Source organism: Bradyrhizobium sp. USDA 336 (assembly GCF_044908355.1).
GTDB classification, from domain to species: Bacteria; Pseudomonadota; Alphaproteobacteria; order Rhizobiales; family Xanthobacteraceae; genus Bradyrhizobium; species Bradyrhizobium yuanmingense.
The window spans coordinates 6,627,433-6,685,103 of sequence record NZ_JBIYDC010000002.1 but is presented as its reverse complement, the minus strand read 5'-3'; the positions used below and the strand labels follow the sequence as shown (position 1 = coordinate 6,685,103).

The following is a 57,671-nucleotide window of genomic DNA, read 5'->3' as shown; positions in this document are numbered from 1 at the left end:
GCAGAAGCTGCGGCTTGCGGTCCGTAATCTCTTCCAGCGCGCTGTTATTGTCCGAGAATACGACTCGCCGGCGGTCACCTGGCTTGCTCCAGTCACCGCTCAACAACTCGGTGCTCACTACGCCGGGCACATTGTCCGTTCCGGTAAGGAACGAGCCGAATGCGGCGGCGCCACGGTCAGCGAACCAGGTCGTTACGGCAGCCAAGGGTGCCTGGATCTCGGTTTCGACGCTGACCTTCTCGAAGTCCGCGCTGCGCTCCAATTCCGGCCGAGCGACATCATGTGCTTGGTCGAGGCTCGCTGCAGACGGCACCGGATCGGCGCCGACCAAGGACGCGCCGCACCCGCCCAGAGCCAATGAGACGATGGCGCAAATCGAGGCAGCGTTTCGTCTGATCATGATAGCCGAACAGCTCATGAAAAACGAACGCCTGTGAGCATTTCGGAAAGCTCCCAGAGCCGCGTGGACGCGGCCGCGTCTTTGGCTCGCCGAGGCACTCGTGCGGCTGCCGGCACGCCGCGCGTCTCGCCCAGTCTGTCCGGACCGTAATAGCCTCCAGGTTCGGCGAGCGGAGACGTCGCCGCGAACAGCGTCGGCAGCGCCCCTTGAGCTGGCGATTGAAATAGGAACCAGAGGAAGGATCGAGCGAGGCCCTGCAAACTGCGAGGTCCGGCGCCGTTTGGAATCAACTCGGTGCGGGCGATGCCGGGGTGCGCGGCGATGCTCCTGATTCCCCATCCAGAGACATCGCTTCTGGTCTGAAGCGCGAACGCGAACATGAGGCACGCGAGCTTTGATTGACTGTAAACCCGCATGGGTCTGTACTCGCGCTCCGCCTGAAGATCGTCGAAGTCGATGACGCCGCTCCGGGCGGCTAAGCTCGAAACGTTGACGACGCGCGGCTCCTTGCCGTTGCGCAACAACGGAAGGAGCTGCGCCGTCAGCGCAAAGTGGCCAAGATAGTTGGTCCCGAACTGTAGCTCGAAGCCGTCGCTCGTCGCCTTCCGCAGCGGTGGCGCCATGACGGCGGCGTTGTTGATGAGCATGTCGAGGCTCGACCGCTGGGCTCGCATCCGACAGCCAAAATCCTTCACCGACTTCATGCTCGCGAGGTCGAGCTCTTCAAAGCGGATCTTGGCGTCGGGAAAGGCGGCTCGGATTCGCGCAATGGCGCTCGAACCCTTCTCCAGGCTACGGCCTGCGATGATGATCTCACAGCGGGCACGCGCCAATGCCAACGCGTCTTCAAAGCCAATTCCTCCAGTTCCGGTGACGACGGCTGACCGCCCCAACTGAGAGGGAATATCTTTGATGGACCAATCCGGCATGGCTTCTCTGCACGTTACTAAGCTTGGCACGCGGCGCTTATTACACCAGGTGTATTTTTTATTGCACTACGTGCGATATTACAAGACCATTGCGGACGCGGGCTGCGCGACCTCTGGCCGCGGACGCGGCGACCAGTTGAGAGCCGCGATCGCATGGTAAAGGCAGCCTAAGTCACGGCAGGCACATCGATTTTTTCTTGCACATTGTTTGCGCAGCGTGTAATATATTGCACTGGGTGCGATTTTTTGGATGGGGCTATCCTTGCCGGCAAAAGTGACAGCGGACGACAAAGTTGCGGAGGAGGGTCTTCGCGAGCGCAAACGGCGTGAGACGCTGGCTCGGATCGCGGAAGCAGGCCTCAAGCTGTTCATGGCGAATGGCTATGAAGAGACGACGCTCGAGGCGATCGCGGAGGCGGCAGGCATTTCGCGGCGGACGTTCTTTTATTACTTCAAGTCGAAGGAAGAAATCTTGCTTGCGTGGCAAAGCCACTTCACGCAGCTCATTAGAGCTGCCGTGATAGCCGAGCCTTCGGATCAATCTCCCATCGACACCGTCAAGAACGCTTTGCTGAAATTGACCGGCAACTACAATTCGCAGCAGAGTCTCGCCCTCGATCGGGTCATCCGCTCGAGCCCGGCGCTGATTTCCGCGAGCCACGCGAAGTATATCGCTCAGGAACAGGCGATATTCGAAGCCCTTTGCGTGAAATGGCCCCAGGCCAAGCGACGGAAATCCCTTCGATACGTCGCCATGGTCTCCGTCGGAGCGCTTCGATTGGCGATCGAATCCTGGAGCAACGACAACGGCAGGCGACCGCCGGCAGCTTATCTCCGCGAGTCATTCGCGAATTTGCAGAGCGTTCTTTGAGCTGAAGGAATGGCCCGGGAGACGCCAGGGTCGCCGGCCTGCTTCTCCATCGAGCCATGGTGGAGCGTCTCCTCCTCGCAAAGAGGCGAGCCTCGTTCTGATCGGCTCGGGCCTTTTCGGCCCGGCACTCGGGCCACTGCTCGTCGGCTCGATCAGCGACGCCGCGACGAATGCGCAGATATCGAACGGGCTCGCAATTGGAATGCTGATTGTCCCGGTCGCCAGCGCCGCCACCGGCATCGTCCTGTTGTTTGCAAACCGGCGGATCGCTGCTTCGCTTCGGCGATCTTGAGCAGAAAATAAGCGCAGCAATCGACTTGTTGCCAGCGCCAATCGGCAGGCTGGCCGACGACGGGCCGGGCCACGAAATCGCCCAAATAATATTACACCAAGTGCAATATAAGTTTACGTTTGGTGCGAGATTTCTGAAATGACCGCTCTCGAGGCATCCCGACCGTCGTCCGTGGGGACGAGCAAGGAGTCATCGGATGACATGTGACACGCCGGATGGGACGGATATTGCAGCTCCGCAAGGGAAACGGGAGCGAGATGCCAAGCGGCCGTTTGCCGGCGGCAGGCGCGCGATCCATCACAGCGGCTCCGACCACCTTCGGCCACGTGCGCGGGTGTGGTCGGCCGAGGTGCCCGTAAGACTGGAAACGATTGTTCAGCACCGAACGCGCGAGCGGCTCGATCGATCCCGGGGCTCCTACCGGCCGGCCGAGGCGTTGAAGCCCATTCGACCGCCGGATCGCGCGAAACACGAAGAAACCCACGTTGCTCCAATTTCCTATCGTTTCGCCACACGCGTTGTGAAGGTCCTCCGATCTCCAATTCTCACGAATGTCGGGATCGCTGCTCTCCTGTACGTGATCTCATGCCACCCCTATATCGATCTGGCCGGCATCGTCTCAGGCAGCCTCGTTTGCCCCGGCGCGAAGCCAATATTGGTTGCGACGGTGGATTTCTTGCAAGAAGAGGTGACCCCCACGATACAAGCGTTCCTCTCGGGTCGACTGATGAGGTGGATCGGTCTTACTTTGCTGTTCGCCTTATTCCCCGCATTCAGCGTGCTTCGTACCGGGACGATGGCGAGAATTCGCACGCTGGCCACGTCTGCGGCATCCCGGGTTCGACGCCTCAGGCCATCGCGCTGGCAGATCCCATCACTGCAATATGCGGAGCCATCCGAGATACGTTCTCCCATAGCTTCGCACACCCGGCCAATCCGGAAGCGAACAACCAAAGAGGCCTAAATGACGCCCGAGGAATTCCGAAAACGAGGCCATGAGATCATCGACTGGCTGGCCGACTATCATGCCAAGATGTCCGACTATCCGGTCCAACCTGCGACACAGCCGGGTGACGTGAAAGCGATGCTTCCAGCCTCCCCGCCGGTAGAAGCTGAGGGGTTCGATGAGATCATCGCTGATCTTGATTCAGTGGTTCTCCCCAACATCTCGCATTGGCAACACCCGCGGTTCTTCGGCTACTTTCCCTCCAATTCACTTGGGTCCGGCATTCTCGGTGATCTGGTAAGCAGCGGACTTGGGGTGCTGGGCCTGTCCTGGCAGTCATCGCCCGCAGTGACGGAGATCGAGGAGGTCACGGTCGACTGGTTCAGGCAGATGGTTGGCTTGTCTTCCGCCTGGTTCGGCGTGATCAACGACACTGCGTCGACAAGCACCTTGGTTGCTCTGCTATGCGCCCGGGAGAAGACGACGGGCTTCTCGCTCGTCCGCCAGGGTCTGCAAGCAGAACTCAAGCCATTGACGATCTACACATCGGCAAGCGCTCATTCTTCCGTCGAAAAGGCGGCGCTGCTAGCGGGCTTCGGCCGTGAGAATGTCCGCATGGTCGATATCGACGCCAATTTCGCGATGCGTCCGGCGGCGCTCGAAGCTGCAATCCTTGCGGATATTCACGCCGGGTTCAAGCCATGCGCGATCGTCGCGGCAGTGGGCGGGACCGCGACCGTGTCCATCGATCCGCTCTCCGAGATCGCTGCCATAGCGCGGAGGCATGGTTTGTGGCTTCACATCGACGCTGCCATGGCCGGGAATGCGATGATCTTACCCGAGCTACGGTGGATGTGGGAAGGCATCGAGGACGCAGACAGTGTCGTTATCAATGCGCACAAATGGCTCGGCGTCCCGTTCGATTGTTCGCTCTATTTCGTTCGGGACGAGCCTCACCTTCTCAGGGTGATGTCTGCCGATCCGAGCTTCCTCCAATCTCAGGCCGACGAGAAGGTGCGCAATCTGCGTAACACCGGAATTGCGCTCGGACGGAGATTCAGGGCGTTGAAACTATGGTTCGCCATCCGGGAACAGGGCGTTTCCGGGTTGCAGGCGAGGTTGCGGCGAGACATTAGCTTGGCCCAAGATCTTCGGTCCAAAGTCGAAGCAACACGGGGTTGGGACGTCGTCGCACCCGTCGTGCTGCAGACCGTATGTATTGTGAACCGCCCGATGTCGGTGCCTTCCCAACGTCTCGATGACTTCACGCGCGCATGGGCGCATGCGGTGAACGCCTCGGGCCAAGCCTATGTCACGCCCGCTACCGCGGCCGGGCACTGGATGGTTCGTGTCTCGATCGGCACGATATCCACCGAGGCGAGCGACATCGAGGCGGTGTGGCGCACGATCCAGGAAGCGGCTGCCGCGGCCGTCCCAAAATTTTCGTGAATGGCTCGGATAGATAGGGGTGCATGGCCCGCGGGCATCGCAACATCGCGACGCTACGGTCAGGTTGCAACTGAGGTGCGGACTCAGGCGGCAACTGCTTGCGCCTGGATCGACCTTCATACCCGACGCTCGCCGGTGGCCCGGTATGCGCGTCAACATCGCGCATGTCGGCGATCCGCCGCTTCGTCGATCTCATGTCGCGGGTGAAGGCTCGCTGACTGGTGGCGCGGCCGCCGGAGGCGATGGAGGCGCCGCGCCCTTGTCGGTCCAACTTGGGGGAGCTCCAAGTCCTTGGCCGATGAACCCCGCAATTCCGGGAGCTCGTCCGAACGCTTCGCACGCGGATTGCTTCGGCGCACCACCCAGCAGAACGTGCAAGCTGTCCAGCGACGGCAGCGATGGAGCCGCCCCGAATGGGGTACTGCCCGTGACCAGCAACCTGCTGAAGTCGGCGGCAAAGGCGGTCGAGAGGTCGTATGCATCGCCGTCCGGCGATACGCGCGGCGAGCTCGTGAAAGAATTCGCCCCGCGGCCCCACACCATAGCCGCCTTCTGCTTCCCTCTTCTGTCCCTCGCCTCACCTTCGACCGAAAGGCTGCCAAGTCCCAACGGGATGCGCGGAACGGGTACCGGCACGCCAGGCAGGAGTACAGACTTTGCGACCCGCGCGACACCGGACGCGCCTGCCGCCGCAGGATCGGTCGCCGCCGCATGTGTGACGACGGCTTGAACGGTCAGGTCGGCTTGATCCGCTGGGCCGACAATGTCGAACCGCTCGCTCAGTCCGAAGCACAGAGCACGGTCGATGGCGTTGCCGATGATCTTGCGCTGCTCCGGCGAGAAGGAGACCTCCGCGGCCGCTTTGGTCGAAAATCGAGTTTCTACCAGCCGGACGGTCTTGGCGCCGAGAACGTCTTCCTTGTCGACACGAACGATCGACTTCGTCAAAATACCGTCTGACGGCGCCAGACCATCATAACTGGTCAACGATCCCGCCCTGTTCAGCGGCGCAGTCGCGCACCCGGCGGTCAGCAGACACAAGACCGCTATGAGCGGGAAACGCTGCATCGGACTTCAGCGACGCAATGCAGATGCCGGCCCGTCGATTTCTGCGGTCGCCTGACGTGCGCCGGCCGCAAGGAGAGGATAATTTTTCTGTTGCTCACTGGTTGTCGCACGGCCCTTTTCGGCCGAGGTCACACGGATATGGCCTTGTCGATCCGACTGTGCGGTCGCACCTGAGATCGGGATCGCGTTCGCCATTGTGGGCTGCGCGAGAATGTCCTGCCAGTCGAAGCTCCATTGCGCCAAAGCTTTGGAATCCCCGGCAAACGCATAGTCCAGGAATGCAAGCGTTAGATCTCCGGTGGCTTCCTTGACCTTCGGATTCAGTCCTGGTCCTCCGGTCAGAGCGCGGTCCGTGAATATGCTATGGGATCCCCCTTGGAACATGACCAGGAGCTTGCGCCGATTGGCGATCGCCTCGAATATTGCGACCCGATCGCGCGCAGCCGAGTAGAATCCGGGAATTTTGATGACGTCCTGCGTCGCCGTCACGTGAAGCGTCGGCACGGCGATGTTGGCGAGCACGCTCGGCAAGTCTTTCTCGCCGTAGAAAGGTGGGGCGGAAATCACGATCGCCGCCTTGAAGCGCCGGTCGCGGAAATCGAGCCAACGACCATCCCGAACGACCCGCGCACCCACCGTCAACAATGCGGTGTTCGCGCCATAGGAATGGCCGGCCACGGCGATGCGTCGCATATCGATGAATCGGGCGTACGGACCGGTTGCAAACAATAGCATTTGGTCGAGCGCAAAACGGATATCTCCGACACGTGCCGCGGCCTCATCATCCCGGGTCGCCGCTTGCAGCCGCCCCACGAGCTCGAAGGGATTTCCACGCCAGAGAGAGGAATCGCTCCCGATATGCTGGACATGCAAACTCGCGATGCCGTGGGCGGCCCACCGGGCGGCGAGGTAGGTGTAGCCGTTTCGCGAACCGCCCATGCCGTGCGAGAAGATGATCAGTGGCACCCGTCCCGGCGATGCCTCAGTGGGCCAATACAAGCGAGCAGGAACTTCGCGACCTCGAGACGTATCTATCCAATCGAAGTCGACAGCACGAAAGGCCGCATGCTCTTGTTGCACCTGAGCATTCTGTGCGTTCGCACCTTCAGGCAGCGCCATCCCGACGGCACATGCCAATGCCATAGCAGCGAGCCAGCTTCTCATGACCATTACTCCTGCTACGTCCCCGCACTCGGCATCTACAGCACTGTGCCGAAGCCAATTCGGTAACAGTCCGCGTTCTTTGTGTCAATAAAACTGCACTGGGTGCATTATTTTGACGCAGGCCACGCGGCAGTCAGTAACGCGCGCGTGATTATCCGACAGGTCACCTCCATCTCTCGTCTTGCTCAAGGCTGCTGTAAGGCACTACGTCGCGCACGTGGTGCCGGAGAGCTTCCGTCTGCGCCTCCAGCCTCCATTCGGACGGGTCTGCCTGGGGGACGCGCTAGCGCACCCGCTCCCAGATGATGACGACCTTGGTGCCCTCCGGCCGCTGAAAGTTCTCGATCATGCGGTCCCCGATTACATCGAAGTTCAGATCCTGTCGCGTGCGCTCGCTACCGACCCAGTTTGGGAAGGTCGAGCCTTCAACGCGATTGCCGCTGAAGACGCCATTCTCATCGACGATGTAAGTGCCGAAGAACGCGATGCTGCCCGCCATCGCAGCCCGGTTCTCTTCGTCGGTGCCGCCACCTCGCTCGTTGGAAGCGAATTTCGGAATGGAGGCGTCGGTCAGAACCTCGATAAAGTGCATGTCTTCGGTGAAGACCAAAAGGCTGTTTGGCTTCTGCCCGTAGGCCGGGACATTCCGGCCATCCGGATCGAGTTGAGCTGAAACCATGCGCCAAGTGCCGAGCACCTGATTGAGCGGCCGTGCTTCGGCAGTGCCGACAGCGAGGGCCAATGCAACCGCAAAGACCCGGCCTGCAAGTCCGAGGCTCTTCATGTAGGCTCCATCTTTTACAGGTTGTTAGTCGTTTGATCGTCGCTCTACGTAGTTGGTCTTGATGAAAGACCAAGTACTGCCTCTGCTGCGTTTGCCATGGCGTCACTCCGCAACCGACGAGATGACAAGGTCCGACAACGGGCATTTGTGGGACGACGGCTGGACGGCCGCGCCGAAAAAGCTCGCGCGACCCAATAGCTCAAATGGGACAGCAGCTCTCATCTCCACGCCTGTCCGCGGTCTACTTCGCCTTTCCTGCCAGCCACTCCCGGCCCTCGCCATAGAGCTTCTCGACCTCGGGCCCGATCAGGCCCGGCATGTCGCGCTTGACCTTGTAGCCGATCAGCTCCTGCATGTAGGCGAGGTGGCGGTAGCCCTCGGGGAGCGCAGCCAGCGCTTCCTGGTCGAGCCGAAGCGTCGCGGCGGGATCGACCGGATCGATCCGATCCTTCTCGTAGATCGGCTGGCGGCGGACGATGCCCCATTTGCCGATACCTGATGGGTCGTCCCGCTTCTCCAGGAAATCGTAGAAGCGTCCGGTGCAGACGACGTCGCAGAGCACGTCGTGCACGAGGCCGCGCTGCGAGATGGTCATCTTGGTCTGCGCGATCGCGCGCGCAGCCGCAAGGTCGATGCTGGTGCCGCCGAGGAAATGCAGGATGCGCACGCCCCTGGCAAAACCCTCCTGGCTGACGCGCATGAAATCCCGCGCCGACCCCTGAAACCAGGTCGCGGACATCCAGCCTTCTTCGTGCCAGACCGTGGCAAAGCGCTCCCAGTCGCCGGCATCGCGCCACACCGCCCAGTTCTCGATGAGGTCGCGGATGGCAAGACGATCGAGGAGTTGCTGGTCCATGGTCCGTATCCTCCCGGCGGCCTGTGGCTGCGATGGACGTCATCGGCCCGACGTATCAACGGGGCAATTTGGACGGCGTCAAGCGGCCGGGCGCGGTCGTTCACCACCCTAAACCCGGGTGAATGCGATGCGAGCAACGAGCCTTGCAATCAACCAGCCGGCGATTAGTATCCGGGATCATGCAGATGAAAATTCCCTTGCTGGCCGCATTTCTCGGATTCCTTGCGGCTTTCCCGGCGCACGCACAGACTGAAAAGCAGAGCGAAAGTGCCCAGGCCTGGAAGGCAAGGCTTTCGGCGCATATCGCCAAGAGCAGACTATTTCCAGCCCAGGCACTGGGGCAAACCGGTGAGGCCAAGGTGGGCTTCGTCGTCGACCGGTCCGGCAAATTGGTCTCGCGGGGACTGGCTGCGAGCAGCGGCTCGCGACTGCTCGACGATGCTGCGCTGGAGATCGTCGCCCGCGCCCAACCGTTTCCCGAACCACCTTCGGAGCTGAAGGAAGAGACTTTCCATTTCTTGATCCCGATTGTCTTCAAGGGCCGTCAGTTCCAGGTGCCGCCCAACGGTCTGGTGCTGAGCACACCGGCTTCCGGCCTCGCAGAGTCCGAGGCCATGGCCGCTTGGCGCAAGGCAATCACCGAGCATGTCTGGCGCAACAGGGTATTTCCTCCGCAGGCGATTGGGCGAAGGGCTGATGCCGGCGTTACATTCGTGGTCGATCGCTCGGGCAAATTAATCTCAAGCGCTTTAGTGGAAAGCACGGGCTTCGCGCCGCTGGATGCTGCGACGTTGGCAATGGTCGAGCGATCCGTGCCGTTCCCGAAGCCGCCCGCCGAGGCAAAGGACGACCTGCAGAGATTAACCGTCCTCATAGCTTACGATGGGACGGAGCCCAACCTGGCGCCGTCGCCGGAAGGCGAGAAATTGCTTCAATCCTGGATCGAGGGCCAGGCCAAGCTGAATGCGAAATCTCCTGGAACGGATGATACAAAGCTGAACGCGATGCTTCGCAGCATCTGCCGCGGTTGCTGAGGCAGAGCAGGACGACGCTCCGTCGGCACATATGAGGGCGGCGCGCCTTGCGACGCGCCGCCCTTGTGTTCGATAGGCCTTTTCTTACGCCGCCGGCGCCTTCGGCGTGCGATTGCGCGAGTTGCGCTGGAAGAACAGGGCCTGGCTCGCCACCGCCGATACCATCGCGGGCTGGAACGGCTTTGAGATCAGGAACGCCGGCTCGGGACGCTCGCCGGTGAGGAAGCGCTCCGGATAGGCCGTGATGAACACCACCGGCACCTCGAAGGTACGCAGGAGCTCGTTGACGGCGTCCAAGCCCGACGAGCCGTCGGCAAGCTGGATATCGGCAAGGATCAGGCCGGGCCGCTTGTTCTTGGCCAGCGCGACCGCATCGGCATGGGTGCGCGCGACGCCGACCACGTTGTGGCCGAGATTCTTCACCAGGCTCTCGAGGTCCATGGCGATGAAGGTCTCGTCCTCGATGATCAGCACGTCGGTGGCGATCTCGGCGGCCATCTCGCGTCCGGCTGCGTCCGCAAGACGGCGCGTCTCGGCGACGTCGGTGCCGAGAATGAAGGCGACTTCCTCTTCCGAAAAGCCCTCGAGCGAGAGCAGCAGGAAGGCCTGGCGCGGCAGCGGGGTGATGTTCGACAGCCGCCGTTCCGGCGGCATCGGCAGGGTCGTCACCTCGGCATCGTCGTTGATCGAGACTGAGTTCCAGATCTGGGTGAAGAGCCGGAACAGGCCGGCCCGGGGCCCATGGTTCTCGTCGAGCACCGACGGATCGCCCAGCATGGCTTCCAACATCGCGGCGACATAGGCGTCACCGGAGGCCTGGCTGCCTGTCAGAGCCCGCGCGTACCGGCGCAACAACGGCAAGTGTTCAGCAACTACCTGTGAACGGGACATCCCCACTCCATTCGTCTTCGGGCCAACCTTGAGGTCCAATCCTGAGGTCAGGCATCACGCGGGGGGCCCAGGTTCCCCTGCTGGGCTGTCTACGCCTCACAACAACAAAAGTTCCGCCGAGCTGGGAACTTTTTGGCGCAGCTGGAATTGTGCCTATCCAGGGAACGGCTCCCGGTTGAGAAAACTTCTCGATTTTACAGTCACTTAACTCGGGGAAACGTGGAACAGGTCATGAAAGATCTCAAGTCTCAAGCCAGCAGAAGCACGACCCCCGGCAAGGGAGGCCTGACTCCGGAGATTCAATCCCGGATCGGGCACCAGTTGCGCGCCATGTACGACGATGTCGTGCGACAGGGGGTTCCGGATCGGTTCGCAGAACTGATCAAGAAGCTTGATGCGCCGGGAGCGTCACCCCACGTGGAAAATGAGGGCGGATCCAACGACAACAACAATGGGAGGGATTGATGCCTCTCACGGACTCCCTGCGTAACGACATCTTGGCGGCCGTGCCTAGTCTGCGCGCCTTCGCCATCTCGCTCAGCGGCAATGCGGACCGCGCCGACGATTTGGTCCAGGAGACGCTGCTGCGTGCGCTCGCCAACATCGACTCGTTCCAGCCCGGCTCCAACCTGCCGGCCTGGCTTTTCACGATCCTGCGCAACCTGTTCCGGTCCGACTATCGCAAGCGGCGGCGCGAGGTCGAGGATGCCGAGGGCAATTACGCCAAGACGCTAAAGACCCAGCCCTCGCAGAATGCGCACCTCGAATTCGAGGAGTTTCGCACCGCGCTCGACAAGCTTCCGCAGGATCAGCGTGAAGCCTTGATCCTGGTCGGCGCGTCCGGCTTCTCCTATGAGGACGCCGCCTCGATCTGCGGCTGCGCAGTCGGCACCATCAAGAGCCGCGTGAACCGCGCCCGCTCGAAGCTCGCCGCGCTGCTCTATGTCGACGGCGCCGAGGATTTTGGGCCTGACGAGACCGTGCGGGCCGTGATCGGCGGCAGCGGCGGCTGACCGCCGCCGTCAATCGCACCGGAACGAGACGAAGACGGCCGCTTCCACGGCTGTCTTCGCGCGCGTCTGACGCCGATGCGTCCGGCTCACGCCGCGATTACACATCCACGAAGGTTGCGGTCTCGGCCACGCTCGCCCGCGAAGTGCGGTAGCTGTTGACCTGGTGCGCATGGTCCGCATAGCCGAACGAGATACCGCAGACGACGCGGCGGTCATCGGGCAGATCGAAGTGGCGGCGGATCAGGCCGGAATGCCGCGCCAGCGCGGCCTGCGGAATAGTGCCGAGCCCGAGCGCCTGCGCCGCCAGCATGAAGTTGGAGACATAGGCGCCGCAATCGATCGCACCGTAGATACCGAGCGGCTCGTTGGTGTGGATGACGGCGACATGCGGTGCGCCGAAGAAATTGTAGTTCTCCAGCGCCTGCTTGGCATAGGCCGCCTTGTCGCCGCGGGCGATGCCGAGCGTGTTGTAGAGTTGGAAGCCGCTCTCGCGGCGGCGATCGAGATAGACCCCGACATATTCGCGCGGTGGCGTGAAGTCGTAGTCATCGCCGAGGCCCTTCGAGGCCTCCGCGTAGATCGCCTTGCGAAAGCGCTCCTTGGCCTCGCCACTGGCGATGATGACCTGCCAGGGCTGGCTGTTGCACCAGGACGCCGTGCGCTGCGCGGTCGCCAGCACATGCTCGATGGTGGCGCGATCGACCTCCTTGGGGAGAAATGCGCGAACGGAGTAGCGCTCGTTGAGGAGCTCTTCGAGCACCTCGATGCGGTCGTTCTGTCTCACTTGTGCGTCCATCACTCAGCTCGCCTTTTTCTTCTGGTTGGCAGAGGCGCCAAGCGCCGTCCCCACCGCCATACTTACCTCGATGCACCTGCATATGGTAGGCAGGCTTTGTTCTGCCCACCCAGCGCGAGCGGTGACCGTGACACCTATTTGGTCAGCAGGGCATAGGCACCGGTCCAGCCCTCCGGCGGCGGATCGATCTGGAAATCCTTGATTCGCGCCTCGTAAAGCCTGAACAGCTTCTCCAGCGTGTCGGCGTCCTCGCTTTTGCGGCCGCGCTCGATCGCATCCAGTGCGCCCTGCCAGTCGCGGCTGCGGTAGCAGCCGAGCATCTCGATGGTGATGTTGCGCAGCCGCTGGAACGCGGCCGAATACATCACGTCCTCGCGGCCGGCGATGGCGTAGATCACTTCCGGCTCGGTCTTGCCCTTGACCATGATGAAGTCGAGCTCGAGGATCGCGAACTTCTCCTTGGCGGCGAGCGCCGTGCGCGAGCCCACGATGATCGGAAATCCGTACGCCTTCGACTGGCCCTCGAGGCGCGAGGCCAGGTTCACGCTGTCGCCGAGCACCGAATAGTTCTTCTTCAGGTCGGACCCCATGTTGCCGACCACGCCGATTCCGGTGTTGAGACCGATGCCGACATTGAGCGGGATGTAGACGTGGCCGCCGTCGGCGGCCTCCTGCTCGCGCTCCTTGTTGACCTCGTCGATCTGCTCGAGCATCTGGATCGCGGCTTCGCAGGCGTTGATCTCGTGCTCGGCGTCGTCGAGCGGCGCGTTCCAGAACGCCATGATGGCGTCGCCCATATACTTGTCGATATAGCCCTTGCGGTCGATGATGACGTCGGTCAGCGGCGTCAGGAAGCGGTTCATCAGCTCGATCAGCCCCTGCGGATCGTGCTTGTAGCTCTCGGAGATCGTGGTGAAGCCGCGCACGTCGGAGAACATGATCGTCATCTCGCGTTCCTCGCCGCCGAGCACGAGCTTTTCCGGCGACTGCGCCAGCTGCTCGACCAGCACAGGCGACATGTATTGCGCGAATTGCCCGCGGATCTGCACGCGCTGGCGCTGCTCGCGCACGAAGCTCGCAAAGATCAGCGTCAGGTAGACTGCGGTCGTCGACAGCAGCGGATAGGTGAAGTCGATGAGATAGCGGTGCTGGGTGTAGGAGAACCAGGACACGCCGATCAGGATGGCCGCGAAGGCCGCGCCCACCAGCACGAGGCGGACGGGGCCGAGATTCGGCGTGAAGATGATGACGAGCAGGCCGATGATCAGCGCCGCGATCAGCTCGACGCCCAGCGCATAGTTCGGCTGCGAGATCACCGCGCGGCTCAGCACGCCCTCCAGCACCTGGGCATGGATCTCGACACCCGGCATGGCCCGGGACACCGGCGTGGTCTTGATGTCGTTCAAGCCGCCCGCGGAAGTGCCGACCAGCACTAGTTTGCCGGCAAACCTCGTGGGCGGCACCGCATTGTCGAGCACGTCGACCGCGGAGACGTAGATCGAAGGATCCCGGCGGGCATAGTGCACCCAGAGCTGACCGTTCTTGTCGGTCGGAACCTCCAAACCCTTGAGGCGGATCGACTTGATACCAGTCTTATCGGTACGGACCAGCAGGGTCGGCGTGCCCGTGACGACGCGCAGGATCTCGAGGCTGAGCGAGGGCATGATGTTGCCCTGGGCGCGCATGATCATCGGCACGCGGCGGATCAATCCGTCACGCTCGGTCCGGATCGAGAACAGGCCGCGGCCGGCCGCGGCCATCTCGATGACCGGCACATTGCGGAGCAGGCCGGGGAATTCGAACAGGAAACGCTCGGCCCCGTCTTCTCCCACCGTGGCCACCCCCGTGAACGGCAGCGACTTGTCGAGCTCGGACAAGACCTCCGGAAGCCCGGTCTCGCCCAGCACGACGAGCGAGCGCTTGATCGCGTCGGCGAGGATCTGATCGTTGCTCGGCAGCTCACGCAGCTTGGCGCGGGTCGCGTCGTCGAGATAGCGCATCTGGCTCGCGACCTGATCCGGGTTGAGCCGGTCGGCTTCGGAGAAGACCACGTCGAAGCCGATCGCCACCGCGCCGTTGTTGGTGAGGTTCTGGACCATGTCGGCGATGCGCGAGCGCGGCCAGGGCCACTGGCCGAGCCTGGCGAGGCTCTTATCGTCGATATCGACGATGACGACCGGCCGCGCCGCCTTCTCGCGCGGATCGATCAATTGAAACATGTCGAAGGTGCGCAGCCGCAATTCCTGGATCGGCGGCGGATCCCACAGGCGCGCGCCCGCGAACAAGACCAGCAGCGCAAGGCAGATCAGCCGCGCAAGGCCGAACTTCCGCGCAAACCACCGCCGCAGGATCTTGAGACGTTTCATGCCAGTCAGACTTCCTGTCCCGGACGATGCCGGGCGCACCGATCATGGAGCGTCGGCAGACGGTTGGCTATTCCCTTAGTGCCGAGGATTATGGATTTTTTGCCGCGGTCGAGGTGCAAGCCGGGAGCGCCGCCTGCTTCCACTAGCCGACGTGAGTGCCGAAAATGAAATCGCTGGACTGGAGATTCGCGACGGCGACACCCTTGAGCAGGATCGTCTCGTGGCTATCCAGCGTAAGCAACGTGCCGCCATCCTGCGCGGCGGTCGGGGCAAGGTCGTTCAAGGAGCCGATGCCGCTGAACTGCCGTAGGTCGATCTTGTCGAGGCCGTACTCGAAATCATTCACGGTGTGCTGAACCGAATCCTGCGACGAGGCCGGTGCGAATACGAACTGATCCTTGGCACTGCCGCCGATCAGCGTATCACTCGACTCGGTCGCGAAAATGACGTCCTTGCCGGCGGTGCCTTGCAGGGTCATGCCCTGGCTCTCGGCCCCTTCGACGAAGATGAAGTTCACAGTGTCGGAGCGGCCGGCGGAGTCGGCAATGGTCAGCGTGATCTGATCGGTGGCGGGCAGCTCCGCCTCGGGATCAGCGCCGGTCGGCTCGTAGACGATGCCCGCGCCTTGCGCGAGGGCGGTGTTGATCTGCTCGAGCGTACCGGTCGTCGGATAAACACTGGCGAGGCTGACGTCCGGATTTGCGGTCGACAGCGTGACCGTGAAAGTGTCCGTCGCGGCGCCGGGATCGGTGTCGGTAATCATGAGATCGGTGATGATCTCGTTGCTGTTCTCGATGATGTGCTCGACCTGGAAGCTCTCGGTGTTGATGACCGGGCCTGCACCGTCGTCCGCACCGGTCACGTTCACCTTGAGCGTTGCCGTGTTGGTCGCACCATGGATGTCCGTGGTCTGGAGCGTGAACGTATCGACATACGAGCCGTCCGCCAAAGCATTGATCGCAGCATCATTTGGAACGTAGCTGTAGCTGCCGTTGGAATTGACCGTCAGCGAGCCGTAGAGTCCCGCGACCGTCGTGGCCGCCTGGTGATCTGAATTGAGGACGGCATAGGTCAGCGTCGCCGTCTCACCGCTGTCGGCGTCGGTCCCGGCCAGTTGCCCGGTGAGATTGGAGAAGGTGTCGTCGTCAGCGGTGTCCGTGAGCGGGCCGATGTGGAGATCGGACAGCGTCGGTGCGTCGTTCGTGCCGGTGACGTTGATGGTCACGACCGCGCTAGTTCCAAAGCCCTGAGCATCCGACGGAACGATGGTGTATTGCAGCGATAGCGTCTGACCGGCGGCGAGGAAGTCGAAGGCCTGGCCGGCCGAGTTGAACTGCCAGGTAAACTGGGCGTGGGTCGCCGTGCCGTTGAGAATGTCGCCGGACGGCACGGTCAGATAGTTCAGGAGATCGGCATGCGACAGCCCGCCGACGCTGCCCGTTTGCAACACGTTGTCGAGCTTAACCTGCACTGCATCGACCGATACCGTGACGTGATCGGTCGCGTCGACGTCGGAGACCGCCAGCACGCCATGCGAAAGCTGGCCGCCATTGGTCTCCATCAGATCGGCAAATGCGCCGCCCGGCCCGGAGGTCCCGCTGGCCCAATCCGCATCACCTTCAATGGCGAGGCTCTTGGTGGGGTTGACCGTATTGGAGGCCGTGCTCCCGCTGCCGTCGCCAAACGTATAATAGGCGGCCAGATTGGCCTCGTTGCCGGTGAGCGCGGTGAAGTCGTACGACTGGATTTGCGCCTGCGTGAGTGCGGTGGTCCAGACGCTGACATCGGCGATCGAGCCGGTGAAGCCTTGCGTGCCGAAGCCCGGAGCGTACCTGCCGCTCGCCGCTCCGATCATCATGTAGGACGGTTCCTGAGCGCCAGCGATCGCGTTGACGCCGCCACTGTGGGAATAGACGACGTTGCCATCGACATAAAGTGTGAAGATGCCGTCGTCGCGCGTCAAGGCGAGGTTATGCCATTGCCCCGCAGTAAGCGCGAAGCCGGTATCCTGGATCTCGACGCCGCCCTCGAGAATCGCGATCTCCAGCTTGCCGCTTATGACGGTGCCCATGAGGCCGAAACCGGTGGTCGAGGTATTGCCATTGTAGAACAAGACTTGGCTAGCGGAGGCAGCGTCTCCGTTCCAGTTCACCCAGCCGTCCAGCGTCACGTCGTCGGTGGCGACCGTCGGTACGTCGCCGACCGCGATGGTCGCACCGTCGAAGTTCATGTAGTCCGACGTCACATAGGAGACGGTCGGCGCATCGTTGGTGCCGGTGATGGTGACGGTGACGTCTTGCGTGACCGTCGCGTTGTGATTGTCCTTGAAGGTGACGGTGTAGACCTGAGTTATGGTCTGCCCTTCCGCCAGCGACTGCAGCACGGGATCGCTGTTGTCGAGCGTGAAGTGCCAGTCGAGCGTCGCGCCGTTGCTGGTGTCGGCGTTGGATTCGGACACCGCGCCGATGGAGAAGGTGCCGATATTCGTGCTGTCGTCCTCGAATCCCGGCAGAGTTGAACTGACGGACGATGACTTGAACTGCACCTGCGCCGTATGGGTGTCGATCAGGTCAACGTCCTGGATCGCCAGCGTACCGCTGGTCGTTAGCGAGGCGCCGTCATCCTCGGTAACCGCACCCGTTGCCGCCTCGGGATCGCTCGTGATCGTCGGCGCGTCGTTGGCGCCGTTGATCGTGACAGTGACGTCCTGGGAGACCTGTGCACCGTGATCGTCAGTAAAGGTGACGGTGTAGACCTGGGTGATGGTCTGGCCATGCGCCAGCGATTGCAGCACCGCATTGTCGTTGTCGAGGCTGAAGTGCCAGCCCAGCGTCGCGCTGTTGTCGGCATCGGTGTTGAACTCCGCGACCTCGCAATCGATCGTGAAGGTGCCGAGCGGCGTATTACCATCGAAGCCCGGGAGATGCGCGTTCGACGTCGCCGACTTGAACACGGCTTCCGCGGTGTGGGTGTCGATCAGGTCGACATCCTGGATCGCCAGCGTGTCCTCGATCGAAAGCGTCGCGCTATCCTCGGTGACGGCTCCGGCGGCATCCGCGGCGCTGCTGGTGATCGTCGGCGCGTCATTGGCGCCGTTGATCGTGACGGTCACGTCCTGCGAAACCTGCGCGCCGTGGTCGTCGGTGAAGGTGACAGTGTAGACCTGGGTGATGGTCTGGCCCTTGGCCAGCGACTGAAGCACCGCGTTGTTGTTGTCGAGGCTGAAGTGCCAGCCCAGCGTCGCAACATTAATGGTGTCGGTGCTGAACTCCGAGACGTCGGTATCGATCGTGAACGTGCCGAGCGGCGCGCTGCCGTCAAAACCGGGCAGATGCGCGTTCGACGTCGCCGACTTGAATGCGGCCTGCGCGGTGTGGGTGTCGATCAGATCGAGATCCTGAATCGCAAGCGTGCCCTCGATCGACAGCGTCGCGCAGGCATCCTCGGTGACGCTGCCCTTTGCAGCGTCTGCATCACTCGTGATGGTCGGCGTGTCATTGGTGCCGGTGATGGTGACCGTGACGTCCCGGGTGACGGTGCCACCGTGATGGTCGTCGACGGTCACGGTGTAGACTTGGGTGATGGTCTGGCCTTCGGCCAGCGACTGCAGCACCGGATCGTTGTCGTTGAGCGTGAAGGTCCAGCCCACCGATCCGCGCGTGCTGACACCCGGACTCTCGCTCACCGCGGTCAGCGCGAAGGTCCCGATATGCGAGGTGCCGTTGCCGAAGCCGGGCAGATGCGCGTTCGACGTCGTCGACTTCAGGACGTAACTGGCAGTGTGCGTATCCGTGAGATCGGGGTCGTTGAAGGCGATGGTGCCGTTCGCCGTCAGGGTTGCCGCCGTATCCTCTGTCACCGCTCCGGTGGGCGTCGTCGAGTCCTCGACGATCGTCGGCAGGTCGTTGGTGCCCTCGACATTGACGTCCGCGCCGTTGATGGACACCGTGAGCGGCGTGCTGACGACACCGCCGTGACCGTCATCGACCTGCACCACGTAGTTGAGGATAAGCTTCTCGTCCTCGGCAAGAAAGTCAAAAAGATGGTCGGGAACGCTGTAGGTCCAAGTTGCCGTGCCGTTGTTGCCGTTGCCGGCTCCCTGAACAACGGTCAGGGGCACCTTGACAGCAGAGATCGCCGCGAGCTGCGCCGGCGTCAACGTCGCGGTGATGTCGTTGCCTTCCGCGTCGAGATATTTGAACGGCTGCGTGGACGAGAGTTCGGCGCTGACGATCGGCCGGTCCGTCAGATCGACGTCGGTGAAGGTGACCGTGCCGGTAATGACGTCGAGCGCCTCGTTGCCGGTCCCGACCTGCTCAATGACGGTGCCGCCTGATGTCGCCACCGTCGGCTTGTCGTTCGTTCCCGTGATCGTGATGGTGATCGGGATGAACTTGGACTCGGGGTTCACCGCGAAATTGGTGTCGACGCGGACCATGTAGGTCAGCGTCAGGGTTTCGCCAGCCGCGAGGAAATCGAAGACGTGGTCGGGGATCGTATAGGTCCAGACCGCCGAGCCGTTGTTGTTGTTGGCGGGGTCGGCGACGACACTGATCTGGATCTGCGTCGCCGCGATGTCCTGCTTCTGCAGCGCCGTGAGCGAGCCGGTGACGTCCTGCTGGCCGGCGTTCTTGTAGACGTAGTTCGGCGCCTCGGCGAGGCTCACGCTCACCGTCGGCAGGTCACCCAGATTCTGATCGACGAATCTGATGATGCCGGAAATCGTGTCGGCCTGCGTGTCGCCGGTCGTGCCCGCGCGCTCGGTCAGCCCGAACGCCGTCTTCACGTTGCCAGTGGCGTCGAAGCTCTGAACGATCGGCTGGCCGGGAATGCGTACGATAGGCGGCGTGGAGGTAGTGGGCTTCTCCGATCCCTGCGGATTGAGATTGACGAATGTCGCGGTGACGGTGGCGCCAGACGCCGACTTGAGCAACACCTCATAGCCGAACGGCGTGATCGTATCGGTGTAGTTCGTGGTCAGCTTGGTGTTGGTGTTGTTGTCGGTGAACTTCAGCGTGAACACGTCCGTGATCAGCTTCTGCACCTCCGGCGACATCAGTGCATTGGTGATCGAGACGTTGCCGCCGCTGATCTGGATCATCTGGCCGGCCTGGTTGACCGTCGCGATCGGCAGCAGCGTGACCTTGTCGAACAGGATGTAGGAGCCGGTCGTGCCGTTCGGCTCGACCAGCACCTGGAAGCTCGCCTGCGGCTGCGGATCGCCGCCGCCGGCGGGAACGACGAAGTTGATCTGGGTCAACACCGCCGTGCCGCGGATGCCCATGGTGGCGACCGGCGTGTCGACCTTCATGTCGCCGCGCTTGGCGGTTTCGCCAGCGACGAAGGTGATGGTGCCCGCGACGAGGCTGAGCAGCGAGGAATTGTTCGACCCGTTGGGGTCGTAGACCATCTCGTTCAGCACCATCCGCGCGTTGGAGGACAGGCCGAACACGGTGCCGTCAATGAAGGTGATGCCGAGCGTCGAGTCGGAGCCGGTCGAGACCACGTCGCCCTTCTCGACGTTGTCGCCATTATTCAGGATGACCGAGACGCCGTTGCGGATCGCGGTCGCGCTGCCCACGAGCTTGGTGACGTGACCGATGACCTGGCCCGCACCGGTACCGGGCGCGGCCTGGGCAACCTGGACATGGCCGGTGAGGGCGTTGACGACGTCGCCGCTGAGGTGGGCGCCGTCGGGCGAAGCGAGCGCGGCGCGCTTGTCGCCCCTGAAATAATCGTGAACGACGAATTCGTGACCGTCGTGGGACAGCACGAGGTCGAGCCCGGCACGCTTGAACTCGCCGTTGAAGATCAGATTGGGGTCGGGAACAACGAACGCGCCGTCAGGCACATGGCCGTGCGCCTTGGCAATGAAGGGCTTGGCGGTAAAGGAATCGGCAAAGGCGGGCGAACTGGAACCCTGGCCGTCCAAAGACGTCGCGGCGTCAAATTTGCCAGCGTAATTCAACCGGGCACCGTAAAAAGGGTTAAAATCTAAGTAAGTATCGACCGCTTAAGCTTGCTTAGCATTACCAAGTCCTTAGCGAAACCATCTATTGCTTGTGTGATTTCGCGTCACTTGACCGTAAGAGCCTGCGCGGCGCGGCGCCCTCCCAGAGGAGCGGAAGTCATTTTTCCAGAGCTTCCAAGTCGAAATAAACTTAGATGCGCGCATTCCCCCTCACCCCAAGTCCTCTCAAGTAAAATGCGTAGAATGGATACTTGCGTTATCTTTTGTTCGTGACGCCCTGCAACATCCTGCAGCAAATACGGCGTTAATTCTGTGACCTAACTAACAGAACCCGTGAAATAGCGGGCCGTTAGCCATAGGCGCCAGATTCGCGGCCCTCGCAACTTCTGCCTGCAATTGGTTCCATTTCGCGGCAGCGGGACCGCTCCTAGCCCCCGAATCATAAAATTTTACGCAATTCGAGCGGGTCCGGTTCAGCCTGTCACCCGGTTTTGGAACCCCAGCCGACCGCGTTAAGCAGAACAAAATGGCCCGTCTCGCACTATCTCCACGAAAGCAACAAAGCCCGGCACGTCGAGATCGAGGGGGATCTCGTGAAGCCTGGGAAGGGGATGTCAGATGGAGACCGCTGCTCGCTCGCGCGCCTGGCGCGAAATCCTTGTCATGTGCGGCTTGATCCTGCTCGGATCGGCCGCCGAGCTTCGCGCCGGCACGCTGCTGTCGCCCGGCGCCGGCGTCCTCGTGCGCAAATCCGCCGAACCGTTCGGCGTGTTCGCCTTCGCCATCTCGTCCGGTGGCCTGCAGCAGCGATGGTCCGCGCTGAAGGACAAGCTCGACGACGACATGGTGCAGCTCGCGCTGTGCGACGGCGACCGGGACAATTGCGCTTCACCGGCGGCGCTCGAGCTGCTCGCCATCGTCGACCACGCCCGCGCCCGCGACGGTCGCGCGCGGCTCGGCGAGGTCAACCGCGCCATCAATCTCGCCATCCATGCCGCCAATGATGGCACCGACGACGTCTGGAGCTCGCCGCTTTCGACCTTCGCGCGCGGGACCGGCGATTGCGAGGACTATGCCATCGCCAAGCTGGCCGCGCTGCGGCTGACGGGAATTGCCTCTGAAGACCTCCGCATCGTCGTGGTGCGCGACATCAGGGCCGGCGAGGCGCACGCAATTGCCGCGGCAAAGCTCGACGGCCAATGGCTGATGCTTGACAATCGCCGCATGGCGATGGTCAGGGATGACGCGACGCGGAGCTATCAGCCACTGTTCGTGCTCCACCAGTCGGCCGTGCTGAAATATGTCGACGAGCCGGTGCAGGTCTCGATGGCGGCCGCGGAGGCGCGTTGATCGCTCGTAGCCTGGATGAAGCGCAGCGAAATCCGGGACTCTTACCACTCGCACCGGCCCCGGATTAAGCTTGCGCTCCATCCGGGCTAAAGACCTTCCACTGCTCGCCCCCACAAACCCATTTCACCGCGCAAGACCAGGCGCTAGCATGGCGCCTTCCGTGCGGGGGCGACTTGGAATGCGATTCATCGTGCTGTCTGTGCTTGCGCTGCTGGCATTGCCGGCGGTGCCCGCGTCCGCGCAATCCGACCGCGCGATCGCCGACAGGCTGCCGCTGTTTGCCAGGAACAACTGCCAGCTGATTCGCGACCCCGGCAACCAATTGTTCTGCGGTGATGCCGCGCTTGCCGCCGCCGCCGAGAAGCTGAGCATCGCGATCGAGGCGCGGCTCGCCCGCCTGCCGGATCGCCTGCCCGCTATCGAGGAGAATGCGATCTGGGTCCGCCAACGCAACCTCAGCTGCGGCATCGTCGGCCAGACCGCGATCCGCCCCGACCAACTCGAGGCGGTCAAGGCGTGCCTGCTCAAGGTCACCGAGGAGCGGGCCGCGATCGTTCGCGATCAGGATTTCGACTGCCTTGCGGCCAACACTGCTGCGGGCGCGGTGATCTGCGCAGACCCCTCGCTGACGCTTGCCGAAACCGAACTCAACGACCAGGTGCTCGGCCTGATCGGCAAATTGGACCCGACTGCGGCACGCTTTGCCTTCGCCGAATATGGACGGTGGACGCGCGAGCGCGACCGCAAATGCAATCTGGTCGGCAAGGAGAACGTGCCGCTGCAGGAGCTGGAATCCGCGGAGGACTGTCTCGCCGAACATTTGAAGCGCAAGACCGACGAAATCCGCGCCGCGAAAGGCGATCCCAAAAAGGTGTTCGGCCGGCAGGTCGCGGCCCGCATCCCCGACGCCGACGCCGTCGATTTCTGCGCCGCGCGGATTCATGCGGCCAATTCCTGCGGCAACTTTCTGCGCATCAACCGCGTCTATGCGCTCGACAGCCAGGTGACCGACCAGGAGGCACAGGTCACGGGCGAAATCGAGATGGCGGTGCTCGCCCCCTTCACCGTGTGCAGCAGGATCGCCTCCATCTGCACCGGCACCTGCTGGGACGCCACGACGGGTCGGCCGCAGCAGGGAGCCGGCAACAAGACGCGCTCAGCAGACGTCTTCAACGTCTCGCGCCGGCTGCGGGTCCAGCGAACCTTCGCCTTCGTCAAAGCCGCCGACGGCTGGCGCTGCCGGGAAGACGAGCTCGCCCCGGTGAACGCGGGCACCGCGGGCGGGGGATCGCAGGGACTCTCCTCTGAGGGCAGGGCTATCGCATATGGTGTGAATAATGCTTCGGCGTCGGGACTGCGCTCCCTCCCCCGCTCGCGGGGGAGGGTTGGGGAGAGGGTGTCTCAGCGGCGGGATTGTCGAGAAATGCAGAGGCTGTCCCTGCGCGGCGAGAGCCCTCACCCGCCGCGCTCTGCGAGCGCGTCGGCCTCTCCCGCAAGCGGGAGAGGCGAACACGCATCAGAACATCAGATTGTCCTTCACCAGCACCCAGCGGCCGCCCTTGACCTGCTGCACCTGGGTGATGGTGTTGGCGAGGTGGTCGGTCTTGGAGAACTTGGTGGGCGGCGAGTTGAAGATGTCGAGGAATTTCTCGCCCGACTCGAGCGCATCGAGCATCTTCTGCCCGGTGAGATCCTTGCCGGCCTTGTTGGCGTAGAACGCAAACGTCATCATGGCATTGTAGCCGATGATGGCTTGCGTGTTGGCGTCGGCGTTGAACATCTTCTTGTAGTTGACGAGCCAATCCTTCACCTTGCCCTTGGCGGTGTCCTCATAAGGTATCTCGAAGCCGCTGGCAGCATAGAGACCCTCGACGGCGTCCTTGCCCAGCGCAGGAACCTCCATCACGTTCGTGGGGGTGGCCCCGAGGAAGGTGACGTCCCAGCCGAGCTTCTTGGCTTCGGTCATCGCCCCGATGGTCTCGCGCAGCACGGTGCCGAGCACGACGAGGTCGCAGCCATCTGACTTCATCTTGGCGATCTGCGCGCTGAAATCGGAGGCGCCGCGCTTGTAGCTCGTGATCGAGGCCGGCTGCGCCTTCATGGCAGTGAGCTGCTGATTGAAGCCATCGAGCACGTTCTTACCGTACTCGTCGTCCTGATGCATGATGCAGGGCTTCTTGAAGCCCTTCCACTCGATCATGTATTTCACCGCAGCCCGCGTGCTCTCGACATAAGGCAGCAAATTGTTGAACTTCAGGCGCTCCTGCGGCTTGGCCGGGTCGAACTTGAAGGTGAATTCGGCCGCCGTCAGCGGGAACAGCTGCAGGACACCGGCATCGAACAGGATGTCTTGCGCGGCGAGCACCGTCGGTGATCCCATCGGCCCCACCATCGCGAAGATCTTGTCGCGCTCGATCAGCTTTTGCGACGCCAGCACGGCCTTCTTCGGATCGTAGCCGCTGTCCTCGACGACCAGCCGGATCTTGCGGCCGTGAATTCCGCCGGCCGCATTGATCTCCTCGGCCGCCATCTTCATGCCGTTTGCGACCGGGACACCCCATCCCTTGATCGGACCCGATAGATCCTGGTGAGTGCCGATGACGATCTCGGTTGCCGAGATGCCCTCGTTGGTGACCTTGGTCTGCGCTGCGGCCGGCAGACAGGTGAGCACCACGGCACCCACAGCAAGGCCGAATGCGCTGAACGATTTCGACATTGACGTCTCCTCTCCTAAAGGCCCGTATTGCACGAAGGGCAGGGCCACAGCTCCTTCGCTTTCTCGAAATGGACCGACTCGTCACGCCACCGCACGCTCGCGATACATCGCCTCGATCTCGGCGGCGTAGCGCTTGTTCACGAAGCCGCGCTTCAGCTTCATGGTCGGCGTCAGCTCCTCGTCCTCGGGCGTGAGCTGGCGCTCGATCAGGTAGAACCTCTTGATGGTCTCGACGCGGGCAAAATTGCCGTTGACCTGCTCGATCTCGCGCCCGATCAGGTCCTGGATCTCCCTCGCCCGGCACAGGCTGGCATAATTGGTGAAGGGGATGTCGTGATCCTGGGCGAACTTCTCGACATTCTCCTGGTCGATCATCACGAGGCAGGTGAGATAGGGCCGCTTGTCGCCGATCACGACCGCGTCGGAGATGTAGGGCGAGAACTTGAGCTGGTTCTCGATCTCGGACGGCGTGATGTTCTTGCCGCCCGAGGTGATGATGATGTCCTTCATCCGGTCGGTGATGCGGACGAAGCCCTCATTGTCGATGGTGCCGACGTCACCGGTGTGCAGCCAGCCGCGGGAATCGATCGTCTCTGCGGTCTTCTCCGGCTGGTTCAGATAGCCCATGAACAGGAAGTCGCCCTTGATCAGGATCTCGCCGGCGGGCGACAGCGCGACCTCGCCCCAGGGCACCGCGGTGCCGACCGATCCGAGCTTGATCTTGTCCGCGGGCATCATGGTTGCGACCCCGCAATTCTCGGTCTGACCGTAGACCTCGTGCATGTCGATGCCGAGCGCCAGATACCAGCGGATCAACTCCGGTGCGATCGGGGCTGCGCCGGTGAACGCGATGCGGCAGCGGTCGAGCCCGATCATGCGGCGGATGTTGCGGAACGCGACCAGGTAGGCGATGCGGTTGGCGATGCGCAGCGACAGCGGCACCGCCCTGCCCTCGAGCCGGCAATCGACCATGCGGTAGCCGATGCCGATGGCACGGCGATAGACCCATTGCTGCAGCGGCGTTGCATCCTTCAGCGCGATGGTGATGGCGGAATAGAATTTTTCCCAGACGCGCGGCACCGCCAGAAAGGCGGTCGGCTGCACCTCGCGCAGATTGTCAGGCACGGTTTCCGGGCTCTCGGCAAAATTCATCACCGAGCCGAGCGCGACCGAGATGTAATAGCCGCCGATGCGCTCCGCGACGTGGCAGAGCGGCAGGAAGACCAGCCGGTCCTCGTCCTCTCGCGCGGGTATGAAGTCGTTGGCGTGCCGCATCTGGTGGGTGACGCTGCGGTTGGCGTGCATCGCGCCCTTGGGCGGACCGGTGGTGCCGGACGTATAGACGAGGATCGCGAGATCGCCGGCGCTGCGGCTGTCGATCATCTCCTGCCACAGCGCTTCGCGGCTGACCATGTGGTTGCGGCCGAGCGCGCGAAACTCGTCGAGCGACATCACCATATCGTCGGAGAAACCGCTGAGGCCCTCCATGTCGAACACGATGATCTTCTGCAAGCTGGGGCACCGCGCGCGGCAGGTGAGAATCTTGTCGAGCTGCTCCTCGTCCTCGGCGAAGATCACCTTCGTGGCGGAGTCGTTGACGAGATATTCGACCTGGGACGAAGAATCTGTCGGATAGATTCCGCTGGAGACGCCGCCGGCGCACAATATGCCCATGTCGGCGTAGACCCATTCGGGCACGGCATTGGCGATGATGGAGGCGACCTCGCCGGGCATGAAGCCGACGGCGCGGAGCGCGTAGGCGATCTCTTTGGAGATCTCCAGCCATTCTCGCCAGCTCGTCGGCTGCCAGATGCCGAACTTCTTCTCGCGGATCGCCGGCCTGTCGCCCCGCGTCTCGGCGGCGCGCAAGAAGCTCTTCGCGATCGTATCAGCGACCGTCAGCACCGCCGGTCGGGCCATGCACCTCTCCTCCTTGTCGCCTTCCCTCCACTGCCTGCCTTGCCGGCCGGTCTTTGCTCAACGTTGGGCAAGCTCATCTTACTGCCAGCTCGTCCTCACCGCCACGTCTTCTTCTTTTTCCAGCGCCGCTCGCCGCGCGCGCCGGCTTCCTTGGCGCCAAGGTAGAATTCCTGGATGTCCTGGGAATGCATCAAGCGGTCGCAGGTATCGTTCATCACGATACGGCCGATCTCCAGCACATAGCCGTAATGGGCGGTTTCCAGCGCCACCTTGGCGTTCTGCTCGACCAGCAGGATCGACATGCCCTGCTCCTCGTTCACCCGGCGGATGATGGTGAATATCTCCTTCACCAGCAGCGGCGACAGGCCGAGCGAGGGCTCGTCGAGCAAGAGCAGCGTCGGCCGGTTCATCAGCGCGCGCCCGATCGCGAGCATCTGCTGCTCGCCGCCGGAGAGCTGGCCCGCCGGCTGGTTGGTGCGCTCCTTCAGGCGCGGGAAATAGCCGTAGACGCGCTCCATATCCTCCGCGACGCCGTCCCGATCCTTGCGTGGATAGGCACCCATCATCAGGTTCTCGCGCACCGTGAGAAACGGGAACACCTCGCGCCCCTCGGGCACGTGGCTGAGGCCGAGGCGCACGATGCGGTCGGCCTCCATGCGCTGGATCGGCTTGCCCATGAACTCGATCGCGCCCTTCTGCGGATCGAGGATGCCGGAGATGGTCTTCAGCACGGTGGTCTTGCCGGCCCCGTTGGCCCCGAGCAGCGTGACGATGCGCCCGCGCGGCACCTCCAGCGAGATGCCGCGGATCGCCATGATCGGCCCGTAATAGCTCTCGATGTTGGAGAGCTTGAGGATGATATCCTGGGGCGCAGCGGCATCCATCGGTCAGGCTCCCAGATACGCGGCGACGACGTCGGGGTGCTGCTGCACTTCAGCGGGCGAGCCCATCGCCAGCACCCTTCCGTAGTTCAGTGCGATGACGCGATCGGAGACCCGGTTGACCAGCGACATGTCGTGCTCGACCATCAGCACGGTGATACCGAGCTCGGTCCTCATGTCCCGAATCCAGAACGACATGTCGCCGGTCTCCTCCACGTTGAGACCCGAGGACGGCTCGTCCAGCAGGATCAGCTTCGGCTCCGAGCATAGCGCGCGCGCCAGCTCGATCACCTTGCGCACGCCGTAAGGCAGGCCCGAGATCAGCTTGTCGCGATAGGGTTCGAGGTCGAGGAATTCGATGACCTGCTCGACCCGGCGGCGGTGAACCTTTTCGTTGGCTCGCACGCTCGGCAGGAACAAGAGCTCCTGCCACAGCTGCGTGGTCGAATGGCGGTGGCGGCCGACCAGAAGGTTCGACAGCACGGTCGCGTTCTCGAACAGCTCGATGTTCTGGAAGGTACGGGCGATGCCGAGCTTGGCGATGTCGTAGGGCGGCTGCTCGGTGATGTCCTGGTCCTCGAAGAAGATGCGGCCCGAGGTCGGCCGGTAGATCCGCGAGATCAGGTTGAAGATCGAGCTCTTGCCGGCTCCGTTCGGCCCGATGATCGAGAGGATCTCGCCCTTCTCCACCGCGAACGAGACCGCATCGACCGCCTTGAGGCCGCCGAAATGCAGCGACAGGTTCTCGGCGCGGAAATAGCTCATCGATTGCGCTCCGACTTCACGTAGATCTTCTGCCGCTTGAAGGTGGCGCGCTTGTAGAGCGGGAACAGCTGGAAGAAGAGCTTGATCTTGAGCCAGCGGCCGTAGAGCCCGAGCGGCTCGAACAGCACGAACAGCACGATGATGATGCCGTAGATCGCGCCTTTCAGACCGTTGAGCGAGGCGAAGGCCGCGACTTTCGCCTCGATGTTGCCCGCAGTCGCCGTGCCGGCCCCGAACGCCGCGGCAATGCCGGCGATGATGCCGGGCATGTCGTCCTTGAGATAGGTGAGGAACGGGTCGATCATCACGATGAAGATCGCGCCGAGCACGGCGCCGTGCAGGCTGAAGGTGCCGCCGATCAGGATGACGATGATGAACTCGATCGAGAGCTGAAGCGTGAACATCTCCGGCGAGATGAAGGAGAGCTTGTGCGCGAACAGGACGCCGGCAAAGCCGGTGATCGCGGCCGAGATCGCGAACGACTTCACCTTGTAGAGCGCGACATTGACGCCCATGCTGCGCGCCGCCGTCTCGGAATCGCGGATTGCGACGAACGCGCGGCCCGTCGGCGAACGCAGCAGATTGAGCGTGCCGACGATGGTCAGCACCAGCACGGCGAGGCAGAGGTAATAGAAGGTCGGGCTGTCGCGCGGCACGGCGACGCCGAGCAGCGACAGCGTCTTGACCCGCATGCCCTCGTTACCGTGGGTAACGCTTTCCCACCGCGCCAGGATCTCCTCCACGATCAGGGCAAACGAGATGGTGGCGATGACGAGATAGATGCCGGTGAGGCGCAGCGCCGGAAAGCCGACCATCGCGCCGATGATGCCGGTCAACAGCCCGGCGGCGAGGAAGTAGACGGGGAACGGCACGTTGTATTTCTGCAAGTACGCCGCCGTGTAGGCGCCGATCGCGAGGAATGCCGCGTGCCCAAGCGAGGCCTGGCCGGTGAAGCCGGTCAGAATCAGCAGCGCCACGCCGACGATCGCATAGATGCAGACGAAGACGAGCTGGCTCATCAGATAGCTGGAGAGCACGTGGGGCGCGATCAGCAGCAGCGCGAGCAGAACGCCGTAGGTGACGACGTAGCCCGAATGCGGGAACAGCTTGATGTCGTCCTGGTAGTCGGTCTTGAACAGGAAGCGCATGGCGTTCAGACCTTCTTGCGGACGTGGAGGCCGAACAGGCCCTCGGGCTTCAGCAGCAGCACGGTCAGCAGCACGATGTAAGGCGCGGCGTCCTTCCAGCCCTCGGGCAGGTAAAAGCCGGCCATGCTCTCGATCACGCCGATCAGGACGCCGCCGACCACCGCGCCCGGGATCGAGCCGAAACCGCCGAGCACGGCGGCGGGAAATGCCTTCAGGCCGAGCACGAGGCCGACATTGGAGTGGATGAAGGTGATCGGCGCCAGCAGCACGCCGGCGCAGGTCGCGACCGCCGCGCTGATCGCCCAGACCACCGCCACCACGCGCTTGACCGGAATGCCCATGTAATAGGCCGCCAGCATGTTCTCGGAGCTGGCGCGCATCGCGGTGCCGAGCGTGGTCTTGTTGAAGAACAGCCAGAGCAGGGTGCACAGGATCATCGTCGCTGCGATCACCGAGAGCTTGTCGTAGGCGAGCACCAGCGAGCCCATGCGCAGCACGCCCTGGCTGAACGGCGTCTCGATCTTCAGGTCGTCGGTGCCCCAGATCATCCCGGCGACCGAACGCAGAAAATAGCCGAGACCGATCGTGACCATGATGATGGAGAACTGGGGATAGCCGAGGATCGGCCGCACGACCACCCGCTCGGCCAGCATGCCGAACAGCGCCATGGCGGCGACCGCACCGGCGAAGCCGATCCAGTAGTTCAGGCCCATCATGCCGATGAAGGTGAAGGCGAAGAAACCGCCCAGCATCATCAGATCGCCCTGGGCAAAATTGACGACTTCGGTGGCCTTGTAGACGAGCACGAAGCCGAGCGCGATCAGGCCGTAGACGCAGCCGAGCGCAACACCGCTGACCAGCTGCTGAACGAAATCCAGCATTGACGCGCGTCCTCCCCGATGCAACCGGCGTTCTTCGAGGCCGCCTTGCCGCATCTTGTGTCCAGTCGCTACGCAGTCGTTTCGCCGCATTAGCGCCATTTGTCCGGAATCAATTCAGCCTGAACGCCCGCGCGCTGTCAACAAACGGTGACTTGTCGGGATGCCTTGCCTTTAGTCCAATCCGGTTGGCGGAATTTGCGGCAGTGCGATTCACGGCGCCGAAACATCTTCGGGTCATGGTCGCGGGCGATGCAAACCGGATGGTGTGGCCGTCATGAAGCCGGACAACTCGGCCCTGGAAGTCCGAGGGTTAACGAAGCGTTTTAACCGTCTGGCGGTCGACAGCCTCGATCTCACCATTCACGCCGGCGAATTCTACGCGCTGGTCGGCCCCAATGGCGCCGGCAAGACCACCACTTTACGCATGGTTGCGGGCCTGCTCAGGCCCGATGCCGGCGCCGTCTCGATCTTCGGCATCGATGCCCTCCAAGACCCCGTCGCCGCCAAGCAGGTGATGGCCTGGGTCTCCGACGAGCCCATGATTTACGACAAGCTCACCCCGCTCGAATATCTCGAATTCGTCGCGGGCCTCTGGGGCATGGCGCCGTCGATCGCGCAACCGGCCGCCGAGGAACTGCTCGATTCGCTCGGCCTCGAGGCGCACCGCCACGAGCGCTGCGAGGGCTTTTCCAAGGGCATGCGCCAGAAGGTCGCTCTCGCAGGGGCGCTGGTGCACGATCCCCGCCTCATCATCCTCGACGAACCCTTGACGGGGCTCGATGCGGTCTCCGCCCGCCATGTGAAGGGCCTGCTCAGCGCGCGTGTCCGCGCCGGCTGCACCGTCATCATGACCACGCATATCCTCGAAGTCGCCGAGCGCATGGCCGACCGCATCGGCGTGATCGCCTCCGGCCGCCTGGTCGCGGAAGGCACGCTCACCGAGCTGCGCCACCAGAACGGCCATGCCGACACCAGCCTGGAAGACCTCTTCATCGCGCTGGTGACGCTTCAGGAAGCGGCATGAGCTCGGCCACCGCGCTGTCCTGGTTTGCCCGCCACGAGCTGCGGCTCGCCTGGCGCGAATGGCTCGCCATGATGACGGGCGGGCGGCGCAAACGGGCCCGCGCGGCAATGATCGGCCTGGTGTGCTTCGCCGCGCTGCTCCATCTGCCGGCCTGGGCGGTGATCGGCCGTTTCGCCGACCTGCAGTTGCCGCTCGACAAATCCTCGCTGATCGTGATTTCGGCGACGATCTTTCTCGCCTGGACCTTGATGCTGTCGCAGGCGATCGAATCCGTGACGCGGGTATTCTACGCCCGCGCCGATCTCGACCTGATCATGTCCTCGCCGGCGCGGCTGGCCAATCTGTTCTCGGTCCGCATCTCCGCGATCGCGCTGACCGTCACTGTGCTGGCGCTGCTGTTCTCGACACCCTTCATCGACGTTCTGGTGATCGGCGGCGGCGCACGCTGGCTGGCGGCCTTCGGCGTCGTCATTGCGATGGGCCTGTCCGCGGCGGCGATCGCGATCGCCGTCACCATTCTCCTGTTCCGGTTGATCGGCCCCGCGCGGACGCGCCTGATCGCACAGATCCTCGCCGCCATCATCGGTGCGGGTTTCGTGATCGCGCTTCAGGTCGCCGCGATCATGTCCTACGGCACGCTGTCGCGCTTCACCATGCTGACCTCGGGCAGCGTTGCCGCCTACGCCCCCGACGTCGACAGCATCTGGTGGTGGCCGGCGCGGGCCGCGATGGGCGACAGCGAGGCGCTGGCGCTGCTTCTCGCGCTCGCGCTGGTCATGCTCGGCGGCGTGATGGCGATCTTCTCGCACCGCTTTGCCGACACCGCGATCGATGCGGCGGCCTACGCCACGTCCGGCCGCGTCCGTGCCAAGGAGCGCCCGTTCCGCGGCGGATCGCGCCAGCAGGCGCTGCGTCGCAAGGAATTCATGCTGTTGTGGCGCGATCCCTGGCTGATCTCGCAGACCTTGATGCAGCTGCTCTATCTGGTGCCGCCGGCGCTGCTGCTCTGGCGCAATTTCGCCGACAGCTCCGCGGCGCTGACACTGATCACACCCGTCATCGTGATGGCGGCCGGACAGCTCGCCGGCGGGCTCGCCTGGCTGACGATCTCGGGCGAGGACGCGCCCGACTTGGTCGCGACCGCGCCCTTGATGCCGTCCGGCATCATCCGTGCCAAGATCGAGGTGGTGCTGATCGCGATTGCCGCAATCTTCGCTCCGCTGCTCGCGGCGCTGGCCTTTGCCTCGCCATCCCAGGCCGCAATCAGCGCGGTTGCGATCGTCATTAGCGCCGCCTCGGCGACCGCGATCCAGCTCTGGTTCCGGGTGCAGGCAAGGCGCAGCCAATTCCGGCGCCGGCAGACGTCCTCGCGGCTTGCGACCTTCGCCGAGGCCTTCTCCTCGATCGGCTGGGCCGCCACCGCCGCACTGCTGCTCGCCCTGCCACTGGCCGGCCTCATCAGCGGCCTGATTACCGCTAGCCTTGTCGCGGTCACCTGGAAGTTCAGCCCGAAGCGCGAGCAATAGGTGCGACACTGACGCGCTGTTGATCGCCCCCCATTGGCGAGGCTCCGCATTGCACGCTAGACTTCGCCGCGAAGTCATCGGGGACGGATCCATGCGGCGACTGGTTTTGGCGGCTATCGCGCTGTTCGGCGCATTCCTGACCCCTACCTTGGCCCAGCAGCCACTGCGCAGCGAATGCCTGGCGATGGCCAATGCGGCGCCGCGGATCATGCCGGTCGTCTTCAGGCAGGCTGCAGCTGCGGCCGAGGTCGAGATCACCTATGCCGGCCACTCCACTTATTTCATCGACACGCCCGCCGGCTTGCGCATCGCGACCGACTATAGCGGCGCCTACCAGGTCGGGCGACTGCCCGATGTCGTCACCATGAACCGGGCGCACAGCACCCATTACACTCTCTTTCCGGACACGCGCATTCCCCACGTGCTGCATGGCTGGAGCGAAGACGGCAAGCCGGCGATCGTGTCGCAGCGCATCAGCGACACCTTCATCCGCAACGTCACCACCGATATCCGCCGCTATTTCGCCGACGATGCCGGCAGCGACATGATCCGCGACGGCAATTCCATCTTCATCTTCGAGGCGGCCGGCCTCTGCATAGGCCATCTCGGCCACCTGCATCACAAGCTCGACGACAGCCATTTTGCGCAGATCGGGCGGCTCGACATCGTGATGGTGCCGATCGACGGCACCTATACCATGTCGCTCGACGGCATTTCCGAGATCACCAAGCGGCTGCGCGCCTCCGTGGTGCTGCCGATGCACCGCTTCGCCACCCCGCTCGACGACTTCATGCGCCGGATCGGCCAGCAGTTCGAGATCGACCGGCGCGTCGAGCGCTCGTTCCGGATGTCGCGGGATACGCTGCCGACGAAGCCGACGGTGATCATCCTCGACGGGGTCTGACTCAGAACCGGAACGCATCACCCGTCAACGACTTGGTTGCTCCAAGACCCACCTCAGTCGGAGCAATCATGAGCAGACGGTTCCTGGTCATCGGCTCGTTTGCGGCCATCTATCTCCTGTGGGGTTCCACCTATTTCGCCATCACGCTGGGCTTGCAATCGATACCGCCGTTTCTGCTGATGGCAGTTCGATCGTTATGCGGCGGCATGATCTTGCTCGCCTTCAGCGGCAGGCATGTCGCGAATACCCCGGGCCGGACATGGTTGCAGGCAGGCCTTTGCGGGCTGCTTTTCTTCGTCGGCTGCCACGGCGTTCTCGCCTTCGCACAACAATCGGTTCCGTCCGGCGTGGCCGCCATCGTGCTCGCCACGATTCCGTTCTGGATCCTTCTGGCGGACACGCTCTTTCCGGGCGATCAGCGCCCGCGGCCGATCGCGCTGCTCGCGCTCATCCCCGGCTTCGTTGGCGTCGGGCTCGTGGCATGGCAAAATGCCCAGCAGGCCGGCATCAGCATGCTTCCGATCGTCTGGCTGCTCGCGGCGGCGCTGTCGTGGTCGATCGGCACCGTGCTGTCGCGCAGCATGTCGCATCAAGCATCCGCGATCGCGCTGTCGGGCATGCAGCTATCGATCGGGGGCGCCGTGTTGTTCGCGATCAGTTGGCTGACGGGCGAACTGGAGAGCTTTAGACCGAGCGAGGTCTCGATGACGTCCGTTGCAGCAGCTCTTTGGCTGATCGTCTCCGGCAGCGTCATCGGCTTCGCCGCCTACAATTGGCTGCTCGAGAATGTCTCGACCTCTCTGGTCTCGACCTACACATTCGTCAATCCGGTCATCGCGGTGCTGCTCGGCACCCTCGTGCTCGGAGAGCCGTTCTCTCGCATGATGCTCGTGGGCGCGAGTCTCGTCATTGTCGCCGTTGTCGCCATCTGGCGTGCTGAGAGCTCGAGCAATCGGTCCACGCAGGCGGAGGCCGATCGTCCCATGAGACATCTGTCGCTGCGCAAGACCTGACGACCGACGGCAATTTTCTCCAAGTCGCCCGCGGCTCATCCGTGCTGAATCCTCCGCAGCAGGAGAGCAACATGAACGACTTTGCGAGACTTCTTCACGCCAGCGCACCGCATCCCGAGCACGCGGCCGCGCTTCAGCTCTACGGCCGTTTCGTCGGCGACTGGGACGCCGAGATCACCGCCTTTGGACCGGACGGCAGAAGCCACACCGCGCCGGGCGAAATCCATTTCGGCTGGGTGCTGGAAGGCCGTGCGGTGCAGGACGTCTGGATCATTCCCCGGCCGGCGGGCAGCGCAGCCTTTCCGATCGCCGGCAATTGGTACGGCACCACGCTGCGCGTCTACGATCCGGCCATGGATGCGTGGCGGATTTCCTGGTTCGATCCGGGCCGCCGTGTGTTCCGGCAGCAGATCGGCCGTCCCCGCGGCGAGGACATCGTGCAGGAAGGCACGACCGAATCCGGCGAGCTGACGCGCTGGAGCTTTACTGAGATTACCGGGGACTCCTTCCTCTGGCGTGGGGAGGTCAAGCCGGCCACGGCAGCGGACTGGCGGCTGATGGTCGAAGTGAGAGCGAGACGGCGGACGGGCTGACGAGCATACCGCATTGCTCGTGATGATGGGTGCGGTTGCGCAAGGCGCGCTGCTGCATGCGGAAATGAGGTGCTAGGCTCCCGACACAAAACATCAGGGAGCGAAGGCCGATGGCAGCAAGCGGTGTGCCCGCCAACACGAGCGGGCTGTTCGTCGATCCGCGTGAGGACTGGCTCGCGCTGCATCGGGAGGAGATCATCGATCCCTTGCGGCCGATCGTCGATCCCCATCACCATCTGTGGAATCGCGGGCACCGCTATCTGATCGAGGAGATGGCCGCCGACATCGCCTCCGGCCACAACGTCATCGCCACCGTCTATGTCGACTGCCGCTCGATGTACCGCGCGCATGGGCCGGAATCATTCCGCCCCGTGGGCGAGGTCGAGTTCGCCAACGGCGTCGCCGCCATGAGCGCGAGCGGTGGCTACGGCAAGGCCGCGATCTGCGCCGGCATCGTCAGCCATGCCAATCTGCTGCTCGGCGACGCCGCGAAGGGCGTGCTGGAAGCCGAGATCGCCGCAGGCAACGGCCGCTTTCGCGGCATCCGGCATTCTTCGGCCTGGGACGAAGATCCTGTCGTCGCCGGCATGTATGCGAAAAGGCCGAAGGGATTGTTGCAGGACCCGACCTTCCGCAAAGGCTTTGCCTGCCTCGCCCCCTCAAGCTCAGCTTCGATGCCTGGCTGTTCCACCCGCAGATCGGTGAGCTCACGGCGCTGGCGCACGCCTTCCCCGACACCAGGATTGTGCTCGACCATTGCGGCGGCCCGGTCGGAACCGGCCGCTTCGCGGGCCGGCGCGAGGAGGTGTTTGCGCAATGGCGCGCCTCGATCCGGGAGATCGCGACATGCGAGAACGTGGTGGTGAAGCTCGGTGGTCTCGCGATGTGCCTGCTTGGTTACGACTTCCATTTGCGCGAGAGGCCGCCGACATCCGAGGAGCTGGCTGCGGCCTGGCGGCCCTATGTCGAGACCTGCATCGAGGCGTTCGGCCCGAAGCGCGCGATGTTCGAAAGCAACTTCCCCCCGGACAAGGGCCAGTGCAGCTACCAGGTGATCTTCAACGCCTTCAAGCGTATCACTTCAAAGCTGAGCGAGGCCGACAAGACGGCGTTGTTCTCGCAGACCGCGATCGACGTCTACCGGCTCGAGCTGCCGTCATGATGAAAAGAGGGGCCGGGACCTTGATCCCGACCCCTCTTCGTCGTGGCCGCTGGGAAGCGTCCTTGAAACCCTGGTGTCCGCTTAGCCGGCGCCCATCAGCGAGGCCGGACGGCGCTCGCCGGTGGAGGCGAACATCTTCTTCAGCTTGTTGACGACGCGGATCAGGAAACCGATCATCACCGGATTGGTCTTGCGGCAGAAGGCGATCTTCTTGACGTGGCCTTCGACATGCCATTTGGCATGCGCGCCGTCGCGGAAGAAAATGACGTCGCCGGGGCCGTAGCGCTTGGGCGGCATGCCGTCGCTCTCGAGCACGATCGATCCTTCCATGATCATGATCGTCTCGTCGATGTCGTAGTACCAGTTGAAGCGGCCTTCGGTGCAGTGCCAGATGATCGTCTGCGCGGTGCCGTCCGCGCTGGTCGACAGGACGCGGGAGCGGGATACCGGATTGCCCTCGATGATCCAGGACGGCTCGATCGGCCGCAGCTCGAGGTCCACATTGCAACTACCGATTTCAATCAATGTGCGCGACATCTGCTTCCCCAGAAGATATAAATATGAATGGCCGGGTCTCGGCCCGGATTGCTTCGAAAGAAGTTGGGACGCTAGTAGGCTGCTTTTAATTCTTTCTTACATGGTACTCGACAATCAGCCCCGAGTTGCGGGTGCGATACGGTTAACGTCACGATTTCCTCTGCGAATTCGCACACATGAACCTAGCTTGTCCGGGGTGCGACAAAGTGCGCGAAGTCTTGGGAAGGAGCCGCACCGATGCCCCTCACGCCGGAGATTCTGACAGCCAACAGCGAGGTCGTCGCCAGGCTCCGCAGTCTCGACGTCTCCTTCGAACCGGACGAGGAGCCCTGGTTCACCATCGACGGCATCGAAAGCCCGCGGCACATCGGCAGTGACGGCTCCGGCAGCGCGTTCGTGCTGCTGCCGTCGCAGAATGTGCTCTATGTCTCGTCAGAGGGCCGCGCGGGCATCATCGCGGAAAGTTTCGATGCATTGATCCAGCTTGTCGTTGCCCGTCCCTACTGGCGCGACATCCTCAAATTCTCCGGAGGCGGCGACCTTGCAGAGATGCGCCGCGCGGCGGATGCGCTGGAGGCAAGGCTCCAAGACGAGGATGACGTCAGCGAGGCCCGCGAACAGATCCGCGGCGCGCTCGCGCTGGCGGACGCGGAAGATCCGATTGGCGCGCTCTACGAGGCGGTGGCGGCGTCCGACGCGATCGTGCGGGCCACCGACGGCAGCCCGTTCACGACGCTGTTCAACCGCTTCAGCATCGACAACGACCCGACCCCGCGCAAGGCGGCGGCGTGAGAGAGCACTTGACGTGAGTCTAATGAAGTCTATCGGCCGACCCTTACCTCTCCCCAGCGGGGAGAGGTCGGATTGCGCAGCAATCCGGGTGAGGGGCCGCAGCATGACGTGAGGCTGTAACCCCTCACCCGGATCGCATCTTTCGATGCGATCCGACCTCTCCCTACGGGAGAGGTGGACCACGTCTAGATTACGACTTCGCCCATTCGCCCTTGCGGAAGACGGGCACCTTGCTGCCGTCGGCCAAGATGCCGTCGATGTCGGTCTCGGCCGAGCCGATCATCCAATCAACATGGATCAGGCTCTGGTTGCCGCCTTGCGCCGCGATCTGCTGCGGCGTGAGCTGGGCACCGTTGACGAAGCATTTCGAATAGCACTGGCCGAGCGCGATGTGCGAGGCCGCGTTCTCGTCGAACAGCGTGTTGTAGAACAACAGCCCGCTCTGCGAGATCGGCGAGGAATGCGGCACCAAGGCCACTTCGCCGAGGCGCCGCGCGCCCTCGTCGGTATCGAGCACCTTGTTCAGCACCTCGGCGCCGCGCGAGGCCTTGGCGTCGACGATCTTGCCGTCCTCGAACCGCACCGCGATGTTGTCGATCAGCGTGCCCTGATAGGACAGCGGCTTCGAGCTCACGACGTGGCCGTAGACGCGGCGGCAATGCGGCGTGGTGAAGACCTCTTCGGTCGGGATATTGGCGTTGCAGCTGATGCCGTTCTTGGACAGCGAGGCGCCGCCTTCCCATTCGTGGCCGTCGGCAAGGCCGATGGTGAGATCGGTGCCGGGACCCGAGTACTGAAGCGCGCGGAAACGCTGGCCGTTGAGCCAGTTGGTGCGCTCGCGCAGCACCGCATTGTGGCTCGCCCAATTGCTGATCGCGTCCTCGCGATCGACACGGGACGCGGCGAAAATCGCGTCTGCGAGCTTGCCGACCGCAACGTCCTCGGGATCGTTCGGGAACACCAGCTTCGCCCAGGACGCGCTCGGATAGGCGATGATATTCCAGTTGGTGTCGAAATTGACGATCTTCTCCAGCGCAGGCTGATAGGCCATCGAATTGGCCTTGCTGGCGCGCGCCACCTTGGAAGGATCCTCGCCCGACAGCAACATCGGGTTGTCGCCGACGATGGCGAGCCGTGCAGTGTTGTCGGAGAACGCCTTGGCCATGCCCTCGTAGAGCCAGCCGGCGGCACGATCGAAACTGTTGTCGTGGCCGTGGCGGTAGCGCGCCAGCGTCATCTCCTCGTCCGACAGGATCGGCGTCACGAGGCCAGCGCCGGCCTTGTAGGCATGCACGGCGATCCGCCGCACCAGCGGCAGCGCGATCGCGGGCGCCGTCAGAAGCAGATCCTGTCCCGGCCGCAAGCCCAGGCCCACTTTCACCGCCACCTCGGCCAGCCGGTCGAGCTTCGCCGGATCGATGGGAGTGGAAGGATTGCGTTGATCAGTCATACCGGGCCCTCTGCCGAAAGTCGCTCACTCAATTTAAGTCTAGCATCGCGGGGCACAAGTATGCGAGCGTCTTGCGCCCTTGGAAAGATACGCAGTTTCACGCATTTTGGTTTTCAACGCGTTGCCGATGCCAGCACCCGGTCGACCATGGCGGGCGCAAGGCCGAGGTAATTTTTCGGTGAAGTGAGCGCCTCGATTGTGGCACGATCGATGCGGCTCGATATCCGTGAATCTGCGGATAGCACGTCAGCAAGGCTCATTCCCTTCTCGTTGGCCTGACGGCAAGCTTCATAGACGACGTCGTGCGCCTCCTGCCGGCCGATCTGCGGGGCGAGGCCCATCATGACCGCTTCGGCCACAATCAGGCCGCGGCTGATGGCGAGATTGTCGTTCATCTTCGCCTCGTCCACGATGAGGCCCCCAAGCGCGAACTTCGCCTGATGCAGCGCGCCGGCGGTCAGCACAAAGCTTTCCGGGATCGCCATCCATTCCGCGTGCCAGGGGCCGGTGGCACGCTCGAAATCCTGCACCATGGCGTCGAGCATCAGGCCGGCGTGCTGGCGCACCGCCTTGGATGCCGCAAGCATCAGCTCCGAGGAGATCGGGTTGCGCTTCTGCGGCATGGTCGAGGAGGCGCCGCGCCCCTTGACGAAAGGCTCATAGACCTCGGCGAACTCGGTCGAGGCCATCATCATGATGTCGAGCGCGATCTTGCCGAGAGAGCCGGTGACGAGAGCAAGGAAGTTAACGGCTTCGGCAAAGCCGTCGCGCGCGACGTGCCAGGTCGAGGCGGGAACGCCGAGCTTCAGCTCGGTGCAGAGCGCTTCCTGCACCTCGAACCCCCTGTCGCCGAGCGAAGCCAACGTACCGGCCGCACCGGCGAACTGGCCGACCAGCACGCGCGGCTTCAGCTGCGCCAGCCGCTCGGCATGGCGGTCGAACATCGCGAGCCAGATCGCGGACTTGTAGCCGAAGGTCACCGGCAGCGCCTGTTGCAGATGGGTGCGGCCCGCCATCGCAGTGTCGCGATGGCGCTTCGACAGATCGGCGAGGATCTTGCGCAGCTCGGCGATGTCGCGTTCGACGATCTCGAGCGCGGCGCGCAGTTGCAGCACCACGGCGGTGTCCATGATGTCCTGCGTGGTGGCGCCCCAATGCACGTAGCGGCCCGCCTCGCCGCATTGCTTCACCATCTGATGCACCAAAGGCAGGATCGGGTAGCCGACGACATCGGTCTCCTGCCTGAGCAGATCGAAATCCAGCGCGGCAACGTCAGTCCGCGCCGCGATCGCTGCGGCCGCTTCGTGTGGGATCACACCGCACTTCGCCTCCGCCTTCGCCAGCGCCACCTCGACCTCGGCATAGCGTGCGACCGTCGCGACGTCCGAGAACACCTCACGCATCTCAGGCGTGCCGAAAGCGTCGCGAAACAGCAGGGAGTCGAGCACAGTGGTGGCGGCGGGGAAGGCAGGCATGGACACTTCTTCTGGGTTGGTGTTTTCTGTCGGTGTACCTTACGTACGCAGGGCAGATCGGCAAAGGGCATTCGCCGTTGTGCGCGACACTAAAACGGCATTCCCGCGCAATGGCGAAGCCGTTGTCGCTGAGAGGGCCTGCGCTACGCTCCCGCGCTCCAGGATGACGGTGCTGGAGGGGCGACCTGATCTCGTCGCCAGATTTACACCGCAACATTCTAGCTGCGGATGTATTCCCCCTCGGAAAACCACATGGCTGCAATCACGCGATTGCGATGAACCAAACGCCCCCTTCGGCAGACACACGATCTTTCGACCCAAATTTCATTTTGTTTGTTTGCCCGATTTCGCAATGAGGCCCGAGTTTTCGACGTGCAGTTTCTGTTCCGGGACCACCTTCTGGATACCGACCGGCGCGAGCTGAGCCGCGAGCAGGTTCCCATTGCCGTGGAGCCGCAGGTTTTCGACCTCGTCGTCCACCTCATGCAGAACCGCGACCGGGTGGTCAGCAAGGACGAGCTGATCGACAAGATATGGCACGGGCGCAGCGTCTCCGAATCCACCCTGACCAGCCGGATTAACGCGGCGCGCAAGGCGATCGGCGACGATGGCGCGAGCCAGTCGCTGATCCGTACCATCACCCGCAAGGGTTTTCGCTTCGTCGGCGACGTCCAGACACAAATCGGCGCGGTCGCGCCGGAGCCGGTCCGGATCGCCCCGTCCCAGGCCACCTTCGGGCTGCCGGAGCGGCCCGCGATCGCCGTGCTGCCGTTCACCAATATGAGCGGCGAGGTCCAGCAGGATTATTTCTCCGACGGTATCAGCGAGGACATCATCACGGCGCTGTCGAAGCTGCGCTGGTTCTTCGTCATCGCGCGCAACTCCTCCTTCGTCTACAAGGGCCGCGCCGTGCACATCCACGAGGTCGCGCGGGAGCTCGGGGTGCGCTACGTGGTCGAGGGCAGCGTGCGGCGGAGCGGCGAACGGGTGCGCATCTCGGCCCAGCTCAACGACGTCTCGACCGGCAGCCATCTCTGGGCCGAACGCTACGACCGGGAGCTCGCCGACATCTTCGCCGTGCAGGACGAGATCACGGAAGCGATCGTCGCCGCCATCGAGCCGCAGCTCTATGCTGCCGAAAGCTTCCGGGCCCAGCAGAAGCCGCCGGGCAGCCTGGATGCATGGGACCTCGTGATGCGTGCGCTGTCGCATTATTGGCGCATCACCCGCGAGGACAATGCCGCCGCGCAGAAGCTGCTGGAAGAAGCGGTGGCGGTCGATCCCGCCTATGGCAAGGCGCTCGGCCTGCTCGCGACCAGCCATATGTTCGGCGCACATATGGGCTGGGCCGACATGGCGGCGACCGTGCCGGTCGCCGAACGTGCGGCGCTCGCGGCGGTGGAGGCCGATCGCGAGGATGCCTGGGCCCATCACGGCCTTGCTTACACCTATCTGTTCCGCCGCCGCTTCGACGATGCGCTGGCTGAATTCGAGCTGGCCCTGCGGCTCAACCCGAATTTCGCGATGGCGCATGCCTTCCACGGCGTGACGCTTTGCTATGCCGGACGTTGGCAGGACGGCGATGCCGCCGCCCGCCGCGCGCTGCGGCTGAGCCCGCGCGACCCGCTCGCGGCGATCTATTGCGGGGTTGCGGCCTATGCCCGGTTCGTCGGCCGCGACTACGCGGGCGCCGTGCAGATGGCTCGGGAATCGATGCGCCAGCGCGGGGATTTCGTCGGCGCCCACCGCGTGCTGACGGCCGCCGCCGGCATGCTCGGCGATCCCGCCCTCGCGGCATCCGCCCTCGAAGGCCTGCGCCGCGCCCAGCCCGAGGTCTCGCTTGCCTGGATCACGCGCGAGCTGCCGATGCTGCGGGAAGAGGATCGTACGCACTATCTCGAGGGGTTGCGGCGCGCCGGAATGACGTGACGGTCGCTGGCGCGACTGCTCCGCTTGATCCCCGCTTCAGGTGCTAATCGTCGTCAGGCCCGAACAGCCTGATCTGCGGGAAGCCGCCGCGCGACCGCCCCGCGTAATCGCGCGCATCGGAATCCTCGCGGATGTTGCGCGCGACGTCATCCCAATCGGTGCGGTCGCGCATGCCGCGCGGCTCGCGGGACTCGTAATAATAGCGGCGCTCGGCCCAGCGCTCGCGACGCTCGGCGCGGCGCCGTTCGGACGCGGCGCGCTTCACATCGGAATCCCTCGCCTTGGCATAGGCGTTCGGTGAGGACGACGGCTCGGTCGAGGCCTGCTGCTCGGCAGGCTTTGCGGCCTGTGGCGCAGCGGCGGGCTTGGGCGGCTCGACTGCAGCGGCTTGCGAAGGTTGCGGCGCCGGTGCGACATTCGCCTGCGTGGTTGGCGTGTCCGGTTTTGCGGGTTCAGGCTTTGCTTCGGCCTGTGCGGGCGCGGCGATCATCGCGCCAAAGGCTTGCGAGCCGGTGAGATAGTTCACGCGCTCGGAGGGAGCGTTGGAGCTCGCCGGCGTGGGAGTTGCCGTGCGCTGCGCCATCTTGCTGGTGTCCGGCCCCTGCTTGGACGCAACGGGATTCATGATGTTGCCGGCAACGATGCCGCCACCGAGACCAATGGCGATGGCCGCGACGATGGTTCCTGCACCGACAAAATAGGCTGTCGAGGCGCGCATTCATCCACTCCCTCTTTGGAGCGGGCAACGCCTGGGGATTGCCAGATGTTCCTGATATGCCGCGGCTCCTCGACGAGGAACCGCGTGCATCAGATCTGCTGCGCGACCTTCTCGAGCCCGATGAGGCGAGCGAGCTTGCGCACTTCTTCCTTCTGGTCGTCGCGAAGCTGGAACAACAGCGGCATCGCGGCCGACTTCAACTGCTGCACCTCGTCGCAATTCGGATCGATCTGCGCGCTGGGCGGCGCATTCGGATTCGACAGCCTGTTCGCCTGGATCTTGCGGGCGACGTTGCGCAGCGCCGTCTCGACCGAGGGCCAGTAATATTCCTGGGACGAGGAGAGTTTCAGGCGATCCCTGATGCCCGCGATCTGCACGTCGGACAGCAGCGAATAGGATTTTTGCGGCTGCGGCTTGGCGACGACTTTCGGCTTGGCTGGAACTTCGATGGCCGGAACCTCGGTCGCGGCGGGCGCCTCGTGCGCGCTCGGCTTCGGCATCGGGAAATCGGATGGCGTGGCGGCGGCGAAGGCCTGACGCAGCGGCTCGGTCAGGGCCGGTGCCTGCGCCAGCTTGTCGGCGGCAACCTGGACCGGCTCGATCGCGGCCGAGGCAAGCGCGAGCGTCGGAACCAGACGGTCGGCTTTGGCGGCGCGGTTGGTTGCGAGCGGCTTGGCCGGAGGGGTCTCGGCGATCATCGCGGCGCTGACGCTGGGAACGCTGTCGCGGCCGAGGATGGCGGTGGTGGCGGCGCCGAGGACGAGGAAACAGGTCAGCGCGACGATGGTGATGGCTTTGGACAAACGTCTCTCCGCGTCCGACTTCAAGTCCACGTGATCACTGCCCGGAAACTGGGCGATAATTAAGGCTGAACCGTGCCATCGCGGCGGCAATCGCGCGGACTACGGCGACATCGCCTGGAAACCTCAAGGAAATCAGGCCGCTGCCGCGAGGTCATAGGCCTCCTGGATGTCGGCGACGATCTCCGAGGCTTCCCAGACCGCGCGCGGCTCGACCGATTGCAGCGTCACCGTCCAATTGCCGCCGCGGCGGGTCCGGGGGACGCTGACGATATCAAACCGGACGTTGCGGCACAGCGGGTGGCGGGCCAGCGCATGGGCGACGCGGACGCGAATCTCGTCCAGGGTCGCAGCCGTTTTGCCGTTGAGATAATTGAAGTCCATCGCCTGTCCCTCTCGTCCTGATTGGCGGCCACAAGAGGGATTCTTGGCTGGCGATGGTTAATCCGCCGTTAAGTGGGATGGGCCGGAGGCATGCGGGATTAACCCTGCCCGATCCCCTGTGGGAGAGGCGACGACGCTACCGCCCACCCGCCTCCCGATATTCGGCGATGGTTTGCGCAACGAGATCCTCGACCGCGAGCACATCGGTGACACCCGAGGTCGAATGCCCGCCGCTCCAGATATCGCGCCAGCGCTTGGGGCGGCTGTCGCGGGCGGCGACGTCGATATCCTCAGTGATATTGATCGCGCCGCGCGCCGGCAGATTGTCGGGATCGAGCCCGGCGGCCGCGATCGATGGCCTCAGCATGCTGGTCTGCAAGCCCGTGAACGCGGTGGTGAGCAAGATGTCGTCGGCGCTGCTCTCGATCAGCATCTGCTTGTGACGCTCGTCCGCCATGCTCTCACGCGTCGCGATGAACTTCGTGCCCATATAGGCGAGATCGCAGCCGAGCACTTCGGCGGCACGCAGCGCGCGACCGTCGCTGATTCCGCCCGCGAGCACGATGATGCCGTCGTAGAATGCGCGCACCGCACGGACGAAGGCGAACGGGTTGAGCCAGCCGGTCTGGCCGCCGGCACCGGCAGTGAGCAGGACCAGCCCGTCCGCCCCCGCTTCCGCGGCGCGTTCGGCATGGCGGATCGAGGCCACGTCCGCCAGCACCAGCGCACCGGCGTCGTGCAGCGGCTTCAAGACTGGCGCGGGCGAGCCGACCGACGTGATGACGATCTCCGGCTTGTGCCGCAGCAGCATGGCGAGATCCTGCTCCAGCCGCGCATTGGAGCGGTGGACGATCAAGTTCGGGCAAAGTGGCGCTGCCTTTCGCCCGGTTTGATCTTCATGCTGCCGCAGCCGCAGCTTGATTTCGGTGAGCCATTCATCGAGCTGTTCCGCGCCACGGCAATTCGCGGTGGGAAAGCTGCCGATCACCCCGTTGCGGCAGGCTGCGACCATGAGCTCGACGCCCGATACCAGAAACATCGGCGCCGCGATCAGCGGCAGAGCAAGACGATCGCGGAAGCGTTGCAGTCGATCCGATGGCATGCATGCCTCCCTCGCGCGGGCTTTGTAGTTTCCTCCCGCAGTCTCTGTGCTAGCGTCGTCAGCAACATTGGCACGCCACAAGCCGGTGACAAAGCAACGAGGAAACATATGCCTGATCCGCTCCACGCATCATCCCCGGCTTGTGCGCAGACGCTACGGGCGCTGTCGCGCTATCCCGACCGCATTGCTTTCGCCTGGCCCGAGGGATCGCTGAGCTATCGCGGGGCCATCGACCTGATCGGACGGATCCAGGGCGTGTTCATGCGGCTCGGCTTGCAGCCCGGCGCCCGCGTCGCCTTCCTCACCGCGAACCGCGCCGACAGCTGGTGCGCCGGCGTCGCCGCCCAGTTGGCCCGCCTCTGCATCACCTGGCTCCACCCTCTGGGCTCGCTGGAGGACCAGCTGTTCCAGCTCGAGGATTCCGAAGCCGAGATGCTGGTGGTGGATGCGGCCGCCTTCCGCGACCGCGGCGGCGAGCTCGCCGCGAAGGCCGGCCGGCTCAAGGCGGTCTTCACCATGGGACCGGCCAGCTACGGCGTCGATCTGCTGGCGGCGGTCGAGAGTGCGGGGCACGCCAGCGCACAGTGCCTCGCCGGCTCCGACGATCTCGCCACACTGAACTACACCGGCGGCACCACCGGAAAATCCAAGGGCGCGTTGCGCTATCACCGCGAAAATGCCGGCGCAGCGGGCGCGATCCTCGCCGACTTCGAGATCCCCGAGGCTGCGCGCTACCTCACGGTCGCGCCGATCAGCCATGTCGCGGGCACGAAGGTGCTGCCGACCCTGATGCGCGGCGGCACCGTGCACATGCTGAAAGGCTTCGATCCCGAAGCCGTGCTGTCAACGATCGCACGCGAGCGCATCAACTTCACGCTGTTCGTTCCGACCATGATCTATGTGCTGCTCGATCAGCCCGCGCTCGGCAAGACCGACCTCTCCTCGCTCGAGCTCGTGCTCTATGGCGCCTCCGCGATGTCGCCGAGCCGACTGCTGGAGGGCATCGAACGCATCGGCCCTGTGTTCTCGCAGCTCTACGGACAGACCGAGTGCTATCCCGTCTCGGTGCTGCGCAAGGCCGATCACGATCCCAAGCGGCCGGAGCTGTTCCTGTCCTGCGGCTTCCCGATCGCGGCCTGCGAGGTCAAGATCCTCGACGACAACGACCAGGAGGTGAAGACGGGCGAGGCCGGCGAGATCTGCGTGCGCGCGCCGCATGTGATGGCGGAGTACTGGAAGCGGCCCGACATCACCGCCGAGACGCTGAAGAACGGCTGGGTCCACACCGGCGACATCGCACGTCAGGACGAGCGCGGCTACATGTTCATCCTCGATCGCAAGAAGGACATGATCGTCACCGGCGGCTTCAATATCTTCCCCCGCGAGGTCGAGGACGTGCTGTCGCAGCACGCGGACGTGGCGATGGTCGCGGTCGTCGGCATTCCCGACGAGAAATGGGGCGAAGCCGTCACCGCCATCGTCGTCCCGCGCGAAGGGACGAAGCCCGATCCGGACGAGCTGATCAACCTGGTGAAGACGCGAAAGGGCTCGGCGCATGCGCCCAAGCAGATCCAGTTCGTCAAGCAATTGCCGATGACCGGCGTCGGCAAGGTCGACAAGAAGGCGCTGCGCGCGGGCTTTTGGAGCGGGCGGGACCGGATGGTGGGGTAAATACTCCGGAATTCTACGGTGTCGTTGTTGCTTCGGCACCACAGCCCGCAACGGAGTCTGCGACGGCGACGCCCGCGCAATTGCCGGCGAATCAGGGAATCAACTAGACCGCTGACGGGGCTGGGAAGCGGAGAGTGAAATGAGAGTCGCTTCCCTGGAAAGTGCAGTCGCCGCGATCACGTTGATCACGGCCATCATCGTGGTGCTGTGGGGGATCAAGATCTTCTACGGTGTGTGAACTGGCAGGATGCCCTGGTCGAACACGACCTTGCATCCCTTCCGCGGCGGCGGAAGCCTGCCGTTCAATCCCGCGATGCGCAAGATAGCTCTCACACTATCGGTGTTATCGCCCGGCTGATCGCACATAGCGCCTCTCACCGCTTCTCGATCACGAGGCTCTGCACCGCGCGGCCGAAATAGCCCTGGCGGTCGGCGAGGCGTGACATCGCAAGGCCCGCGCCGTCGGGGCCGATCCAGGAATCGCCGTCGAGCAAAATCCACTCGCCGACCGGCTGGCGCGCAAAGCTCACGGTGAGGTCGGCGTTGATGTAGGTCCAGGCGCGGAAATCGAGCGTCGAGGCGGTGCCGTTGGAGAAGTCGGCGGCGACCACGGCGCGCATCGCCTGCGAGACGGCCTCGCCTTCGATCAGCGGATGGTCGACGCGAAACCAGATCGCGCCGGCGCCGGCCTGGCCGAAGCGGCCGCGCGCGGCGCGCATCGAGACCGATCGCACGAACGGACTGGTGGCGGCGTGACCGTCCTCGACCAACGAATCCTCCGGCGAAGGCAACGTGACCGGAAGTTCCTCGACCTCGTCGGGCAGCGTCAGCGCCTGGCGCCTGATCTTGAGCACGGTGGCGCCGACCACCTGCACGCCGTCGGCGAGCAGCTTGATCCCGCAGAGCTGGATCTTGCGGCCCTCGCGCAAGATTTCGGTCGCGATCGTGAGCGGCGCCACCGGTACCGGGCGCATCAGATCGATGGTCACGCGCGCGATATCCATCGGCACCGCCGCAGGGATGCGCTCAGCCGCCCATGTCACCAGCGATGCCGGTGCCGAGCCGTGCTGCATGCGCCGGTCCCAGGGGCCGGCTGCATCGGGGCTGGTGACGACGTCGTTGCCGTCGACGCGGTAGATGGGGGGCATGCAGCACTCGATCTGGGTGCGATCACAACGGCGGATCGATCGCTTCGTCGTATTCCTTCTTGAAGCGCGCGATCAGCTCGGCCGCCGGCACGACCTTGTCGATGCTGCCGATGCCCTGGCCGCTTCCCCAGATCTCCTTCCAGGCCTTCGGCTTGGCGCGCTCGCCGGAGGCGTCGGTGCCGAAGTTCATCTTGGAGGGATCGGACGTCGGCAGATTTTCGGGGTCCATGCCTGCGGCCAGGATCGAGGGCTTCAGATAGTTGCCGTGCACGCCGGTGAAGAGATTGGAATAGACGATGTCGTCGGCGCTCGAGCCCGCGATCATCTCCTTGTACTTCTCGACCGCATTGGCCTCCTTGGTCGCGATGAAGGCCGAACCGATATAGGCGAAGTCGGCCCCCAGGATACGCGCGGCGCGGATCGCCTTGCCATTGCCGATCGCACCCGACAGCGCGATCGGACCGTCGAACCATTTTCGCGTCTCGGCCACGAAGGCCAGCGGCGAGATGGTGCCGGCATGGCCGCCAGCGCCGGCCGCGACCAGGATCAGGCCGTCGGCGCCCTTCTCGATCGCCTTGTGCGCGAACTTCTGGTTGATCACGTCGTGGAAGACGATGCCGCCCCAGCCGTGCACGGCCTGGTTCAGCTCCTCGCGGGCGCCGAGCGAGGAGATGATCATCGGCACCTTGTACTTGGCGCAGAGCTGCATGTCGTGATCGAGCCGGTTGTTCGACTTGTGCACGATCTGGTTGACCGCGAACGGCGCCGACGGCCTGTCGGGATGGGCGCGGTCATAGGCCGCGAGCTCTTCGGTGATCCGCGCCAGCCATTCGTCCAGCAGCTCCGGCGGCCGCGCATTCAGCGCCGGAAACGAGCCGACCACACCCGCCTTGCACTGCGCGATCACGAGATCGGGCACCGAGATGATGAAGAGCGGCGAGCCGATCACGGGGATCGACAGGCGCCCCTTGAACAAGGCAGGCATGGACATTGCGGTACGATCCTCTCAGCCGGTCAAGTTGAAGTTGGGAGCCATACCAACAAGGCAATCTTTCCACTGTCAAGTATTGCGTTTTGGCGCCGCAGCGGAGGCCATTGCCGCAATTCCAAGCAGCGGAATTCCTCACCCGTCATTCCGGGGCGAGGCGGAGCGTCGAGCTATGATGCGCGATTGCGCATCAGAGAATCCGTCGGGCGTCAGCACGCGCGGCGCAATGGATCCCGGGCTCGCGCTTCGCGCGCCCTGGAATGACAGCGACCGCCTACCCGATCAGATCCGGGTTGATCAGCCGCTCGAACGAGAACATCTCGTCCCACTTCTCCTGCGTCAGCAGCTTGCGTTCGGCCACGACGATCTGGTGCAGCGACTTGCCACTCTTGTAGCCTTCGCGCGCGATCTCGGCGCATTGCTTGTAGCCGAGCAGCGGCTTCAACACCGTGACGATGCCGAGCGAGTTCAGCACCATGTTGCGGGTGTGCTCCTCGTTGGCGGTGATGCCGACGACGCAATTCTCGCGCAGGCTGTTGACCGCACGCTCCATGGTGCGGATCGAGAAGAACAGCGCGAACGAGATCACCGGCTCCATCACGTTGAGCTGGAGCTGGCCGGCGCTTGCCGCCAGCGTCACCGTGGTATCGAGGCCGATGACGAGGAAGCTGGTCTGGTTGACGACTTCGGGAATGACCGGATTGACCTTGCCGGGCATGATCGAGGAGCCCGGCTGAAGCTGCGGCAGGTTGATCTCGTTCAAGCCCGCGCGTGGACCGGAGGCAAGCAGGCGGATGTCGTTGCAGATTTTCGTCAGCTTGCTGGCCGTGCGCTTCAGCACGCCGGAGAGCTGCACATAGGCGCCGGTGTCGGAGGTCGCCTCGACGAGATCGCCGGCGAGAATGAAATCGACGCCGGTGAGCGCGCTGAGGTGCCTGACGGCGAGCTTGGGATAACCGATCGCCGCCGTGACGGAGGTGCCGATCGCGGTGGCGCCGAGATTGATCTCGCGCAGCAGCGCGCGCGCTTCCGAGATGCGGTCGACCTCCTCGCCGATCGTGGTGCCCCAGCCCCGGAATTCGGCGCCGAGCGACATCGGCACCGCGTCCTGCAGATGCGTGCGGCCCATCTTCAGGACCCGGTCGAACTCGCGACCCTTGGCGAAGAAGGCTTCCTGGAGCTGGCGCAACGCGGTCATGTAGCTCTCGAGCCGCAGGATCAGGGCCAGCCGAAAGGCGGTCGGATAGGTGTCGTTGGTCGACTGGCCGTAATTGACGTGATCGTTCGGACTGACGTGCTGGTAGTCGCCCTTGGCAAAGCCGAGCGATTCCAGCGCGAGGTTCGCGATCACCTCGTTGGCGTTCATGTTGGTCGACGTGCCGGCACCGCCCTGGATGAAATCGGTGACGAACTGATCCATCATGTCGCCCGCGATGACGCGGTCGCAGCCGAGGATGATGGCGTCCGCGACCTTGGCATCGATCGCGCCGAGGTCGCGATTGGCCATCGCGGCGGCCTTCTTGACATAACCAAGCGCCTTCACGAAGTAAGGCTCCTGGTTCATCGGAATGCCGGTGATGTGGAAGTTCTCCTTACCCCGGATGGTCTGGACGCCGTAATAGATGTCGTCGGCGATCTCACGCTGTCCGAGGAAGTCCTGCTCCGTGCGGCTCATGGGCGCTCCTTGGTTCTCGCGCGCCGGCCTTCAGTTCTGGCACAGCGCGCTGGTCACGAAAGTGTCGGTGCGGCAGTCGTCCGGTTTACGTTGCCGGCCCGGGATCAGGACCTTGGCCGAGCATTTTTCCGCGGAGTCGGCGTTCAGGCTCTTGCCTTCCTTGTAGCCCTTGCCCTGGCAGAGCTGGTCGGCCGCCTGCTTGCAGTCGGGCGCGCCGTTCGCAGAGACCGGGCAGATCACGCGCCCCGACACCATGGTCGAGGGCTTGGCCAGCCGCGACAGGTCGTCCATGGTTTCACTGGGGCTTTTAATCGGCGGCAGGATCGAAGGCAGCTTGTCGAACAGCTTGCCCATTTCGTTGATCAGCCCGGGATTCTCCTCACGCGCCGGCGGCGCCGAGGGAGCGGGCGTCGATGGCGACGGGCCGGCCTGCGCCCCCTGCTGCTGAAGGCCGAGCGCCGGCGGGGCGGATTGCGGCCGGGCCGTCCCTCCGGCAGCGAGCAGCAGCAGCAGCGCTGTCGACATCAGCGTCCCATGCCGTGCCGCCGGATTGCCGGATCGAACCATCATGACGACAACCGTAGCCGAAGCCGGCGCGGCGGCAAAGCGCTGCGGCTCTAGATCAGCTTGATGGCGATAACGAAGCCGAGCACCAGCACGATCGCGCCGAGCGCGACCCACAATCCGAGATGCCGCTCGATCCTGACCCGGATCCAGTCGCCGTAGCGGTTGAGCAGGATCGCGACGACGAAGAAGCGTCCGCCGCGCGCGACGATCGAGCACAGGACGAACAGGAGGATGTTGTAGCCGGCAAAGCCCGAGGTGATCGTGACGAGCTTGTAGGGGATCGGCGTCAGTCCTTTGAGCAGGATGATGACCGCACCCCATTCCGCATAGGAGGCGCGGAAGGCGTCGACCTTGTCGGCGAGGCCGTAGACCTGGATCAGCCACTGGCCGACCGAGTCGAACAGCAGCGCGCCGATGGCGTAGCCAACGACGCCGCCGAGCACCGAGGTCACGGTGCAGATCGCGGCATAGAACCAGGCGCGCTGCGGCCGCGCCAGGGACATCGGAATCAGCATCACATCCGGCGGGACCGGAAAGAAGGAGCTTTCGGCGAAGGACACGATGCCCATGATCCAGAGCGCATAGGGCTTGTGGGCGGCGTCGATGCACCAGTCGTACATTCGTTTCAGCATGGCGCCGCGATGAAGCACCATGGGACGGATTTGTCCATCGCCAGTTTTTGAGCGATTTGTGACGCTTCTAGTGGCGCTTGCGCGCGGCGCGGCCGTCAAGCGCGACAATAGGCCGCCGCGAGGCCATGCGCGGTGATGCGACTTTGGGCAATTTCGCCGGCGACTTCGGCAGTTTCTCGGCAATTCCGAGCATGTCCTCCCGCCGCGTCATTTCCCGCCAGACGTCCTCGGGGCGTACTCCGGCCGAAGCCCACAGCACGGTGAGATTGTAGAGCAGGTCGGCGCTTTCCCGGATCACGGCCTCGCTATCGCCATTGACCGCATCGATGACGACCTCGATGGCTTCTTCGGCCAGTTTCTTCGCCATCTGTGAGGGCCCACGCTGAAACAGCCGGGCCGTGCGCGATGTTGCCGGATCAAGGTCTCTGGCCGCGAGCACAGCCAGATATAGCCGCTCAAGCGAATCACTCATGGTACCCAAAACTACTCGAAACAAATGGCCGGCGTGTTAACACGCGGCAATATAAGCAAAAAACAAGCCGCCGCGGCAAGCGCGACGGCCTGTTCGCCGATGACGTATGCCCGATCGGTTAATAGCAGCTGTAGCCGGAATAGCCGTGGGCGCAGGGGTTCTTGTAGCCGCCATAGGTGTAGCGGTTGCCCGAGTCGTAATAATAGGGACCATAGCCGGGGCCGCTGTAATAGGCCGGGCCGCCCTCGTAATAGTAAACCGGACCCGGATCATAGGCGTAGGCATTGCGGCTGGCTGCGATGGCGAGGCCGGTCGCGGCCAGGCCGAACATCGCTGCAGCAGCTGCGCCGCCGCCACCGCGATGCCAATGACGACCGCCCGCGTAAGAGGCGCTGGGTGCAACGGCAGTCAGGGCCACCACGGCGGCCGTGGCCAGAACGGCCTTGCGGCCGACGAACTTCGAAAGGCTGTCAAACATGATCTGGACCCTCCTTGGGACCTCGGATTGTGCCTGACGACAGGCTGATGTCTGTCAAACACTCACCACCTAAGTAGGTTCCCCCACCCCAACACAGGCTGAACGGGGTTGCGTAACGATGCCGCAAGCCCGCTCATCCGCCGTTCATGTTGGCGCGCGCACGTTCGTCGCGGCCGGCGCTTGCCAAGCGTCACGAAACCATAACAATGCGGGGCCGGCGCGACCGATGTCCGGATTCAAGACGATCGCCCTTCAGTGGCTGCTGGCCCTTGCAATCGCGTTCGCCCTATCGACGGTGCGCGAAGCCATTGCGGCCGGGAGCGACACTCCCTCGACTGCCATCCATTTCACCTTCGACCGTCCCATCGATGCGAGCATGGCGCCATTCTTCCTTGCGGCGAAGGACGGCAGGTTCGGCGCCGAGCATCTCAACGTGTCCTTCAACAGCGCGAGCGGATCGCCGGAGGCGCTCGCACGGCTCGCCAAAGGCGACAGCGAGCTCGCGCTCGTCGACATCAACGAGCTGATACGCTTTCGTGACAAGGACGACGCGGCGCCGGTCAAGGCCGTGTTCGTGCTGTTCGACCGCGCGCCTTATGCGATCGTCGCGCGCAAAAGCCGCGGTATCCGTCTCCTGCCCGACCTCGACGGCAAGACCGTCGGCGTTGCCGACGGCGATCTGTCGATGCGGCTATGGCCGGCGCTGGCGCAGCAGAACGGCATCAAGGCATCGCACGTCAAATTCCACAAGATCAGTGCCGCGGTGCGCGAGCCGATCCTGTCCGCAGGACAGGTCGATGCCGTCGCCGGGTTCAGCTATCTCTCGGCGGTGAACCTGCGCGATCGCGGCGTACCCGAAGCCGATCTCGTCGTGCTGCGCTATGCGGACTACGGCTGTGAGGCCTACGGCTTTGCCGTGGTGGCCAACACCGCCTTCGCCGCAGCGAAGCCGGATGCCGTGAAAGGCTTCGTTCGCGCCTTGATCGCGGGCATCATCGCGACGGCGAGGGAGCCGGCGCGTGCGGCGGAGGAGGCCGCGAGCCGCATCGACGACGGCGACCGCAATTTGGAGCTGAAGCGCCTGCACGCGGTCCTTGCCGACAACATCCTGACCGAGGAGGTCAAGCGCAACGGCCTCGGCGGCGTCGAGCCGGCGCGCCTGGAACGTTCGATCGATCAGATCGCGCGGGACTTCAAATTCCGCAAACGGCCGACGGCTCGCGACGTTTTCGACGACCAGTACCTGCCGCCGCCGGCAGAGCGGCTGATCAACTGAGCAAAACTGAAAGCTTGCGCTGTATCTCGCGGCGGTCCCGGCTTAGAATGTGGACTCCGTCTTCGCCGAGTCCCTCGCCTCCATGTCCCTCCTCCGTCTCTACACCCGCGTTCTCGAGCTGCTCGGCAAGGAGGCGCGGCTGGGCTGGCTGCTCGCGGTCGCCAACCTCCTGCTGGCGGGATCGCAGTTCGCCGAGCCCGTGCTGTTCGGCCGGATCGTCGACGTGCTCTCGGGCAAGACCGTGGCCGGCTCGAGCTCGGCCTGGCCGTTCCTGGTCGCCTGGGTCGCGTTCGGGCTGTTCACCATCGTCTGCAGCGCGATCGTGGCTTTGCAGGCCGACCGCCTCTCGCATCGCCAGCGCCAGGCGGTGCTGACCGACTATTTCGAGCACATCCTGCAGCTACCGTTGACCTTCCACTCCGGCACCCATTCCGGCCGGTTGATGAAGGTCATGCTCAATGGCACCGACGCGCTGTGGCGGCTGTGGGTCGGCTTCTTCCGCGAGCATTTTGCCGCGATCCTGTCGGTCGTCGTGCTGCTGCCGTTGTCGCTCTACCTGAACTGGCGGCTGGCGATCCTCTTGTTCGTGCTCTGCATCGTGTTCACGGCGCTGACCACCTTCGTGGTGCGCAGGACCTTCGGCATGCAGATGGCGGTCGAGGAGCACTACAGCGAGCTCTCCGCGCGCGCGTCTGATGCGCTCGGCAACGTCGCGCTGGTGCAGAGCTTCGTGCGCGTCGAATCCGAGGTCAAAGGGCTGCGCTCGGTCGCCGACGAGCTGCTGGCCGCGCAGATGCCGGTGTTGTCGTGGTGGGCGCTGGTCACGGTGATCACGCGCGCCTCCACCACCATCACGGTGCTCGCGATCTTCACCCTCGGCATCGCGTTGCACGACCAGGGCCTGACCTCGGTCGGCGAGATCGTGATGTTCGTGAGCTTCGCGACGCTGCTGATCCAGAAGCTCGAGCAGGTGGTCAGCTTCATCAACAACGTGTTCATGGAAGCTCCGCGGCTGCGCGAGTTCTTCAATGTGCTCGACGCCGTGCCCGCGGTGCACGACCGGCCGGACGCAATCGATGCCGGCAGGCTGTCGGGCCTCGTCGAGTTCAACGACGTCACGTTCTCCTATGACGGCAAGCGGCCGGCGATCGAGGACCTCACCTTCACCGCGCTGCCGGGCCAGACCATTGCGCTGGTCGGCCCGACCGGGGCCGGCAAGTCCACCGCGATTGCGCTCCTGCACCGGGCCTTCGATCCGCAATCCGGCGTCATCAAGATCGACGGCATGGACGTGCGCGGCGTCACGTTGACCTCGCTGCGGCGGAACATCGGTGTCGTGTTCCAGGAAGCGCTGCTGTTCAACCGCTCGATCGCGGAGAACTTGCGCGTCGGCAAGCCGGATGCGACCGAGGCCGAGATGCGTAAGGCGGCGGAGCGCGCGCAGGCGCTGGAGTTCATCGAGCGCAGCGGCGGTTTCGAGACCAATGCCGGCGAGCGCGGCCGCATGCTCTCCGGCGGCGAACGGCAGCGGCTCTCGATCGCCCGCGCCCTGCTGAAGGACCCGCCGATCCTGATCCTGGACGAGGCGACCTCCGCGCTCGACGCGGTCACCGAGGTCAAGGTGAACGCCGCTCTCGACGAAGTGATGAGGGGCCGCACCACCTTCGTGATCGCCCATCGCCTCTCCACCATTCGCAACGCCACGCGGATCCTGGTGTTCGAGAATGGACGGGTGATCGAAACCGGAACTTTCGATGAACTCGTGGCCAAAGGCGGCCATTTTGCCGAGATGGCCAAGGCCCAGTTCATGGTGCAGGAGAACGCACGGGCCAGCGTGACGGCCGCCGAGGCTGCCGCGACAGCTGTCAAATCCCCCTAGCAAGTCCCGAGAGGACCGTCGAAATTCGGCCTACTTCGTTGCGGAATACCGCGCCGATCCCCCTATTCTCGACGCACCAGCCGGTATAGGTTTGCGACGCCGCAAGCGGCGGCGCTGGATTTCAGAACCGACAATCAGATCACGAGAACCGGCCGTATCAGGCGGATCTCCAAGGACCGGAATCGGATAGTGCACGCCCTTCGCCCGCTGCTTCGCAAATCCCTGTTCAACCTGTTCGCTGCGATGCTCGCCTGTGCCGCGATGCTCGCGCCGCGCACGGCGAGTGCCGAAGCGCTGCTGCTGATCGAGGCCGACAGCGGCAAGGTGTTGCAGGCCGAAAACGCGACCCTTCCCTGGTATCCGGCCTCCGTCACCAAGATCATGACCGCCTATGTGACGCTGAAGGCGGTCAAGGACGGCAGGCTGACGCTCGACACGCTGCTCACGGTGTCGCCGACCGCGGCCTCTCAATCGCCATCCAAGATGGGGTTCCGCCCGGGAACCCAAGTCACCGTCGACAACGCGCTGAAGATGATGATGGTCAAATCGGCGAACGACATGGCCGTGGTGCTCGCCGAAGGCGTCGCCGGCTCGGTCGACGGCTTCTCCGCGGTGATGAACGACACCGCGAGGAAGCTCGGCATGGCGCAGACGAGCTACGTCAATCCAAATGGCCTGCCCGCCGAGGGCCAGATCACCTCTGCGCGCGACCTCGGCATCTTGGCGCGGTCTTTCCTGCGCGACCTGCCGGAATACGAGTACTACATGCATATTCCGGCGATCCGCTTCGGCAAGCGCGTCACCGGCAATTTCAACAAGCTGATCGGCCGCTATCCCGGCGCCGACGGGTTCAAGACCGGCTTCATCTGCGCCTCCGGCTACAACCTCGTCGCCTCGGCCACGCGCAACGGCCGCCGGCTGATCGCGGTGGTGCTCGGTGCAAACTCCGGCACGGCACGCGCGGTGAAGGCGGCGCAGCTGCTGG

47 protein-coding genes and 2 pseudogenes (2 of these 49 only partly in view) are annotated in these 57,671 nt (G+C 63.9%); 19 read left to right on the top strand and 30 right to left on the bottom strand.

What is annotated here, in order from left to right; translation table 11 throughout:
• Positions 1-400, bottom strand: the 5' portion of a protein-coding gene (locus ABIA45_RS32295; RefSeq protein WP_271545771.1) for an SRPBCC family protein. Its footprint begins 260 nt before the window's first position; 400 of the gene's 660 nt are visible here — the first part of the coding sequence; it begins with the start codon at positions 398-400; its stop codon lies off the left edge, out of view.
• A 14-nt stretch (positions 401-414) separates the two neighbouring features.
• Entirely contained in the window at positions 415-1,329 is a 915-nt protein-coding gene (locus tag ABIA45_RS32290) for an SDR family oxidoreductase (protein ID WP_404654790.1), read from the bottom strand.
• 262 nt (positions 1,330-1,591) lie between these two features.
• Between ABIA45_RS32290 and ABIA45_RS32285 the strand changes: the two genes are divergently transcribed.
• Positions 1,592-2,200 carry a TetR/AcrR family transcriptional regulator gene (locus ABIA45_RS32285; protein ID WP_246732191.1) on the top strand — a complete coding sequence of 203 codons (609 nt, stop codon included), beginning with the start codon at positions 1,592-1,594 and terminating at the stop codon, positions 2,198-2,200.
• Positions 2,201-3,456: 1,256 nt separating this feature from the next.
• Complete coding sequence (locus ABIA45_RS32280; RefSeq protein WP_404654789.1) at positions 3,457-4,887, top strand: pyridoxal phosphate-dependent decarboxylase family protein; 1,431 nt, start codon at positions 3,457-3,459, stop codon at positions 4,885-4,887.
• A gap of 192 nt (positions 4,888-5,079) precedes the next feature.
• On the opposite strand, the gene ABIA45_RS32275 is transcribed toward ABIA45_RS32280, so the two are convergent.
• From ABIA45_RS32275 to ABIA45_RS32260, 4 genes are all read right to left on the bottom strand, one after another.
• Entirely contained in the window at positions 5,080-5,874 is a 795-nt protein-coding gene (locus ABIA45_RS32275) for a DUF3313 domain-containing protein (RefSeq protein ID WP_404545761.1), read from the bottom strand.
• Between the two features lie 87 nt (positions 5,875-5,961).
• Positions 5,962-7,119, bottom strand: a complete 1,158-nt coding sequence (locus ABIA45_RS32270) for an alpha/beta hydrolase family protein (RefSeq protein ID WP_404545759.1) — start codon at positions 7,117-7,119, stop codon at positions 5,962-5,964.
• Between the two features lie 283 nt (positions 7,120-7,402).
• The gene (locus ABIA45_RS32265; RefSeq protein WP_271545781.1) at positions 7,403-7,903 is read right to left on the bottom strand and encodes a lipocalin-like domain-containing protein; all 501 of its coding nucleotides are present in this window, start codon (positions 7,901-7,903) and stop codon (positions 7,403-7,405) included.
• A 241-nt stretch (positions 7,904-8,144) separates the two neighbouring features.
• Positions 8,145-8,759, bottom strand: a complete 615-nt coding sequence (locus ABIA45_RS32260) for a nuclear transport factor 2 family protein (RefSeq protein WP_271545783.1) — start codon at positions 8,757-8,759, stop codon at positions 8,145-8,147.
• 185 nt (positions 8,760-8,944) lie between these two features.
• Between ABIA45_RS32260 and ABIA45_RS32255 the strand changes: the two genes are divergently transcribed.
• Positions 8,945-9,793 (top strand): TonB family protein, encoded by an 849-nt coding sequence (locus ABIA45_RS32255; RefSeq protein WP_275497797.1) that lies wholly within the window; start codon positions 8,945-8,947, stop codon positions 9,791-9,793.
• Between the two features lie 84 nt (positions 9,794-9,877).
• Here the strand turns inward: ABIA45_RS32255 and ABIA45_RS32250 are convergent, their stop codons facing one another.
• A complete protein-coding gene (locus tag ABIA45_RS32250; protein ID WP_035997648.1) occupies positions 9,878-10,684 on the bottom strand; it encodes a response regulator in 807 nt (268 codons plus the stop codon).
• A gap of 231 nt (positions 10,685-10,915) precedes the next feature.
• Between ABIA45_RS32250 and ABIA45_RS32245 the strand changes: the two genes are divergently transcribed.
• Positions 10,916-11,149 (top strand): NepR family anti-sigma factor, encoded by a 234-nt coding sequence (locus ABIA45_RS32245; RefSeq protein WP_025032292.1) that lies wholly within the window; start codon positions 10,916-10,918, stop codon positions 11,147-11,149.
• A complete protein-coding gene (locus tag ABIA45_RS32240; RefSeq protein WP_018316216.1) occupies positions 11,149-11,697 on the top strand; it encodes a sigma-70 family RNA polymerase sigma factor in 549 nt (182 codons plus the stop codon). The genes ABIA45_RS32245 and ABIA45_RS32240 overlap by 1 nt, the downstream gene beginning before the upstream one ends.
• Positions 11,698-11,794: 97 nt before the next feature.
• Here ABIA45_RS32240 and ABIA45_RS32235 read toward each other — a convergent pair whose 3' ends face one another.
• The 3 genes from ABIA45_RS32235 to ABIA45_RS32225 form a co-directional block, all read right to left on the bottom strand.
• Positions 11,795-12,493, bottom strand: a complete 699-nt coding sequence (locus tag ABIA45_RS32235) for a nitroreductase (RefSeq protein WP_271545789.1) — start codon at positions 12,491-12,493, stop codon at positions 11,795-11,797.
• Positions 12,494-12,627: 134 nt separating this feature from the next.
• On the bottom strand, positions 12,628-14,859 hold the full coding sequence (locus ABIA45_RS32230; RefSeq protein ID WP_404654788.1) for a CHASE2 domain-containing protein: 2,232 nt from the start codon (positions 14,857-14,859) through the stop codon (positions 12,628-12,630).
• A gap of 142 nt (positions 14,860-15,001) precedes the next feature.
• A complete protein-coding gene (locus ABIA45_RS32225; protein ID WP_404654787.1) occupies positions 15,002-20,791 on the bottom strand; it encodes a VCBS domain-containing protein in 5,790 nt (1,929 codons plus the stop codon).
• Between the two features lie 657 nt (positions 20,792-21,448).
• On the opposite strand from ABIA45_RS32225, the gene ABIA45_RS32220 reads away from it, so the two are divergent.
• Complete coding sequence (locus ABIA45_RS32220) at positions 21,449-22,180, top strand: transglutaminase-like cysteine peptidase (protein WP_404654786.1); 732 nt, start codon at positions 21,449-21,451, stop codon at positions 22,178-22,180.
• 178 nt (positions 22,181-22,358) lie between these two features.
• Positions 22,359-23,471, top strand: a pseudogene (locus ABIA45_RS32215) (lysozyme inhibitor LprI family protein); the annotation flags it as partial.
• A gap of 225 nt (positions 23,472-23,696) precedes the next feature.
• Here the strand turns inward: ABIA45_RS32215 and ABIA45_RS32210 are convergent.
• From ABIA45_RS32210 to ABIA45_RS32185, 6 genes are all read right to left on the bottom strand, one after another.
• The gene (locus ABIA45_RS32210) at positions 23,697-24,896 is read right to left on the bottom strand and encodes an ABC transporter substrate-binding protein (RefSeq protein WP_035997612.1); all 1,200 of its coding nucleotides are present in this window, start codon (positions 24,894-24,896) and stop codon (positions 23,697-23,699) included.
• A gap of 81 nt (positions 24,897-24,977) precedes the next feature.
• Positions 24,978-26,816, bottom strand: coding sequence for an AMP-dependent synthetase/ligase (locus ABIA45_RS32205; RefSeq protein ID WP_404654785.1), 1,839 nt, complete (start codon positions 26,814-26,816; stop codon positions 24,978-24,980).
• Positions 26,817-26,911: 95 nt separating this feature from the next.
• Positions 26,912-27,700, bottom strand: a complete 789-nt coding sequence (locus ABIA45_RS32200; RefSeq protein ID WP_271545800.1) for an ABC transporter ATP-binding protein — start codon at positions 27,698-27,700, stop codon at positions 26,912-26,914.
• A 3-nt stretch (positions 27,701-27,703) separates the two neighbouring features.
• Positions 27,704-28,462: an ABC transporter ATP-binding protein gene (locus ABIA45_RS32195; RefSeq protein WP_035997604.1), complete on the bottom strand. Its 759-nt coding sequence runs from the start codon at positions 28,460-28,462 to the stop codon at positions 27,704-27,706.
• A complete protein-coding gene (locus ABIA45_RS32190; protein ID WP_404654784.1) occupies positions 28,459-29,610 on the bottom strand; it encodes a branched-chain amino acid ABC transporter permease in 1,152 nt (383 codons plus the stop codon). Before ABIA45_RS32190 ends, ABIA45_RS32195 begins: the two co-directional genes overlap by 4 nt.
• A gap of 5 nt (positions 29,611-29,615) precedes the next feature.
• Complete coding sequence (locus ABIA45_RS32185) at positions 29,616-30,491, bottom strand: branched-chain amino acid ABC transporter permease (RefSeq protein ID WP_036021277.1); 876 nt, start codon at positions 30,489-30,491, stop codon at positions 29,616-29,618.
• A gap of 274 nt (positions 30,492-30,765) precedes the next feature.
• Between ABIA45_RS32185 and ABIA45_RS32180 the strand changes: the two genes are divergently transcribed.
• The 6 genes and pseudogenes from ABIA45_RS32180 to ABIA45_RS32155 all read left to right on the top strand — a co-directional run bounded on the left by ABIA45_RS32180 (position 30,766) and on the right by ABIA45_RS32155 (position 36,713).
• Positions 30,766-31,515 carry an ABC transporter ATP-binding protein gene (locus tag ABIA45_RS32180; RefSeq protein WP_404654783.1) on the top strand — a complete coding sequence of 250 codons (750 nt, stop codon included), beginning with the start codon at positions 30,766-30,768 and terminating at the stop codon, positions 31,513-31,515.
• A complete protein-coding gene (locus tag ABIA45_RS32175; protein WP_404654782.1) occupies positions 31,512-33,041 on the top strand; it encodes a permease in 1,530 nt (509 codons plus the stop codon). Before ABIA45_RS32180 ends, ABIA45_RS32175 begins: the two co-directional genes overlap by 4 nt.
• Positions 33,042-33,132: 91 nt before the next feature.
• A complete protein-coding gene (locus ABIA45_RS32170; protein ID WP_404654781.1) occupies positions 33,133-33,945 on the top strand; it encodes an MBL fold metallo-hydrolase in 813 nt (270 codons plus the stop codon).
• Positions 33,946-34,013: 68 nt separating this feature from the next.
• Positions 34,014-34,958 (top strand): EamA family transporter, encoded by a 945-nt coding sequence (locus ABIA45_RS32165; RefSeq protein ID WP_157283010.1) that lies wholly within the window; start codon positions 34,014-34,016, stop codon positions 34,956-34,958.
• 71 nt (positions 34,959-35,029) lie between these two features.
• On the top strand, positions 35,030-35,551 hold the full coding sequence (locus tag ABIA45_RS32160) for a hypothetical protein (RefSeq protein ID WP_157283012.1): 522 nt from the start codon (positions 35,030-35,032) through the stop codon (positions 35,549-35,551).
• A 110-nt stretch (positions 35,552-35,661) separates the two neighbouring features.
• Positions 35,662-36,713: pseudogene (locus ABIA45_RS32155) on the top strand (amidohydrolase family protein).
• An 81-nt stretch (positions 36,714-36,794) separates the two neighbouring features.
• Here the strand turns inward: ABIA45_RS32155 and ABIA45_RS32150 are convergent.
• The gene (locus ABIA45_RS32150; RefSeq protein WP_036036523.1) at positions 36,795-37,250 is read right to left on the bottom strand and encodes a cupin domain-containing protein; all 456 of its coding nucleotides are present in this window, start codon (positions 37,248-37,250) and stop codon (positions 36,795-36,797) included.
• Between the two features lie 237 nt (positions 37,251-37,487).
• On the opposite strand from ABIA45_RS32150, the gene ABIA45_RS32145 reads away from it, so the two are divergent.
• A complete protein-coding gene (locus ABIA45_RS32145) occupies positions 37,488-38,042 on the top strand; it encodes a hypothetical protein (RefSeq protein ID WP_404654780.1) in 555 nt (184 codons plus the stop codon).
• Positions 38,043-38,232: 190 nt separating this feature from the next.
• Here the strand turns inward: ABIA45_RS32145 and ABIA45_RS32140 are convergent, their stop codons facing one another.
• Positions 38,233-39,492 carry an aminopeptidase gene (locus tag ABIA45_RS32140; protein ID WP_404654779.1) on the bottom strand — a complete coding sequence of 420 codons (1,260 nt, stop codon included), beginning with the start codon at positions 39,490-39,492 and terminating at the stop codon, positions 38,233-38,235.
• A 113-nt stretch (positions 39,493-39,605) separates the two neighbouring features.
• Positions 39,606-40,967 carry a 3-carboxy-cis,cis-muconate cycloisomerase gene (gene pcaB, locus ABIA45_RS32135; RefSeq protein WP_404654778.1) on the bottom strand — a complete coding sequence of 454 codons (1,362 nt, stop codon included), beginning with the start codon at positions 40,965-40,967 and terminating at the stop codon, positions 39,606-39,608.
• Positions 40,968-41,339: 372 nt separating this feature from the next.
• On the opposite strand from pcaB, the gene ABIA45_RS32130 reads away from it, so the two are divergent.
• Positions 41,340-42,896 (top strand): winged helix-turn-helix domain-containing protein, encoded by a 1,557-nt coding sequence (locus tag ABIA45_RS32130; RefSeq protein ID WP_271545820.1) that lies wholly within the window; start codon positions 41,340-41,342, stop codon positions 42,894-42,896.
• 43 nt (positions 42,897-42,939) lie between these two features.
• Here ABIA45_RS32130 and ABIA45_RS32125 read toward each other — a convergent pair whose 3' ends face one another.
• The 4 genes from ABIA45_RS32125 to ABIA45_RS32110 all read right to left on the bottom strand — a co-directional run bounded on the left by ABIA45_RS32125 (position 42,940) and on the right by ABIA45_RS32110 (position 45,900).
• On the bottom strand, positions 42,940-43,614 hold the full coding sequence (locus ABIA45_RS32125; protein ID WP_404654777.1) for a hypothetical protein: 675 nt from the start codon (positions 43,612-43,614) through the stop codon (positions 42,940-42,942).
• Between the two features lie 89 nt (positions 43,615-43,703).
• Positions 43,704-44,417, bottom strand: a complete 714-nt coding sequence (locus ABIA45_RS32120; protein WP_271545824.1) for a hypothetical protein — start codon at positions 44,415-44,417, stop codon at positions 43,704-43,706.
• A 132-nt stretch (positions 44,418-44,549) separates the two neighbouring features.
• Positions 44,550-44,798: a hypothetical protein gene (locus tag ABIA45_RS32115; protein ID WP_271545826.1), complete on the bottom strand. Its 249-nt coding sequence runs from the start codon at positions 44,796-44,798 to the stop codon at positions 44,550-44,552.
• A 136-nt stretch (positions 44,799-44,934) separates the two neighbouring features.
• Entirely contained in the window at positions 44,935-45,900 is a 966-nt protein-coding gene (locus ABIA45_RS32110) for a nitronate monooxygenase family protein (RefSeq protein ID WP_271545828.1), read from the bottom strand.
• Positions 45,901-46,008: 108 nt separating this feature from the next.
• On the opposite strand from ABIA45_RS32110, the gene ABIA45_RS32105 reads away from it, so the two are divergent.
• Positions 46,009-47,571 carry an AMP-binding protein gene (locus ABIA45_RS32105; protein ID WP_404654776.1) on the top strand — a complete coding sequence of 521 codons (1,563 nt, stop codon included), beginning with the start codon at positions 46,009-46,011 and terminating at the stop codon, positions 47,569-47,571.
• Between the two features lie 374 nt (positions 47,572-47,945).
• Here ABIA45_RS32105 and ABIA45_RS32100 read toward each other — a convergent pair whose 3' ends face one another.
• The 7 genes from ABIA45_RS32100 to ABIA45_RS32070 form a co-directional block, all read right to left on the bottom strand.
• The gene (locus ABIA45_RS32100; RefSeq protein ID WP_271545830.1) at positions 47,946-48,719 is read right to left on the bottom strand and encodes a thioesterase family protein; all 774 of its coding nucleotides are present in this window, start codon (positions 48,717-48,719) and stop codon (positions 47,946-47,948) included.
• Positions 48,720-48,741: 22 nt separating this feature from the next.
• Positions 48,742-49,710 carry a nitronate monooxygenase family protein gene (locus tag ABIA45_RS32095; RefSeq protein WP_036021244.1) on the bottom strand — a complete coding sequence of 323 codons (969 nt, stop codon included), beginning with the start codon at positions 49,708-49,710 and terminating at the stop codon, positions 48,742-48,744.
• Positions 49,711-49,981: 271 nt separating this feature from the next.
• Positions 49,982-51,382, bottom strand: coding sequence for an aspartate ammonia-lyase (locus ABIA45_RS32090; protein WP_271545832.1), 1,401 nt, complete (start codon positions 51,380-51,382; stop codon positions 49,982-49,984).
• 30 nt (positions 51,383-51,412) lie between these two features.
• On the bottom strand, positions 51,413-51,952 hold the full coding sequence (locus tag ABIA45_RS32085) for a hypothetical protein (protein WP_035997543.1): 540 nt from the start codon (positions 51,950-51,952) through the stop codon (positions 51,413-51,415).
• Positions 51,953-51,999: 47 nt separating this feature from the next.
• Positions 52,000-52,602 (bottom strand): YqaA family protein, encoded by a 603-nt coding sequence (locus tag ABIA45_RS32080; protein WP_081492862.1) that lies wholly within the window; start codon positions 52,600-52,602, stop codon positions 52,000-52,002.
• A 46-nt stretch (positions 52,603-52,648) separates the two neighbouring features.
• Positions 52,649-53,053, bottom strand: coding sequence for a phosphoribosyl-ATP diphosphatase (gene hisE / locus ABIA45_RS32075; RefSeq protein WP_157283040.1), 405 nt, complete (start codon positions 53,051-53,053; stop codon positions 52,649-52,651).
• Positions 53,054-53,171: 118 nt separating this feature from the next.
• Positions 53,172-53,531 (bottom strand): hypothetical protein, encoded by a 360-nt coding sequence (locus ABIA45_RS32070; protein WP_157283042.1) that lies wholly within the window; start codon positions 53,529-53,531, stop codon positions 53,172-53,174.
• 226 nt (positions 53,532-53,757) lie between these two features.
• Here ABIA45_RS32070 and ABIA45_RS32065 point away from each other — a divergent pair, with 226 nt between their 5' ends.
• The 3 genes from ABIA45_RS32065 to ABIA45_RS32055 all read left to right on the top strand — a co-directional run.
• Entirely contained in the window at positions 53,758-54,807 is a 1,050-nt protein-coding gene (locus tag ABIA45_RS32065) for an ABC transporter substrate-binding protein (protein ID WP_404545726.1), read from the top strand.
• Between the two features lie 82 nt (positions 54,808-54,889).
• Complete coding sequence (locus ABIA45_RS32060) at positions 54,890-56,686, top strand: glucan ABC transporter ATP-binding protein/ permease (RefSeq protein WP_157283048.1); 1,797 nt, start codon at positions 54,890-54,892, stop codon at positions 56,684-56,686.
• A 189-nt stretch (positions 56,687-56,875) separates the two neighbouring features.
• A protein-coding gene (locus ABIA45_RS32055) for a serine hydrolase (protein ID WP_404654775.1) crosses the window boundary here: on the top strand, positions 56,876-57,671 show its 5' portion. The gene runs 710 nt beyond the window's last position; the window shows 796 of its 1,506 coding nt (coding positions 1-796); it begins with the start codon at positions 56,876-56,878; its stop codon lies off the right edge, out of view.

Bases quoted from the DNA above. Each gene is read 5' to 3' on its own strand.
- ABIA45_RS32205 (WP_404654785.1), bottom strand. From the start codon at position 26,816: ATGGCCCGACCGGCGGTGCTGACGGTCGCTGATACGATCGCGAAGAGC.
- pcaB (WP_404654778.1), bottom strand. From the start codon at position 40,967: ATGCCTGCCTTCCCCGCCGCCACCACTGTGCTCGACTCCCTGCTGTTT.
- ABIA45_RS32220 (WP_404654786.1), top strand. From the start codon at position 21,449: ATGGAGACCGCTGCTCGCTCGCGCGCCTGGCGCGAAATCCTTGTCATG.
- ABIA45_RS32260 (WP_271545783.1), bottom strand. From the start codon at position 8,759: ATGGACCAGCAACTCCTCGATCGTCTTGCCATCCGCGACCTCATCGAG.
- ABIA45_RS32235 (WP_271545789.1), bottom strand. From the start codon at position 12,493: ATGGACGCACAAGTGAGACAGAACGACCGCATCGAGGTGCTCGAAGAG.
- ABIA45_RS32080 (WP_081492862.1), bottom strand. From the start codon at position 52,602: ATGGTGCTTCATCGCGGCGCCATGCTGAAACGAATGTACGACTGGTGC.
- ABIA45_RS32145 (WP_404654780.1), top strand. From the start codon at position 37,488: ATGCCCCTCACGCCGGAGATTCTGACAGCCAACAGCGAGGTCGTCGCC.
- ABIA45_RS32125 (WP_404654777.1), bottom strand. From the start codon at position 43,614: ATGCGCGCCTCGACAGCCTATTTTGTCGGTGCAGGAACCATCGTCGCG.
- ABIA45_RS32250 (WP_035997648.1), bottom strand. From the start codon at position 10,684: ATGTCCCGTTCACAGGTAGTTGCTGAACACTTGCCGTTGTTGCGCCGG.
- ABIA45_RS32115 (WP_271545826.1), bottom strand. From the start codon at position 44,798: ATGGACTTCAATTATCTCAACGGCAAAACGGCTGCGACCCTGGACGAG.
- ABIA45_RS32150 (WP_036036523.1), bottom strand. From the start codon at position 37,250: ATGTCGCGCACATTGATTGAAATCGGTAGTTGCAATGTGGACCTCGAG.
- ABIA45_RS32160 (WP_157283012.1), top strand. From the start codon at position 35,030: ATGAACGACTTTGCGAGACTTCTTCACGCCAGCGCACCGCATCCCGAG.
- ABIA45_RS32255 (WP_275497797.1), top strand. From the start codon at position 8,945: ATGAAAATTCCCTTGCTGGCCGCATTTCTCGGATTCCTTGCGGCTTTC.
- ABIA45_RS32065 (WP_404545726.1), top strand. From the start codon at position 53,758: ATGTCCGGATTCAAGACGATCGCCCTTCAGTGGCTGCTGGCCCTTGCA.
- ABIA45_RS32180 (WP_404654783.1), top strand. From the start codon at position 30,766: ATGAAGCCGGACAACTCGGCCCTGGAAGTCCGAGGGTTAACGAAGCGT.
- ABIA45_RS32110 (WP_271545828.1), bottom strand. From the start codon at position 45,900: ATGCCATCGGATCGACTGCAACGCTTCCGCGATCGTCTTGCTCTGCCG.
- ABIA45_RS32290 (WP_404654790.1), bottom strand. From the start codon at position 1,329: ATGCCGGATTGGTCCATCAAAGATATTCCCTCTCAGTTGGGGCGGTCA.
- ABIA45_RS32190 (WP_404654784.1), bottom strand. From the start codon at position 29,610: ATGCGCTTCCTGTTCAAGACCGACTACCAGGACGACATCAAGCTGTTC.
- ABIA45_RS32200 (WP_271545800.1), bottom strand. From the start codon at position 27,700: ATGGATGCCGCTGCGCCCCAGGATATCATCCTCAAGCTCTCCAACATC.
- ABIA45_RS32280 (WP_404654789.1), top strand. From the start codon at position 3,457: ATGACGCCCGAGGAATTCCGAAAACGAGGCCATGAGATCATCGACTGG.
- ABIA45_RS32270 (WP_404545759.1), bottom strand. From the start codon at position 7,119: ATGAGAAGCTGGCTCGCTGCTATGGCATTGGCATGTGCCGTCGGGATG.
- ABIA45_RS32240 (WP_018316216.1), top strand. From the start codon at position 11,149: ATGCCTCTCACGGACTCCCTGCGTAACGACATCTTGGCGGCCGTGCCT.
- ABIA45_RS32105 (WP_404654776.1), top strand. From the start codon at position 46,009: ATGCCTGATCCGCTCCACGCATCATCCCCGGCTTGTGCGCAGACGCTA.
- ABIA45_RS32175 (WP_404654782.1), top strand. From the start codon at position 31,512: ATGAGCTCGGCCACCGCGCTGTCCTGGTTTGCCCGCCACGAGCTGCGG.
- ABIA45_RS32085 (WP_035997543.1), bottom strand. From the start codon at position 51,952: ATGATGGTTCGATCCGGCAATCCGGCGGCACGGCATGGGACGCTGATG.
- ABIA45_RS32265 (WP_271545781.1), bottom strand. From the start codon at position 7,903: ATGAAGAGCCTCGGACTTGCAGGCCGGGTCTTTGCGGTTGCATTGGCC.
- ABIA45_RS32090 (WP_271545832.1), bottom strand. From the start codon at position 51,382: ATGAGCCGCACGGAGCAGGACTTCCTCGGACAGCGTGAGATCGCCGAC.
- ABIA45_RS32100 (WP_271545830.1), bottom strand. From the start codon at position 48,719: ATGCCCCCCATCTACCGCGTCGACGGCAACGACGTCGTCACCAGCCCC.
- ABIA45_RS32185 (WP_036021277.1), bottom strand. From the start codon at position 30,491: ATGCTGGATTTCGTTCAGCAGCTGGTCAGCGGTGTTGCGCTCGGCTGC.
- ABIA45_RS32210 (WP_035997612.1), bottom strand. From the start codon at position 24,896: ATGTCGAAATCGTTCAGCGCATTCGGCCTTGCTGTGGGTGCCGTGGTG.
- ABIA45_RS32060 (WP_157283048.1), top strand. From the start codon at position 54,890: ATGTCCCTCCTCCGTCTCTACACCCGCGTTCTCGAGCTGCTCGGCAAG.
- ABIA45_RS32230 (WP_404654788.1), bottom strand. From the start codon at position 14,859: ATGAAACGTCTCAAGATCCTGCGGCGGTGGTTTGCGCGGAAGTTCGGC.
- ABIA45_RS32245 (WP_025032292.1), top strand. From the start codon at position 10,916: ATGAAAGATCTCAAGTCTCAAGCCAGCAGAAGCACGACCCCCGGCAAG.
- ABIA45_RS32170 (WP_404654781.1), top strand. From the start codon at position 33,133: ATGCGGCGACTGGTTTTGGCGGCTATCGCGCTGTTCGGCGCATTCCTG.
- ABIA45_RS32165 (WP_157283010.1), top strand. From the start codon at position 34,014: ATGAGCAGACGGTTCCTGGTCATCGGCTCGTTTGCGGCCATCTATCTC.
- ABIA45_RS32095 (WP_036021244.1), bottom strand. From the start codon at position 49,710: ATGTCCATGCCTGCCTTGTTCAAGGGGCGCCTGTCGATCCCCGTGATC.
- ABIA45_RS32195 (WP_035997604.1), bottom strand. From the start codon at position 28,462: ATGAGCTATTTCCGCGCCGAGAACCTGTCGCTGCATTTCGGCGGCCTC.
- hisE (WP_157283040.1), bottom strand. From the start codon at position 53,053: ATGAGTGATTCGCTTGAGCGGCTATATCTGGCTGTGCTCGCGGCCAGA.
- ABIA45_RS32140 (WP_404654779.1), bottom strand. From the start codon at position 39,492: ATGACTGATCAACGCAATCCTTCCACTCCCATCGATCCGGCGAAGCTC.
- ABIA45_RS32070 (WP_157283042.1), bottom strand. From the start codon at position 53,531: ATGTTTGACAGCCTTTCGAAGTTCGTCGGCCGCAAGGCCGTTCTGGCC.